Source organism: Bradyrhizobium sp. 61 (assembly GCF_023073075.1).
Classification (GTDB): domain Bacteria; phylum Pseudomonadota; class Alphaproteobacteria; order Rhizobiales; family Xanthobacteraceae; genus Bradyrhizobium; species Bradyrhizobium barranii.
Genome location: NZ_JADPIU010000070.1, coordinates 1 through 57,230 on the forward strand (window position 1 = coordinate 1; position 57,230 = coordinate 57,230).

The 57,230-nt window shown below is 64.7% G+C and carries 51 protein-coding genes, 1 tRNA gene and 3 pseudogenes (1 of these 55 running past the window's edge); 38 read left to right on the forward strand and 17 right to left on the reverse strand.

What is annotated here, in order from left to right; all coding sequences use genetic code 11:
- Positions 1 to 356: 356 nt before the first annotated feature.
- Positions 357 to 431 (forward strand) — tRNA-Asn (locus IVB46_RS26670).
- Positions 432 to 583: 152 nt separating this feature from the next.
- Here IVB46_RS26670 and IVB46_RS26675 read toward each other — a convergent pair.
- The gene (locus tag IVB46_RS26675) at positions 584 to 1,468 is read right to left on the reverse strand and encodes a helix-turn-helix domain-containing protein (RefSeq protein ID WP_247310375.1); all 885 of its coding nucleotides are present in this window, start codon (positions 1,466 to 1,468) and stop codon (positions 584 to 586) included.
- On the opposite strand from IVB46_RS26675, the gene IVB46_RS26680 reads away from it, so the two are divergent.
- From IVB46_RS26680 to IVB46_RS26765, 18 genes and pseudogenes are all read left to right on the forward strand, one after another.
- Complete coding sequence (locus IVB46_RS26680; protein ID WP_223153560.1) at positions 1,448 to 1,627, forward strand: hypothetical protein; 180 nt, start codon at positions 1,448 to 1,450, stop codon at positions 1,625 to 1,627. The two genes, IVB46_RS26675 and IVB46_RS26680, sit on opposite strands and share 21 nt — an antisense overlap.
- A gap of 459 nt (positions 1,628 to 2,086) precedes the next feature.
- Positions 2,087 to 3,100, forward strand: a complete 1,014-nt coding sequence (locus IVB46_RS26685) for a formylglycine-generating enzyme family protein (RefSeq protein ID WP_247310373.1) — start codon at positions 2,087 to 2,089, stop codon at positions 3,098 to 3,100.
- An 18-nt stretch (positions 3,101 to 3,118) separates the two neighbouring features.
- Positions 3,119 to 4,828, forward strand: coding sequence for an arylsulfatase (locus IVB46_RS26690; RefSeq protein ID WP_247310371.1), 1,710 nt, complete (start codon positions 3,119 to 3,121; stop codon positions 4,826 to 4,828).
- Positions 4,829 to 4,900: 72 nt separating this feature from the next.
- Positions 4,901 to 6,721: pseudogene (locus tag IVB46_RS26695) on the forward strand (arylsulfatase).
- 166 nt (positions 6,722 to 6,887) lie between these two features.
- Positions 6,888 to 7,085 (forward strand): annotated as a pseudogene (locus tag IVB46_RS26700) (haloacid dehalogenase-like hydrolase); the annotation flags it as partial.
- Between the two features lie 75 nt (positions 7,086 to 7,160).
- Positions 7,161 to 7,652, forward strand: a complete 492-nt coding sequence (locus IVB46_RS26705; protein WP_225048827.1) for a hypothetical protein — start codon at positions 7,161 to 7,163, stop codon at positions 7,650 to 7,652.
- Positions 7,653 to 7,684: 32 nt separating this feature from the next.
- Positions 7,685 to 7,924, forward strand: a complete 240-nt coding sequence (locus IVB46_RS26710; protein ID WP_014495358.1) for a DUF3302 domain-containing protein — start codon at positions 7,685 to 7,687, stop codon at positions 7,922 to 7,924.
- The gene (locus IVB46_RS26715) at positions 7,924 to 8,865 is read left to right on the forward strand and encodes an efflux RND transporter periplasmic adaptor subunit (RefSeq protein ID WP_247310367.1); all 942 of its coding nucleotides are present in this window, start codon (positions 7,924 to 7,926) and stop codon (positions 8,863 to 8,865) included. The genes IVB46_RS26710 and IVB46_RS26715 overlap by 1 nt, the downstream gene beginning before the upstream one ends.
- 11 nt (positions 8,866 to 8,876) lie before the next feature.
- The gene (locus IVB46_RS26720) at positions 8,877 to 9,896 is read left to right on the forward strand and encodes a DUF1214 domain-containing protein (RefSeq protein WP_247310365.1); all 1,020 of its coding nucleotides are present in this window, start codon (positions 8,877 to 8,879) and stop codon (positions 9,894 to 9,896) included.
- Between the two features lie 25 nt (positions 9,897 to 9,921).
- Positions 9,922 to 11,349 carry a DUF1254 domain-containing protein gene (locus tag IVB46_RS26725; protein WP_247310363.1) on the forward strand — a complete coding sequence of 476 codons (1,428 nt, stop codon included), beginning with the start codon at positions 9,922 to 9,924 and terminating at the stop codon, positions 11,347 to 11,349.
- 60 nt (positions 11,350 to 11,409) lie between these two features.
- Positions 11,410 to 12,426, forward strand: coding sequence for a transporter (locus IVB46_RS26730; RefSeq protein ID WP_247310361.1), 1,017 nt, complete (start codon positions 11,410 to 11,412; stop codon positions 12,424 to 12,426).
- 22 nt (positions 12,427 to 12,448) lie between these two features.
- A complete protein-coding gene (locus IVB46_RS26735) occupies positions 12,449 to 14,554 on the forward strand; it encodes an adenylate/guanylate cyclase domain-containing protein (protein ID WP_247343817.1) in 2,106 nt (701 codons plus the stop codon).
- A complete protein-coding gene (locus IVB46_RS26740; protein ID WP_208086765.1) occupies positions 14,551 to 15,555 on the forward strand; it encodes an ABC transporter substrate-binding protein in 1,005 nt (334 codons plus the stop codon). The genes IVB46_RS26735 and IVB46_RS26740 overlap by 4 nt, the downstream gene beginning before the upstream one ends.
- 269 nt (positions 15,556 to 15,824) lie before the next feature.
- Positions 15,825 to 16,001, forward strand: coding sequence for a hypothetical protein (locus IVB46_RS26745; RefSeq protein ID WP_094183926.1), 177 nt, complete (start codon positions 15,825 to 15,827; stop codon positions 15,999 to 16,001).
- Between the two features lie 138 nt (positions 16,002 to 16,139).
- Entirely contained in the window at positions 16,140 to 16,796 is a 657-nt protein-coding gene (locus IVB46_RS26750) for a protein-L-isoaspartate O-methyltransferase (RefSeq protein WP_176400466.1), read from the forward strand.
- A gap of 217 nt (positions 16,797 to 17,013) precedes the next feature.
- On the forward strand, positions 17,014 to 18,405 hold the full coding sequence (locus IVB46_RS26755; RefSeq protein ID WP_071914064.1) for a TolC family outer membrane protein: 1,392 nt from the start codon (positions 17,014 to 17,016) through the stop codon (positions 18,403 to 18,405).
- Positions 18,406 to 18,711: 306 nt separating this feature from the next.
- A complete protein-coding gene (locus IVB46_RS26760; RefSeq protein WP_247343820.1) occupies positions 18,712 to 19,473 on the forward strand; it encodes a DUF2497 domain-containing protein in 762 nt (253 codons plus the stop codon).
- 150 nt (positions 19,474 to 19,623) lie between these two features.
- Positions 19,624 to 22,500 carry a valine--tRNA ligase gene (locus IVB46_RS26765; RefSeq protein ID WP_247343823.1) on the forward strand — a complete coding sequence of 959 codons (2,877 nt, stop codon included), beginning with the start codon at positions 19,624 to 19,626 and terminating at the stop codon, positions 22,498 to 22,500.
- 86 nt (positions 22,501 to 22,586) lie between these two features.
- On the opposite strand, the gene IVB46_RS26770 is transcribed toward IVB46_RS26765, so the two are convergent.
- A complete protein-coding gene (locus IVB46_RS26770) occupies positions 22,587 to 23,195 on the reverse strand; it encodes a DNA-3-methyladenine glycosylase (protein ID WP_247310354.1) in 609 nt (202 codons plus the stop codon).
- A 130-nt stretch (positions 23,196 to 23,325) separates the two neighbouring features.
- On the opposite strand from IVB46_RS26770, the gene lipA reads away from it, so the two are divergent.
- Together lipA and IVB46_RS26780 are read left to right on the forward strand one after the other, a co-directional pair.
- Positions 23,326 to 24,282 (forward strand): lipoyl synthase, encoded by a 957-nt coding sequence (gene lipA / locus IVB46_RS26775; protein WP_063983327.1) that lies wholly within the window; start codon positions 23,326 to 23,328, stop codon positions 24,280 to 24,282.
- A 6-nt stretch (positions 24,283 to 24,288) separates the two neighbouring features.
- Entirely contained in the window at positions 24,289 to 24,759 is a 471-nt protein-coding gene (locus IVB46_RS26780) for a type II toxin-antitoxin system RatA family toxin (RefSeq protein ID WP_071914058.1), read from the forward strand.
- Positions 24,760 to 24,869: 110 nt separating this feature from the next.
- On the opposite strand, the gene IVB46_RS26785 is transcribed toward IVB46_RS26780, so the two are convergent.
- The 6 genes from IVB46_RS26785 to IVB46_RS26810 are packed head-to-tail and all read right to left on the reverse strand — an operon-like array spanning position 24,870 to position 30,017.
- Positions 24,870 to 25,685, reverse strand: a complete 816-nt coding sequence (locus IVB46_RS26785) for a c-type cytochrome (RefSeq protein ID WP_247310352.1) — start codon at positions 25,683 to 25,685, stop codon at positions 24,870 to 24,872.
- Complete coding sequence (locus IVB46_RS26790; RefSeq protein WP_247310350.1) at positions 25,685 to 27,307, reverse strand: b(o/a)3-type cytochrome-c oxidase subunit 1; 1,623 nt, start codon at positions 27,305 to 27,307, stop codon at positions 25,685 to 25,687. Before IVB46_RS26790 ends, IVB46_RS26785 begins: the two co-directional genes overlap by 1 nt.
- Positions 27,294 to 27,863: a cytochrome C oxidase subunit II gene (locus IVB46_RS26795; RefSeq protein WP_247310348.1), complete on the reverse strand. Its 570-nt coding sequence runs from the start codon at positions 27,861 to 27,863 to the stop codon at positions 27,294 to 27,296. Before IVB46_RS26795 ends, IVB46_RS26790 begins: the two co-directional genes overlap by 14 nt.
- Positions 27,860 to 28,036: a hypothetical protein gene (locus IVB46_RS26800; protein WP_166341619.1), complete on the reverse strand. Its 177-nt coding sequence runs from the start codon at positions 28,034 to 28,036 to the stop codon at positions 27,860 to 27,862. The genes IVB46_RS26795 and IVB46_RS26800 overlap by 4 nt, the downstream gene beginning before the upstream one ends.
- 8 nt (positions 28,037 to 28,044) lie before the next feature.
- Positions 28,045 to 29,301: a cytochrome c gene (locus tag IVB46_RS26805; protein ID WP_247310346.1), complete on the reverse strand. Its 1,257-nt coding sequence runs from the start codon at positions 29,299 to 29,301 to the stop codon at positions 28,045 to 28,047.
- A gap of 8 nt (positions 29,302 to 29,309) precedes the next feature.
- Positions 29,310 to 30,017 carry a c-type cytochrome gene (locus IVB46_RS26810; RefSeq protein ID WP_247310344.1) on the reverse strand — a complete coding sequence of 236 codons (708 nt, stop codon included), beginning with the start codon at positions 30,015 to 30,017 and terminating at the stop codon, positions 29,310 to 29,312.
- 465 nt (positions 30,018 to 30,482) lie between these two features.
- On the opposite strand from IVB46_RS26810, the gene IVB46_RS26815 reads away from it, so the two are divergent.
- Positions 30,483 to 30,662 (forward strand): hypothetical protein, encoded by a 180-nt coding sequence (locus IVB46_RS26815; protein WP_071914051.1) that lies wholly within the window; start codon positions 30,483 to 30,485, stop codon positions 30,660 to 30,662.
- Positions 30,663 to 30,779: pseudogene (locus tag IVB46_RS26820) on the forward strand (small-conductance mechanosensitive channel); the annotation flags it as partial.
- 61 nt (positions 30,780 to 30,840) lie between these two features.
- Here IVB46_RS26820 and IVB46_RS26825 read toward each other — a convergent pair.
- Together IVB46_RS26825 and IVB46_RS26830 are read right to left on the reverse strand one after the other, a co-directional pair.
- The gene (locus tag IVB46_RS26825; protein WP_028161429.1) at positions 30,841 to 31,452 is read right to left on the reverse strand and encodes a CinA family protein; all 612 of its coding nucleotides are present in this window, start codon (positions 31,450 to 31,452) and stop codon (positions 30,841 to 30,843) included.
- Between the two features lie 3 nt (positions 31,453 to 31,455).
- Positions 31,456 to 32,637, reverse strand: coding sequence for a bifunctional 2-C-methyl-D-erythritol 4-phosphate cytidylyltransferase/2-C-methyl-D-erythritol 2,4-cyclodiphosphate synthase (locus tag IVB46_RS26830; protein WP_247310342.1), 1,182 nt, complete (start codon positions 32,635 to 32,637; stop codon positions 31,456 to 31,458).
- 283 nt (positions 32,638 to 32,920) lie between these two features.
- Here IVB46_RS26830 and dusB point away from each other — a divergent pair, with 283 nt between their 5' ends.
- From dusB to ntrC, 3 genes are read left to right on the forward strand one after another with little or no spacing between them, the layout of a single operon-like run.
- Positions 32,921 to 33,922, forward strand: coding sequence for a tRNA dihydrouridine synthase DusB (dusB, locus tag IVB46_RS26835; RefSeq protein WP_247311525.1), 1,002 nt, complete (start codon positions 32,921 to 32,923; stop codon positions 33,920 to 33,922).
- Positions 33,919 to 35,094 (forward strand): nitrogen regulation protein NR(II), encoded by a 1,176-nt coding sequence (locus IVB46_RS26840; protein WP_247310340.1) that lies wholly within the window; start codon positions 33,919 to 33,921, stop codon positions 35,092 to 35,094. The genes dusB and IVB46_RS26840 overlap by 4 nt, the downstream gene beginning before the upstream one ends.
- 9 nt (positions 35,095 to 35,103) lie before the next feature.
- Positions 35,104 to 36,546, forward strand: a complete 1,443-nt coding sequence (gene ntrC, locus IVB46_RS26845) for a nitrogen regulation protein NR(I) (RefSeq protein WP_028147560.1) — start codon at positions 35,104 to 35,106, stop codon at positions 36,544 to 36,546.
- Positions 36,547 to 36,713: 167 nt separating this feature from the next.
- On the opposite strand, the gene IVB46_RS26850 is transcribed toward ntrC, so the two are convergent.
- Positions 36,714 to 36,998, reverse strand: coding sequence for a histidine kinase (locus tag IVB46_RS26850; protein ID WP_247310338.1), 285 nt, complete (start codon positions 36,996 to 36,998; stop codon positions 36,714 to 36,716).
- Between the two features lie 45 nt (positions 36,999 to 37,043).
- Here IVB46_RS26850 and IVB46_RS26855 point away from each other — a divergent pair, with 45 nt between their 5' ends.
- From IVB46_RS26855 to hflX, 4 genes are all read left to right on the forward strand, one after another.
- Positions 37,044 to 39,431 (forward strand): PAS domain-containing sensor histidine kinase, encoded by a 2,388-nt coding sequence (locus tag IVB46_RS26855; protein WP_085399562.1) that lies wholly within the window; start codon positions 37,044 to 37,046, stop codon positions 39,429 to 39,431.
- A gap of 17 nt (positions 39,432 to 39,448) precedes the next feature.
- Positions 39,449 to 40,819: a sigma-54 dependent transcriptional regulator gene (locus IVB46_RS26860; protein WP_071914044.1), complete on the forward strand. Its 1,371-nt coding sequence runs from the start codon at positions 39,449 to 39,451 to the stop codon at positions 40,817 to 40,819.
- Between the two features lie 248 nt (positions 40,820 to 41,067).
- Positions 41,068 to 41,316, forward strand: coding sequence for an RNA chaperone Hfq (gene hfq, locus IVB46_RS26865; RefSeq protein WP_007591126.1), 249 nt, complete (start codon positions 41,068 to 41,070; stop codon positions 41,314 to 41,316).
- Positions 41,317 to 41,327: 11 nt separating this feature from the next.
- A complete protein-coding gene (gene hflX / locus IVB46_RS26870; RefSeq protein ID WP_247310336.1) occupies positions 41,328 to 42,707 on the forward strand; it encodes a GTPase HflX in 1,380 nt (459 codons plus the stop codon).
- 78 nt (positions 42,708 to 42,785) lie between these two features.
- On the opposite strand, the gene IVB46_RS26875 is transcribed toward hflX, so the two are convergent.
- Together IVB46_RS26875 and mazG are read right to left on the reverse strand one after the other, a co-directional pair.
- The gene (locus IVB46_RS26875; RefSeq protein ID WP_247310334.1) at positions 42,786 to 43,808 is read right to left on the reverse strand and encodes a DUF2278 family protein; all 1,023 of its coding nucleotides are present in this window, start codon (positions 43,806 to 43,808) and stop codon (positions 42,786 to 42,788) included.
- Between the two features lie 193 nt (positions 43,809 to 44,001).
- The gene (gene mazG, locus IVB46_RS26880; protein ID WP_247310332.1) at positions 44,002 to 44,856 is read right to left on the reverse strand and encodes a nucleoside triphosphate pyrophosphohydrolase; all 855 of its coding nucleotides are present in this window, start codon (positions 44,854 to 44,856) and stop codon (positions 44,002 to 44,004) included.
- A 136-nt stretch (positions 44,857 to 44,992) separates the two neighbouring features.
- On the opposite strand from mazG, the gene queC reads away from it, so the two are divergent.
- A complete protein-coding gene (gene queC / locus IVB46_RS26885; protein WP_247310330.1) occupies positions 44,993 to 45,706 on the forward strand; it encodes a 7-cyano-7-deazaguanine synthase QueC in 714 nt (237 codons plus the stop codon).
- 149 nt (positions 45,707 to 45,855) lie between these two features.
- Here queC and IVB46_RS26890 read toward each other — a convergent pair whose 3' ends face one another.
- Genes IVB46_RS26890 through nthA form a run of 3 tightly spaced genes read right to left on the reverse strand, consistent with a single transcriptional unit; the run spans position 45,856 to position 47,512 of the window.
- Positions 45,856 to 46,233, reverse strand: coding sequence for a nitrile hydratase accessory protein (locus IVB46_RS26890; protein WP_167767895.1), 378 nt, complete (start codon positions 46,231 to 46,233; stop codon positions 45,856 to 45,858).
- On the reverse strand, positions 46,233 to 46,892 hold the full coding sequence (gene nthB / locus IVB46_RS26895) for a nitrile hydratase subunit beta (protein ID WP_028147553.1): 660 nt from the start codon (positions 46,890 to 46,892) through the stop codon (positions 46,233 to 46,235). Before nthB ends, IVB46_RS26890 begins: the two co-directional genes overlap by 1 nt.
- Positions 46,889 to 47,512 (reverse strand): nitrile hydratase subunit alpha, encoded by a 624-nt coding sequence (gene nthA, locus IVB46_RS26900; protein ID WP_247310328.1) that lies wholly within the window; start codon positions 47,510 to 47,512, stop codon positions 46,889 to 46,891. The genes nthB and nthA overlap by 4 nt, the downstream gene beginning before the upstream one ends.
- A gap of 120 nt (positions 47,513 to 47,632) precedes the next feature.
- On the opposite strand from nthA, the gene IVB46_RS26905 reads away from it, so the two are divergent.
- The 5 genes from IVB46_RS26905 (at position 47,633) to IVB46_RS26925 (ending at position 52,869) form a co-directional block, all read left to right on the forward strand.
- Complete coding sequence (locus IVB46_RS26905) at positions 47,633 to 48,439, forward strand: enoyl-CoA hydratase/isomerase family protein (protein ID WP_247310326.1); 807 nt, start codon at positions 47,633 to 47,635, stop codon at positions 48,437 to 48,439.
- A 128-nt stretch (positions 48,440 to 48,567) separates the two neighbouring features.
- Positions 48,568 to 50,040, forward strand: a complete 1,473-nt coding sequence (locus tag IVB46_RS26910) for a DASS family sodium-coupled anion symporter (protein WP_247310324.1) — start codon at positions 48,568 to 48,570, stop codon at positions 50,038 to 50,040.
- 232 nt (positions 50,041 to 50,272) lie between these two features.
- Positions 50,273 to 51,412: a methionine ABC transporter ATP-binding protein gene (locus IVB46_RS26915; protein WP_038942897.1), complete on the forward strand. Its 1,140-nt coding sequence runs from the start codon at positions 50,273 to 50,275 to the stop codon at positions 51,410 to 51,412.
- Complete coding sequence (locus IVB46_RS26920) at positions 51,402 to 52,067, forward strand: methionine ABC transporter permease (protein ID WP_135213629.1); 666 nt, start codon at positions 51,402 to 51,404, stop codon at positions 52,065 to 52,067. Before IVB46_RS26915 ends, IVB46_RS26920 begins: the two co-directional genes overlap by 11 nt.
- A gap of 28 nt (positions 52,068 to 52,095) precedes the next feature.
- Complete coding sequence (locus IVB46_RS26925) at positions 52,096 to 52,869, forward strand: MetQ/NlpA family ABC transporter substrate-binding protein (RefSeq protein WP_247310322.1); 774 nt, start codon at positions 52,096 to 52,098, stop codon at positions 52,867 to 52,869.
- A 175-nt stretch (positions 52,870 to 53,044) separates the two neighbouring features.
- Here the strand turns inward: IVB46_RS26925 and IVB46_RS26930 are convergent, their stop codons facing one another.
- Positions 53,045 to 54,034, reverse strand: coding sequence for a helix-turn-helix domain-containing protein (locus tag IVB46_RS26930; protein ID WP_247310320.1), 990 nt, complete (start codon positions 54,032 to 54,034; stop codon positions 53,045 to 53,047).
- 179 nt (positions 54,035 to 54,213) lie between these two features.
- Here IVB46_RS26930 and IVB46_RS26935 point away from each other — a divergent pair, with 179 nt between their 5' ends.
- The gene (locus tag IVB46_RS26935) at positions 54,214 to 55,410 is read left to right on the forward strand and encodes a serine hydrolase (protein WP_247310318.1); all 1,197 of its coding nucleotides are present in this window, start codon (positions 54,214 to 54,216) and stop codon (positions 55,408 to 55,410) included.
- 16 nt (positions 55,411 to 55,426) lie between these two features.
- Positions 55,427 to 57,230, forward strand: partial view of a primary-amine oxidase gene (locus tag IVB46_RS26940; RefSeq protein ID WP_247310315.1) — the 5' portion only. The gene runs 197 nt beyond the window's last position; only the first 1,804 of its 2,001 coding nucleotides appear in the window; its start codon is at positions 55,427 to 55,429; its stop codon lies off the right edge, out of view.

Here is a 57,230-nt window from a genome sequence, read left to right on the forward strand (position 1 = left end):
CTCATGGCAGTCTCTCCTTATGCCGCCCTATGCGGCCTTTAGTTGGAAGTGACTGACGACCGGCTTGTTTCTGCTAGATTTTTCCGAGTGTCTGGAACATCCGCGTCGACTGGCAGAACTATGACGAATCCGTGCTCTGGAAGAACGTCAACCTCTGCAAGATCACCGCGCTTCGGCTGCGCTACGACTCCGGAACCAAGACCACGTCCTTCGTCGCCGAATAGCTTGACCTGACGTGAGCCAGGGGAGGGGCGGCGGCCCTTCCTCGGCGCATTGTGCAAGATCGCGAATTCGTCCTTTGCAAGCGCAAGCGGCTTTGTTATACGCAGCCGCGCGCGAACGACTGGTTCGCCCTTTCCTCGGTAGCTCAGCGGTAGAGCATCCGACTGTTAATCGGATGGTCGCTGGTTCGAATCCAGCCCGGGGAGCCAAAATCCAGCAAATTCAAAGCCTTACTTGCGTTGCAATTGCGCAACACTACCCGCGACCGCCGCGTTGGGGCCGGTGCACGGCTGTGCAATCGGCCGGTGGAGAGGGAATCGGTCGGACCCTAGCCGTCCCCCAGCACAGCCGAACCGGGCGCCTATAATTCATGCTCAGAGGGTTGAACCCTCAGGCGAGGGACAGTTCGTCCTCCCAGGGTCTGCGACGGACGTTCCCCGAACATCGCATGGTAATACTGCGAGAACCGCCCGAGCTCGTAGAAGCCCTGCTGCATGGCGACAGCGGCCACGGTCGTCGAGCCCGGCACGCTCTCATGCAGAATGGAATGAACGGCACACAGCCGCTTGTGCCTGAGGAAGCTGACCGGGCCCAAGCCGAACACCTCCTGGAACGCGCGATGGAGGGTGCGGCGCGACACCCCGAGAGCGGCGCAGATCTCCGAGACATGCACCGGGCGCGTGCCGGCCTCGTCGAGATACTCCTCGACCCGGCGGATCAGCCGCCTCGCCGAAGGCAGCCAGCCGGTGTCGTCGGGCGGTAGCGACGACATCACGTTGGCCGCCATGCATTCGACGATCGATCGCTTCCAGAAATCGGCGGTCGAGGGCGTCAGGCCGCTCCTGTAGGTGCGCAGATGTGACATGATCCGGACCAGACGATGTGCGGCGATCGCGCCGCTATCGGGGGCCGCCCGGAAATGGTCGCGCCTGCGCCAGGTGTCGGGATTGCTCAGCCTCGCTTCGCCGCCGAACAGCGATGCGACCTCGTTGATGTCGAAGCGCATGGCGGCGTAAGCGGATCCACCGTGAAAGATTCCGTCATGCTCGAGCAGCGGCGGAATCACGAGCACGTCGTTGAGGCGCATGTCGAAGGACCAGTGGGTGACGCGCTCTTCGGCCGCGAGCAGCATCCCGATGATCAGCTTGTCGTCGCTGGCGACACGCTGCGTACGCATGCCGACGCTGAAGGTGCCGATGCTGAGCGAGAAATCGCCGATGCCGACATGGGAGAGCGATCCGCGCAATCGCCCGCGCCCGAGCTGCATGACATCGACGTGCGAGCCGTGAACGGCCTGGTGAAGACCTTCGAAGCCGTCGAGCTTACGCGAATCAACCAGAAGGAATTGGCCCATGGCGCCACCCTGTTACTCAAGCGCGACAATTCTGCGGCAGGCGGCGGCTGAACACCACTACAACGCGAAGTGGGTACGACAGTCCGAGTTCGCGCTTTGAGGTAAATTATCGCCGAATTTGACGCGAGCTGCGCGCCAAATGACACTGTGGATTGAGGAATTTGCGACATGTGTCGTTAAGCCTCACCGATCGGCGCGACGTCTTGGCACAAACTGCACATCACGGGCATCCAATCTTCGGATACCATTTGCAACCTAGGCGATATCGGCGACGATCGCTCTGCGAACCGCGGGGCGGGGGAGGCGGTATAGTGTTGCCGCGCACTCGAAGGATGTACGCAAAAGAGGGAGAGATGCTGACGCAAGTCTACGACACCTATCTCACACCCTCGGCGCCAAGAAGAGGGGACCAGACAATGCGTCCAGACTGCCGGGCAATATGCTCTCGTCGACGCCTGCTGAAGTCCGCGCCATAGTATCGGGTGGAATACTCGTATCGGAGTTTCCACGATGCTGCGGGCGGATACGGATCACTGCGAGTGGTTGCCGGACGACGTGAAGTCCGGCGAGATGGTCTTCATTCCCGGCGGGACCTTCCGTATGGGATCCGACCATCATTATCCCGAGGAGGCGCCGAGCCACCGCGTCTCCGTCGACGGTTTCTGGATCGACCGCACCCCCGTCACCAACCGGCAGTTCAAACAATTCGTCAACGCGACCCGCCACGTCACCGAGGCGCAGATCGTTCCCGACCCCAAGGACTATCCCGGCGCGCTGAAGGAGATGCTCTACGCCGGCTCGCTGGTGTTCGAGCCGCTGCCGCGCATCACCGATCTCACCGACTGGAGCCAATGGTGGTCCTTCACGCGCGGCGCCAACTGGCGCCATCCTTACGGCCCCGGCAGCAACATCAAGGGCCTCGACGACCATCCGGTCGTGCATGTCTCCTACAGCGATGCAGCCGCCTATGCCCGCTGGGCCGGCAAGGAACTGCCGACGGAAGCGGAATGGGAGTTCGCCGCGCGCGGCGGCCTCGACGGCGAGGAGTTCGCCTGGGGGGATGCGCTGATGCCGGGCGGCAAGCACATGGCTAACGTCTGGCAGGGCAATTTCCCGGTCCAGAATCTCGGCGAGGATGGGTTCAAGCGTACCTCGCCGGTCATGGCTTTCCCGCCGAACGGCTACGGCCTCCACGACATGATCGGCAATGTCTGGGAGTGGACCTCGGATTGGTGGTCGTCAAAGCATGCCGCCGATACCGCAAAGCCTTGCTGCATTCCCAGAAATCCCCTCGGCGGCCGCGAGGAGGCGAGCTTTGATCCATGTCAACCCGACATCCGCATCCCGCGCAAAGTCTTGAAGGGCGGCTCGCATCTCTGCGCGCCGAACTATTGCCGTCGCTACCGCCCCGCGGCGCGCCACGCCGAGCCGATCGATACTTCAACCAGCCATGTCGGCTTCCGCTGCGTGATGCGGACGCCTCTCGTTGTTCATCGCGAACAAGAAGGGTCTGCTGCAACATAGCAAGATAGGGAGTATCGCATGAGCAGCGAGTTGGAGAAGAACAACACCCAGTCCGGGGCTGACCAGTCGATCAATCGCCGAAAACTGCTTTTGGGAACTTCGTCCATCGTCGCCGCGGCGACGCTGACATCGGAGGCACTGGCGCAAGCGCAGAAAGCGGCGCCGGGTTCAGCCGCGAGCCCGGCGGCTTCATCGGCGTCCGGCCGCAAGCCGAACATCCTCGTGATCTTCGGCGACGACATCGGACAGACCAATGTCTCCGCCTATTCCTTTGGTGTGATGGGCTATCGCACGCCGAACATCGACCGCATCGCGAAAGAAGGCATGATGTTCACGGACTATTACGCCGAGCAGAGCTGCACGGCGGGGCGGTCCTCGTTCATCACTGGCCAATGCACGCTGCGCACCGGCCTTTCAAAGGTGGGCATTCCCGGCGCGACCGTGGGTCTGCAAGCGCGAGACGCGACCATCGCAGAGTTGTTGAAGCCGCTTGGTTACGCCACCGGGCAGTTCGGCAAGAACCACCTCGGCGACCGCAATGAATATCTGCCAACCGTGCACGGCTTCGACGAATTCTTCGGCAATCTCTACCACCTCAACGCCGAGGAAGATCCGGAGAACCGCTTTTATCCGACCGGTATGCGGGACCAGATCGGCCCACGGGGCGTGCTGCGTTGCAAGGCGTCGGATCGCGACGATCCGACCGAACATCCGCGCTGGGGCAAGGTCGGCAAGCAGACCATCGAGGACACCGGCGCACTCACCAAGAAACGGATGGAAACGATCGACGACGAAACATCGGCTGCCGCCATCGATTTCATGCAACGTCAGGCGAAGGCCAACACGCCATTCTTCTGCTGGTTCAACACGACCCGAATGCACTTTCGCACGCATGTACGGGAGTCCCATCGTGGCCCGCCCGGGCTGACGGCCAGGACCGAATACGCCGACGGCATGATCGAAAACGATGCGACGATCGGAACGGTGCTCAAGGCTATCGACGATCTCGGCATCGGTAACGATACCGTCGTGATCTACACCACGGATAATGGGCCGCATCAGAACTCCTGGCCGGATGCGGGAACGACGCCGTTCCGCAGCGAAAAGAACACCAACTGGGAGGGCGCGTTCCGCGTGCCGTGCATGATCCGCTGGCCAGGACGAATTCAACCCGGCTCGATCTCGAACGAGACGATCAGCGCGCTCGACTGGATGCCGACCCTGCTGGCGGTCGCGGGCGAACCGGATATCAAGGACAAGCTGCTGAGGGGGCACCAGGCCGGAAGCAAAACGTTCAAGGTCCATCTCGACGGATATAACCAGCTTCCCCACCTCACGGGTCAGCAGGAGCGCAGCGCGCGCAAGGAGTTTGTCTACTTCGACGATGATGGCGACGTGGTGGCTCTGCGCTACGAGAACTGGAAAGTCGTCTTCGAAGAGCAGCGTGCGCAAGGTACATTAAGAATTTGGGCCGAGCCGTTTACCAAATTGCGCGTGCCGAAAATCTTCGATCTGCGCTCGGACCCCTACGAGCGCGCGGATATCACGTCGAACACCTACTACGACTGGCTCATGACGGACGGCGCGGGTGTGTTCATTGCTGCGCCTAGAATTGTGGGGGAGTTCCTCGCCACCTTCAAGGAATTTCCCCCGAGTCAGCGGCCGTCGAGCTTCAGCATCGATCAGATCGTCGAGAAGATGCAGAGGAGTTTTCAAGTCACGCAATAGCGTGGCGTGACCGCCTGGCAGCAACGCCGAGCGGCTGACGTGAACGACCAATGAAACACAGGGAGCGTAGAAATGAGCGGCGAACTAAAGAACAAGAACAATTCCTCCGACGCTGAACAAACGATCAACCGCAGAAATCTGCTCCTTGGAACATCATCGATCGTCGCAGCAGCGACGCTGACCTCGGAAGCACTGGCGCAAGCGCAGCAAGCAGCGCCCTCTCGCGCGCCGGCGGCAGCTCAGCCAGCGGCAGGCAAGCCCAACATTCTCGTGATCTGGGGCGACGATATCGGCATCGCCAACATCAGCGCCTACTCCAACGGATTGATGGGCTACGAGACGCCCAACATCGATCGCATCGGACGCGAGGGGATCAAGTTCCTCCACTATTACGGCGAACAATCATGCACGGCGGGTCGCGCGGCGTTCCTGACCGGCCAACACGGCATTCGCAGCGGCCTGACCAAAGTCGGCTTTCCCGGTGCGCCGATGGGCATGAGCCAGCTCGACCCATCGATTGGCGGCCTCCTCAAAAATCTCGGCTATGGCACCGGACAGTTCGGCAAGAACCACGTCGGCGACCGCAACGAGTCGCTGCCGACCGTCAACGGCTTCGACGAATTCTTCGGCAATCTCTATCATCTCAACGCCGAGGAGGAGCCGGAACTACCCGACTATCCCAAAGACCCCAGCTACCTCGCCAAGTTCGGCCCCCGAGGCGTGCTGAGGTGCAAGGCGGCAGACCGCGACGATCCGACCGTAGACCCCCGCTTCGGCAAGATCGGCAAACAGACCATCGAAGATACGGGCGCGCTGACCAAGAAGCGCATGGAAACGATCGACGACGAGACGTCGGCCGCGGCCATCGACTACATGAAACGGCAACAGGCCGCCGGCAAACCGTTCTTCTGCTGGTTCAACGCCACGCGCATGCATTTGCGCACCCATGTGCGTACCGATCATCGCGGCCGCTACACGCATGGCGACAGCGAATACATCGACGGCATGCAGGAGCATGACGATACGGTGGGTACTCTGCTCAAAGCCCTCGACGATATGGGGATCGCCAACAACACCATCGTCGTCTACTCCAGCGACAACGGTCCTCACATGAACAGCTGGCCGGACGGCGCGATGACCTGGTTCCGTTCCGAGAAGAACACCAACTGGGAAGGCGCTTTCCGCGTGCCGTGCCTGGTGCGCTGGCCGGGCGTCATCTAGCCGGGCACGGTCACCAATGAGCTGATGAGCCACAACGACTGGATTCCGACGTTGTGCTCGGCGGCAGGTGAGCCCGACATCGTCAACAAGCTGAGCGCCGGGTACACCGCCAACGGCATCAACTACAAGGTCCATCTCGACGGGTTCGACCAGACCGCATTCCTGCGCAACGTCAGTGGCACGGCCGGCAACAACAACGGCACCAAGAGCGCTCGTGACAAGTTCTTCTACTCGGATGATGACGGCTTGCTCGTGGCCTTGCGCAAGGGCGACTACAAGTATGTCTACGCCGAGCAGCGTCTGCCCGGCACACTGGGCGTCTGGGCCGAGCCCTTCACCAAGCTACGCCTCCAGAAGATATTCAACCTGCTTCAGGATCCGTTCGAGCGGGCTGACATCACCTCGAACACATTCTGGGACTGGCAACTCAACCATGTCGGGCAGGTCTACGGCGCGATGGACGACGTCGGCGCCTTCGTCATGACCTTCAAGGATTTTCCGCCGCGGTCGTTCCCACCGAGTTTCGTACCGGCCACGATCCTTGAAGAGCAGCTCGATGAGATCAAGGACAACCGCGCCAGGGCGGGACAACGCGCCCAGAGCATCGACAAGATACGCTCGGGCGTCAATCAGATGATCGAACAGCAGCTCCAGCAACGCGGAGTCAAATAGCTGACACCCCATCCTCACCGGCCCGCGTCGTTGCGGGCCGGTGCCACCTTCGTAGTTACTCACTTGCGCCTGTGAGATCCAGAATGCCCGTTTCCCTCGCATCTGCCACCCGGCGTGGGTTTCTGATCGGTTTCGCCGCCATCAATGCTGTCGCGGTCTGGAGTGCGGCGGAGCGCGCTTCGTCGGCATCGTCCATCACACCGATGCGGCCCGCGAATATTCCTACGACAGGGAGTCCAAGATCGGAAAGCTCGACAAGGCCTGGGACGAGGCCACGCAGCGCGGCTGGACCGTCGTCGACATGGCAAAGGACTGGACGACGGTGTTTGCGTCCGAACGCGGCACCGCGGAAGCGTCGCAATGACGAGGACGCGTGCGGGAAGCTGCATCAACGACAGCAATAACAAAGGGAGGGACAAGGATGTCTGGACATATGCGCATGTTTCGGTGGACGAACTGCCTGCTGGCGTTGGCAACCGGCGCGTCGCTTCCGGTCGGAACGGTGTCGGCGGCGCCGCTCCAGCCAGCAGCAATCCAGCAGGGCGCGACTGGACCATCCGATCTGATCGAGGTGCGTGCCGCTGTTCGCCGCGGCGGGGCCGCCATGGGCCCACGTGGTGGTGCCGTGGTCCATCGCGGCGGCGCCGTGGTCGGCCCCCGAGGCGCCGCCTATCGCGGCCGGACCGCAGTGGTCGGACCGCGCGGCAACGTCGCCGTCCGCAGCACCACGGCCGTGGCCGGGCGCGGCGGCTGGGCGCGACCCGGCTATTACCACTGGCCGAGGGGCGGCGCGATCGCCGCCGGTGCTGCGATCGGCTTCGTGACAGCGGCCACGGCTGTGGCCTGGGCGGGTGCTGCGCCCGCGCCGGGGATGTGCTGGTACTACACCGATCCATCCCGCACGCAGGGTTTTTGGGACTACTGCCAATGAAGGCACGTCACTGACGCAATGAGGCGGCGGTCATGAGCGGCTACGACATCTTCGCCTGGATCGTGTTGGTGATCCTGCTCGCCAGCGCGATCGGCGTGGTCTGTATCGCGGGCTGGCTGCCCGGCCACATCGCGAAGTCGCGCAACCATCCTCATGCGCAGGCAGTGACTGTCGCCGGCTGGATCACGCTGTTCTTCGGCTTCGCGCTGTGGCCGATCGCGTTGATCTGGGCCTATCTCGACGTGCCCGCACGCAAGGCGGGAGATGCGTGATGGGTGTCGCGCTCTTCAATACCTATCTGGTGCTGCTGTTCCTGCTGGTGCATTTCGGGATCGTACGCTTCAACCTGTTCTGGAAGGCGTCGCCCGCGATCGTGCTGGTGCTGCTGCTGTTCGGACTGCTGATCCCGATGGGGTGGGGCGCACCGCAGGGCAATGCGCTGGTCGTGCGCAATGCAGTCTCGATCGTGCCTGATGTGGCGGGCGAGGTGACGGATGTTCCGGTTCTCGCCAACACGCCGTTGAGGGCAGGCGATGTCCTGTTCAAGATCGACCCGACGCCTTACGCGGCGCAGGTCAAGGCGATCGACGCGCAGTTCAAGCTCGCCAAGACGCGCCTCGGCCAGATGACGCAGCTCTACGAGCGCGACGCCGGCCGCGGCTTCGATGTCGAACAGCGGCAATCGGAGGCCGACCAGCTCTCCGGCCAGCTCGAGGCCGCGCAGTGGAATCTCGACAAGACAGTGGTGCGCGCGCCGGCCGACGGCTACGTCACCAATCTCGCGCTGCGCAAGGGCGCGCGCGTGGCGAACCTGCCGCTGGCGCCGGTGATGGCGTTCATTGACGTCTCAAGCACCATCATCGGCGTCGAGATCAACCAGAACGATGCGCGCTACGTGACACCCGGCCAGGAGGTCGAGGCCACATTCAAATTCGCACCTGGGCAGATCTACTCCGGCAAGGTCGAGAGCGTGCTCCAGGCGATCGCGCCCGGACAGGTGCAGACATCGGGCACGGCAGTCCTGCCGAAAGCCATCGAGGCCGCCCCCTTCGTCGTACGCGTCAAACTCGACGACGCCGATTTCGTCAAACGGTTGCCGGCCGGCAGCGCCGGAACGGCTGCGATCTACACCGATCACGTCAAACCGACCCACGTCGTGCGCCGCGTGATCCTGCGGCAGGTCGCGATCCTGAATTACGTCAATCCGTTCTAGCGAGAGGGCGCATGAAAAGAGCAGTGCTGACGGCTTCGTTCCTCATCCTCACCTCGGCCACGCAGGCGCAGTCGCCGGTCCCGGTGACGGTCGATAATTTTGGGCGCGCGGAATCCGACCTGTACTTCGGCAACGGCGTCAAGGACGCCGGTGGCATCGGCAAGCTGTTTCACCATCGCGAGCCGATGGCGATCGATAAGCAGGGCGTCATCCGGTCGAATCGTGACACGCTGTACTCCATGGTCGTCGTTGATCTCGATGCGGGACCGGTAACGATCAAGTTGCCGGACGCTGGCAAGCGGTTCCGGTCGTTGATGGTGGTCAACGAGGATCACTACATCGTCGGCGACATAGAGTATCGCGCCGGAAGTTACACCTACGATCGGAAGAGGGTCGGCACACGCTATGCGCTGATCGGGCTTCGAACCCTCGTCGATCCCAACGATCCCAAGGATGTCGAGAAGGTCCGCGCAGTCCAGGACGCCGTCACGATCAGCCAGAAGGCGCCCGGCAAGTTCGAGATACCGAATTGGGATACGGTCAGTCAGAAGAAGGTGCGGGACGCCCTCCTGGTGCTGTCGTCAACCGCAGGCGGCTTCAAGAATGCGTTTGGCGCCAAGGGGCAGGTCGATCCGATCCGGCACCTGATCGCGACCGCCGCGGGATGGGGCGGCAATCCCGACAAGGACGCCACCTATCTCAGCGTCACCCCCGAGAAGAACGACGGCAGCACCGTCTACAAGCTGACCGTCCCCGGCAATGTGCCGGTGGACGGCTTCTGGTCGATCAGTCTCTACAACGCCGAGGGCTATTTCGAGAAGAACCCCTACAACGCTTACTCGCTCAACAATCTGACGGCGACGAAATCAGCCGACGGCGCCACGGTGGTCCAGTTCGGTGGCTGTGATGGCAAGATCCCGAACTGCCTGCCGATCATGAAGGGCTGGAACTACACGGTGCGACTCTATCGGCCGCGTCCCGAAATTCTGAACGGCAAGTGGAAATTCCCCGAGCCGAAGCCGGTGAGCTGAAGGCTGAACGAGAATGGAGGCTGTCATGAGACACGCAATCGCAGGCGCCATCGCCATGACACTGATGACAGCGAGCGCGCATGCGCAGAGTCTGTCGCCGGATGAGGTTGCCGCGCGCACTATCCAGCGTCGCGCAGTCGAGGCGATGATCTGGGGCATGCCGGCGGTGAATGCCGATCTCATGCTCCAGACCATGCTTGGGACGACCAAGGCAAAGCCGAACGAGATCATCTACTGGTCGAAGCCGGTGAACTGGAAGAACCAGACGCTGACGCCCAATCCGGACTCGATCTATCTGATGTCGTTCTGGAACGTGAAGGACGGCCCGGTCGTGATCGACATTCCGCCGGCGCAAGGCGGTTCGATCGCGGGCAACATCGTCACGGCGTGGCAGATGCCGCTGGAGGATGCGGGACCTGAGGGCGCCGACAAAGGGCAGGGCGGTAAATATTTGATCCTGCCGCCCGGTTACAAGGGCGACGCGCCCGCGGGCTACATCTCGCTTCAGTCGGACACGTTCAGCGGCTTCGCGCTGCTGCGCTCCAATCTCGCAAGCCACGGCGATGCCGACGTGGCGAAGTCGGTCTCCTACGGCAAGCAGGTCAAGGTCTATCCCCTCGCGCAAGCGAAGGATCCGCCGCAGACCAACTTCACTGACGCCTACGACGTGCTGTTCGACTCCACGATTCCCTTCGATGCGAGCTTCTATCGCAGCCTCGACCGCGTGGTGCAGAACGAGCCGTGGCTCGATCGCGATCGCGCCATGATCGACCAGCTCGCGAGCATTGGCATCGAGAAAGGCAAGGCCTTCAATCCGGATCAGAAGACCGTTGCGCTGCTCGATCAGGCGGCCCGCGAAGCCCACGCGATACTCGAACAGCGCTACGACGCCGGCTTCGCCGTAATCAACCCGGGCATCCGCTGGTTCCCGGCTGCGGTGGCGGAGATGGTCAAGGCGGCGAGCACTGGATACGCCGATCCGAACACCTATCCGGTCGACATGCGCGGCGTCTCCTACACGCTTGGCTTCACCGGTATCAAGCGACTGGGCACCGCGCAGTTCTACCTGTTGGCCAACAAGGACAGGGATGGCCAGCCGTTCGACGGCGCCGCCACCTATCGCCTGACGGTGCCCGCCAACGCGCCGGTCAAGCAATACTGGTCCGCAACAGTCTACGACCGCGAGACCCACGCGCTGGTGCGCAACATGCCGAGCGCAAGCCGGGCTTCGATCAGCCCGGGCATCCAGAAGAATGCCGACGGTTCGGTCGACGTCTATTTCGGCCCGAAGGCGCCGGAGGGCAAGGAAGCCAATTGGGTGCCGACCGATCCGGCGCGGAAGTTCGAGTTACTATTCCGCCTCTACGGGCCCGAGCAGCCGCTGTTCGACCACAGCTGGAAACTGCCCGATGCCGAGCGTGTCGCCGCCACGATCGGAGGCGCCAAGAAGTAGTGCAATTGGGCGAGAATGATGCGTTCGGGTGGAAGACGTGAGAGAATAGGGAGACGCGACGTGACGGGACACATGCGCAAAGCCGGGCTCGGGACTGCATTGGCGCTGGCGAGCTTCACCGCTCAGCCTGCGCTTGCCGCTTCTGGCGGCGTGAGCTTCTGGCTTCCGGGCATCTTCGGCAGCTTGGCCGCCGTTCCCGTAACGCCTGGATGGGCCTACTCGACGATCTACCTTCACCTCAACGAAAAGGCCGGAGGAGGGCAGAACTTCGTCACCAGCGGCGGCATACCCGGCTCGGTGACCGCCGGCCTCAACGCACATGCCGACGCGCTCGTCATGGGCATCACCTACACCTCGCCGATGCCGGTGCTGGGCGGCCAAGCCGGCTTCACCGTGCTCACCGCGCCCGGCAACATTGGCGCCGGCATCGATGCGACGCTGACCGGTCCGCGCGGCAATACGATCTCGGGCAGCGCCACCGACAACCGCACGACGCTGACCGACGTGTTCTACCAGGGCACGCTGAAATGGAATCAGGGCGTCCACAACGAGCTGGTCTACATCACCGGCAACATCCCGAGCGGCACCTATGATTCCAGCCGGCTCGCCAATCTGAGTTTTGGCTTCCCCGCCATCGACGTCGGTGCCGGCTACACCTATCTCGATCCGAAGACCGGACACGAATTCTCGATCGTCGGCGGCCTCACCTATAGTTTCATGAACGGGGCCCTCCAGTATCAGAACGGCATGGATTTTCATGTCGACTGGGCTGCCTCGCAGTTCGTCAGCAAGAACGTTCACATCGGCATCGCCGGCTATTTCTTCCAGCAGATCACCGACGATAGCGGTCCCGGCGCCAAGCTCGGTGGCTTCCGCGGCCAGGCGGTCGGCATCGGTCCGCAGATCGGCTTCATGATCCCGATGTCCGACGGCTACCAGGGCTATCTCAATGTCCGAGGCTACAAGGACCTCGAGACCGAGAACCGGCCGAACAGCTGGTCGACCTGGGTTACTTTCTCGGTCTCGCCGGCAGCGCCCGCGCCGGCGGCGACGAAGCCCATCGTTCGAAAGTACTGATGGAGGCGTTCAAGCAGCTCCGATGACCGGAGAGAAAACCAGCAAACGCGTATTTCGCATTGGCTACCAGACATCGATCATCACGGTGTTCGTGGGCGTGGTGCTGCTTGTGGGCCTGACGCTGGTCTATCTCAGCTTCGAACGCGTGACCGCCATCACCAGGACGGCCGCCTCTGGCTTCATCGAGAAGGTGGCGCAGCTTGGCGCCGATCACATCGACGAGCAGTTCAAGAATGTCCGCGACAATCTCGACATCCTGTCCGGCCTGCCGCCGATCCAGGAGGCCGACATCGCGGACAATACGCGGCTCTACAGCCTGATGGCGGCGATGCTGCGCAACAACCCGCAGCTCTTCAATCTCTATGTCGGCTACGAGGACGGCTCGTTCATCGAGATGGACGTGATTGATCGGGCCCAGCCGTCGTTCCGGAAGGGCTTGAACGTCGACGAGGATGCTGCCTTCCGCCTGGTCGTGATCTCGCGCACGGCGGGAGCCGCGCCTGTCACGCAATATCTCTCCGAAAACCTCATTCAGGTTGCCGAGGTCGCCGGACCCGCGAGCTACGACCCGCGGCAGCGGCCCTGGTATGTCGAGGCGTTCAAGAATGACAAGACGCTGTTGACCGGTCCTTACGTCTTCTACGCCACGGGCGAGCCGGGCTACACGCTGCGGACGCCGTTGAGGGAAGGGCGCCGCGGCGTCATTGCGGGTGATTTGCTGCTGAACCGGTTCGAGGACATGCTGGCGGAGCAGAAGCTCGGCCAATCAGGTCTGGCGTTCCTGTTCAACGATGCCGGGCGCATCGTCGGCCATCCCGAGATGAACCGCCTGATGGCGGAGATTCCGGAGCGGCAGGACGACTTGCCACAGATCGGCGCGCTCCGGCTGCCTGCGCTCGTGCCGGTCATCCGCTCCTGGCGGGACGGCGGGGCGGCCCAGCAGTTCTTTGCCGACGCGTCGGGCCGAACCTACGTTGCAGCGGTTCACAGGCTCGAGACGGCCGGCTCGGCCAATATCCGGATGGCGATGGTCGCGCCGCTCGACGAGTTCTATGCGCAGATCATCGACGAGCGCCGCACGCTGTTCGCGTTGGCGCTGGCCTTTGTCGGAGCCACGCTGCCATTTGCGTTCTGGCTGGGATCGCTGATGGCGCAGCCGCTGCGCAAACTGGCCGACGAGACCGACGCGATCCAGCGGTTCGAGATTACCGAGCGGCCGCGCGTCCATTCCGTCATCGCCGAGATCGAGGAGCTTGGCCGCTCGGTGTTCACGATGCGCAGCGTGGTCCGCAGCTTTGCGAGCTTCATCCCGCGCCAGATCGTGCGGCAGCTGATCGAGACCGGCTCTTCGCTTAGCCTCGGCGGCTCAAGGCGTGAGGTCACGGTGCTGTTCACCGACGTCGCCGACTTTACCGCCAAGACGGAGCGCGCCGACCCGTCGCAGGTGATGATCCACACCTCGCGTTATTTCGCGGTGCTGTCGGACGAGATCATGCGGTACCAGGGCACGATCGACAAATATATCGGCGACGCCGTGATGGCATTCTGGAACGCGCCGGCCGACGATCCCGACCACACCGTCAATGCCTGCCGTGCCATCCTGGCATGCCTTGCGGCCAACGAAGCGCTCAACAAGGAGTTTCGCCGTGAGGGCTGGCCGCCCTACGACACCCGCTTTGGCCTGCATGTCGGCGATGCCGTGGTCGGCAACATCGGCTCGAGCGACCGGATGAACTACACCGCGCTTGGCGCCACCATCAACCTGGCGTCGCGGCTGGAGGGACTGAACAAGAATTACGGCACGCGCGTGCTGGTCAGCGCGGCGGTCCGCGCCAGCGTCGGCGATCGGTTCCTGTTCCGCAGCGTCGACAGCATCACGCCGAAGGGATTTGCCGACGCGATCGAAGTCAGTGAGCTCCGCGGCGAGCTGGCGCACGCCGATGAAGCCGAGGTTGCGATGTGTCGACGCTGGGATGAAGTCTTTGCGGCGATCGCGCAGGACGGCGCGGCCGAGACGACGCGGGTCCGGCTGTCGGCCTTCCTGCACGACTATCCCAAGGATAGCGTCGCGCTATTTCATGCCCAGCGATTTCGGTCCGCGGCCCGGAATGCGGGAGCGGCGGCATGAACATCAGTGGTCTCAATCGCCGGCAATTGCTGCGGCACGGCGCGGCGCTGGCGGCCGCGTCAATGCACGCGGCGCCAGCCATCGCGCAGGCGCGCAGCAGAATTCGGCTCGGTTATCTCCACGTGGTCGCCGTGGACGGACACATCTGGACCGGGCTCGATCGCGGCTCGTTCGACCGCGAGGGGATCGATTTCGAATTGCACGAGTTCAACACCGGACCTGAAGTCTTCGAGGCGATGGCGCGAGGTGAGCTCGACGTCCTCTCGGCCGGCGGCGTCATCTCCAACTATCTGGCGCTCGGCCGCGGCCGGGGCTTTCTCATCAACGACATTGAGGTCGCGACCGCACAGCTCTGGGTCCGGCCGACGCTCGGCGTCAAGGGGATGGCCGATCTCAGGGGCAAGCGGATCGCGACGACGATGAAGACCACGGCGCACATCTTTCTCGATCGCGCGCTGCGAGCCAACAACGTCAACCCGTCCGAGGTCGAGATCGTCAACGGCAGCATGGCCGCCGCCGTCAAGGCGTTCATTGCCGGCGAGGTGCCGGCCGTTGCGCTCTGGGTGCCGTTCAACATTGCCGTCCGCGAGGCGTTGCCGGATGCGGTCAAGCTGGTGGACGCCTCCGCCTTCTACCCGCAATCCGCCGTGCTCGGCGGCTGGGCCGCGCGGATGGATTTTTATGCGGGGAACAGGGACGTGCTGGCCCGGATCATCCGCGCCTGGGCGGAAGCGAACGACCACATGGTGCGCAACCCGGCGGCCGCAGCGGAGGCGCTCCAGACACATTACGGGCAGTCGCGTCCCGCCGACATCGCGGAAGCCTTCAAGGCCCAGAAGCTCTATTCCTCGCGCGAATGGAAGCGGCTGTATTCCGACGGGACCGTCGTGAAATGGCTCCAGCAGGTCAGCGACTTCTTCATGACGGATGCCGGCGTCACCGCACCCGTGCGGGCCGCAGACTATTTCGACACGCAGCTCTACCTTGCAACCGTCGCCTGAACTTGCAGGGGCACAGGCTCGCACGGACACTCCCTTCGAGCCATGCATCGGCCTGCCCAGCGTCCAGATCATATTTCAATGTGTTTTCAATATCCTGCGCCCGCATTCTAATGCAGCCGCGGCACCACTTCAGGTGATATCCGCCCCAGTGCAGAATCGCACTCAAGCAGTTGTGTGTGTCGGGCGCGGTCGCGTCATGAGGGCGACGCCAATTCGACCCAATTCAAATCGACCTTGGCAGGCGCCGGATCCTTACGGAGGTGATTCCAATGCCAGACGTCCTCGACCGTTCCGAAATGGCCCCCTCGATTCTGCCGGCGGACGTTCCCGAGCTCAGCGATGATGAATGCCTGGCCTGCCTCGCGCGCGCCGTCGAGGCGCACGATTCGGCGCGGCTCGACGAAGTCGCCGCATTGATCGGCCGCCTCGCAGTCACGATCGAATAGCTCACCAACCAACTTGACGCCGTGGGTTGCGTAGCCCGGTCCGCCCGGGCCAACGGACGTGTTGCGTTTTCGCGGAGCCTGTTCCAAAGATGCCGCCAAATTTCGTCCGCGGCATCGTCCGCATTGCAGGGTCCGCAAATGTCCGGTTTCTCGACCGCGCGCCTAAAAATGGTCGATGGCCAGGTGCGCACCAATGACGTCACCGATCGCCGTATTCTCGACGCGATGCTCACAGTTCCGCGCGAGGCGTTCGTGCCGGTTGCCAGGCAGGCATTGGCCTATCTCGACCTCGATCTCGACGTGAGCGAAGGCGGGGCCAAGCGGTTCCTGATCAAGCCGCAGCTGACCGGCAAGCTGCTCCAGGCCGCCGAAATCGGCGAGGGGGACAACGTGCTGGTGGTCGGCTGCGCCACGGGCTACCTCGCCGCGCTGACGGCTACGCTCGCCCGTCAGGTCACCGCGACGGAATGTGATTCGGCCCTGGCCGCGAAGGCCAAGGATGCTTGCGCCAGTCTCGCCAACGTCACGTGCAAGGCCGCAGCCTGCGCCGAAGGGGATCCCTCTGCCGCTCCCTATGACGTCATTATCCTCAACGGCGCCTTCGAGGTGACGCCAGAGGCGCTGCTCGGGCAGCTCAAGGAGGGCGGGCGCCTCGTGGGGGTGTCGGCCCAATCCACGCCCCCCCGGGCCGTGATCGTGACCCATACCCACGGTGAATTCGGCCATCGGGCGCTGTTCGATGCCGCAGCTCCGGTCCTTCCCGGGTTGGAACGGGCCGCCGCTTTCGTCTTCTGAAGTCCCGATTGAGGGCTTTGGCCCGTTAAAATCCCGTTCTGAATCAGAAGTGTGGCCCGGATGCTGCACGTGAAGAGTTTCCACCGGGAACTACCTTCAGGTGGTTCCGTTGCGCCAATTGGCGGCCTATGTTGCTGAGGGGCAACGACTCCACTCGGTAGACGGTATCCTAGCTCGCGGGCACGAGCGGGGCGTTAGAATGAACGGAATTTAAGGGATGCATGGGGTGAAGCTCTTCACCGGAGCTGCGGTTTCGGTCCTGCTGCTGGCGCTTGCCGGGCCGACGCCTGCCTTGGCGGACACGATCGAGGCCGCCTTGGTGCGCGCCTATCAGAACAATCCGCAGCTCAACGCACAGCGCGCCCAGGTGCGCTCGACCGACGAGAACGTGCCTCAGGCGTTGTCGGGCTATCGCCCCAGGGTCGCGCTGACGGCGAACGGCGGCTATCAATATCAGGATACGTTGAGTTCGCCGGGGCCGGGTAACACACCAATCAACGGGCCCAGCGTGCCGCGCAGCGTGGGTGTGACCGTCACGCAGACGCTCTATAACGGCAACATCACCGGCAACAGGACGCGCGCCGCCGAGAGCCAGGTTTCCGGCTCCCGCGAAGCGCTGCGCAGCCTGGATCAGAGCGTGCTGCTTCAGGGCGCTTCGATCTACATGGACTATCTGCGCGATGCGGCTACGCTCGAAGTCCAGCGCAGCAACGTGCGCGTGCTCGAGCAGACGCTGAAGCAGACGCGCGATCGCTTCAACGTCGGCGAAGTGACGCGCACCGACGTTGCGCAATCGGAAGCGCAGCTGGCGGCTGGCAAGACGCAGGCCCTCACGGCCGAAGCAAATCTCACCACGACGCGCGCGAACTTCCGCCGCATCATCGGCAACGAGCCGACGAACCTCGCGCCCGGTTCGCCGGTGGATCGTTTCTTGCCCGCAAGCCTCGCCGGGGCAGTCGAGCTCGGCCTGATCGAACATCCCAACGTCACGGCCGCGATGTTCGGCATCGACGTCAACTTTCTGCAGGTCAAGGTCGCCGAAGGCGCGCTGCTGCCGACGATCGCGTTGCAGGTGGGGGCCACGCAGGGGAACGAACAGTCCTTGATTCAATACAGGTCGTTCAACGCGTCCGCCATCGCGCAGGCCAATTGGCAGCTCTACGATGGCGGCAATACATATTCGCTGATCCGCCAGTCCAAGGAAAACCTGGCGCAGCAGCGTCTCAACCTCGAAACCACCCGCGACCAGACCCGCGCGACGGTCGTGCAGTGGTGGGGTTCGCTGCAGGCCGGCAAGGCCCAGGTGCAGTCCGCGCAGGCGCAGGTCACGGCGTCCGAGATCGCGCTGAACGGCGTGCGCGAAGAAGCCAAGGCTGGTCAGCGTACCACCCTCGACGTGCTCAACGCGCAGCAGGCGCTGGTCAACGCGCGCGTCGCGCTGGTGACCGCACAGCACGACCGCGTGGTCGCGTCCTATCAGGTTCTGGCCGCCATCGGCCGTCTGTCGCCGCAGGTCCTCGGCCTTGCGACCACGGTTTATGATGCGAGCGTTCACTACCATCAGGTCCGCGACAGCTGGGCCGGCGTGCGCACGCCTGACGGACGCTAAGGTCCGTAGTCATCCGGTCGGCCTCGCAAACAGCCGAGGCCGACTGGTGCTTTGCTTGCAATCATCAAAATCCCTGACATAGCCTTGCCAAGAAGATGCGGGTCGATTCGCCCGGCACCTGATGTCGTGTGCGTAAAGGCTTGAGTGCCGAGGGCAGGGGCGCACCGCCGCACGTTGAGCCGTGAACTGGGGACAAGTCGGGCCGCCGCGACGAAAATGTCGGGGCGTCCGTTGCGGAACCGGCCAATCCTGTCGTGCTTGGTGTAAAACAACGCATGCGAGGGCGTTGATGATGTGGAGTCGGAGATGACGCAGCCTGCAAAGGTCACAGAACCCTCGATGGAGGAGATTCTGGCCTCGATCCGGCGCATCATTGCCGACGATGAGGCCAAGCCGCCGCCGGCCGAAGCTGCCAAGCCAGCGCCCGCTGCAGCTGCGCCGAAGCCGTCAGCAATGAACGACATTCCGCCATCCAAGGTCGCTCCCGCGAAACCTGCTGCCGAGAAGCCCGCGCCGCCGCCGGTTGCGAAGCCGGCTCCAGCGCCGCCGCCGCCCGCACCTGCGGCGGATGCATCCAATAACCAGGACGATATTGATGCTCTGCTGGCGGGGCTGGACGCGGCTACGCCTGCGCCCGAGGTCCGTGCACCTGAGCCAGAGCCCGAACCTGAACCCGACGTGCTCGAATTGACCGACGAGATGGCGGTGGATCCGGAGCCGACGCCGCCTCCGCCGCCGCCGAGCTTCCGCAAGGTCGAGCCGCGCGACGATCTGGAATTCGCCGAATCGCCGCCGCGCCTGACGCCGTCCTATCCGCCGGTGGACTACGATGCGCCGCCGCTGCCGCCCCAACAGCCGATCCTGGCGCAATCGACGGTCTCGGCGGTCGAATCCGCCTTCAATTCCCTGGCCCACACGGTGCTCAGCAGCAATGCGCGGACGCTGGAAGATCTGGTCAAGGAGATGCTGCGTCCGATGCTGAAATCCTGGCTCGACGACAACCTGCCGGGCCTCGTTGAACGCATCGTGAAGGCCGAAATCGAGCGGGTCTCGCGCGGCGGCAGGTGAGGGCGGCTCCCGAGCCCTCATAAAGCCCCTCTTATGCGCCTGTTTGGCCTGCCGACCGGCCGGAAAGCCGTTTTGCCGCCGGGCTTTCCGTTGATCCTCTCCCGGACCTTTTCGTTGACTTGCCCCCCGCGCGCGGCTTTCTAGCAGCCCATGATCGAGAAAAATTACCAGCCCGCCGATATCGAAGCCCGCATGTCCGTCGTGTGGGAGGACAGCCTTGCCTTCAGGGCCGGCCGCCCCGACCGCCGCGACGCAGTGCCCTTTACCATCGTGATCCCGCCGCCGAACGTGACGGGCTCGCTGCATATGGGCCACGCCCTCAACAACACCCTCCAGGACATCCTGTGCCGGTTCGAGCGCATGCGCGGCCGCGACGTGCTGTGGCAGCCCGGCACCGACCATGCCGGCATCGCCACCCAGATGGTGGTCGAGCGGCAGCTGATGGAGCGTCAGCAGCCCAGCCGCCGCGAGATGGGCCGCGAGAAGTTTCTGGAGCGGGTCTGGCAGTGGAAGGCCGAGAGCGGCGACACCATCATCAACCAGCTCAAGCGCCTCGGCGCCTCCTGCGACTGGTCGCGCGAACGCTTCACCATGGACGAGGGCCTGTCGAAGGCCGTCATCAAGGTGTTCGTCGAGCTGCATCGCGACGGCCTGATCTACAAGGACAAGCGGCTGGTGAACTGGGACACCAAGCTGCTGACCGCGATCTCCGACCTCGAAGTGCAGCAGACCGAGGTCAAGGGCAGCCTGTGGTATCTGCGCTATCCGATCGAGGGCAAGACGTTCAGCCCGGAGGATCCCTCGAGCTTCATCGTCGTCGCCACCACGCGGCCCGAGACCATGCTCGGCGATACCGGCGTGGCCGTGCATCCCGACGACGAGCGTTATCAGAAGCTGGTCGGCAAGAACGTGATCCTGCCGCTGGTCGGTCGCAAGATTAAGATCATCACCGACGAGTATTCGGATCCGGACAAGGGCTCGGGCGCGGTGAAGGTGACGCCGGCGCACGACTTCAACGACTTCGAGGTCGGCAATCGCCATGGCCTGCGCCGGATCAGCGTGCTCGACAAGGAAGGTTGTCTCGATCTCCTCGACAACGAGGATTACCTGCGCGACTTGCCGGAAGGCGCTTCGCAGTTCGCCGAGGAGTTTCACAAGGTCGACCGCTTCGTGGCGCGCAAGCGCATCGTCGAGCGACTGGAATCCTTCGGCTTCGTCGAGCGGATCGAGCCGCACACCCACATGGTGCCGCACGGCGACCGCTCGAACAGCGTGATCGAGCCCTATCTGACCGACCAGTGGTACGTCGACGCCAAGACGCTGGCAAAGCCCGCGATCGCCGCGGTGCGTTCGGGCGAAACGACGTTCGTGCCGAAGAACTGGGAAAAGACCTATTTCGAGTGGATGGAGAACATCCAGCCCTGGTGCATCTCGCGCCAGCTGTGGTGGGGTCATCAGATCCCGGCCTGGTACGGCCCCGATGGCAAGGTGTTCGTCGCCGAGACCGAGGAGGAGGCCGTCAGCCACGCGCTCGGCTATTACGTCGAGCAGGAGGTCATCACGGCCGAGCAGGGCCGCGAGATGGCGCTCGACCGCAACAAGCGCGAAGGCTTCATCACGCGTGACGAGGACGTGCTCGACACCTGGTTCTCCTCGGCGCTGTGGCCGTTCTCGACGCTCGGCTGGCCCGAGGACGCGCCGGAAGTGCAGCGCTATTACCCGACCAACGCGCTGGTGACCGGCTTCGACATCATCTTCTTCTGGGTCGCCCGGATGATGATGATGGGCCTGCACTTCATGAAGGAAGTGCCGTTCTCGACGATCTACATCCACGCCCTCGTCCGCGACGAGAAGGGCGCCAAGATGTCGAAGTCGAAGGGCAACGTCATCGACCCCCTCAACCTGATCGACGAATACGGCGCCGACGCGTTGCGCTTCACGCTGGCCGCCATGGCGGCGCAGGGACGCGACATCAAGCTTGCCACCAGCCGCGTCGAGGGTTACCGGAACTTCGCAACGAAGCTCTGGAATGCGTCGCGTTTCGCGGAGATGAACCACTGCGCGGTGCCCGACGGTTTCGAGCCGGCGAAGGCCAAGGAGACGCTGAACCGCTGGATCGCGCATGAGAGCGCGCACACCACGCGCGAGGTGACCGAGGCAATCGAAGCCTATCGCTTCAACGATGCGGCCGGTGCGATCTACCGCTTCGTCTGGAACGTCTATTGCGACTGGTATGTCGAGCTCGCAAAGCCCGTGCTGCTCGGTCCGGACAGCCCCGCGAAGGACGAAACCCGCGCCATGGTCGCCTGGGCGCGCGACGAGATCCTGAAGCTGCTGCACCCCTTCATGCCCTTCATCACCGAGGAGCTGTGGGAGGTGACGGCCAAGCGCGACGGCCTGCTGGCGCTGGCGCAATGGCCGCTGAAACCGTCCGAGCCGACGCCGGAGCAACTCGCGATGCTCGCCGCGGCAGCCGGGCCGACCGATCCGTTGATCTCGCCGGTCCTGATCATGCCGATCTTCGACCATGCCGACTTCACCGATCCCAAGGCGGAAGCCGAGATCGGCTGGGTGATCGACCTGGTCACGCAGATCCGCTCGGTGCGCGCCGAGATGAACATCCCGCCGGCAACGCTGACGGCGCTGGTGCTCGCGGGCGCCTCGACCGAGACGAAGGAACGCGCGCCGCGCTGGACCGACGTCATCAAGCGCATGGCACGGCTGTCCGACATCTCCTTCGCCGACCGCGCACCTGACGGCGCGGTTCAGCTCCTCGTGCGCGGCGAGGTGGCCGCGCTGCCGCTGAAGGGCGTGATCGACGTCGCCGCCGAGCGCACGCGCCTCGACAAGGAAATCGGCAAGGCCGACGCCGACATCAAGCGCGCCGAGTCCAAGCTGGCGAACGAGAAGTTCGTCGCCAACGCGGCCGAAGAGGTCGTCGAGGAGGAGCGCGAAAAGCGCGAGGCAGCACTGGCCCGCAAGGCCAAGCTGCTGGAGGCGCTGGAGCGGCTGAAGCAGGCGTCGTAGAGCGTCTTCGAGCGAAGTGGATACCGGTTCGCGTCAAGAAAACGCGTCAAAACTAGAATCTAGAGCCCGTTCCATCGGAACGGGTTCTAGGCCTCCTTCGGGAACGGCTTGCTCAAGAACTTCGAGCCCTTGACGCCATAGCGCCAGGGCAGCTCGACGGCCTTGGTGATGCCGATCCGGATGCCGGCCACCACCTCGACCTCCTCTGTCCGCGCATGCAGCGTGATCGGCGGCCGGTCCAACGGCAGGGCGTTGTGCGCGATGGTGATGCCCAGCGCCTCGGTCAGCTTGCCGGGACCCGAGCACAGCGCGTGCACCTCCTGGAGATGGCGGCGGCGGCGCATCGCGGCGATGCCATGCGTCGGCTCCAGTGCGCGGATCAGTACGGCGCTGGCGGAGCCTTCCTCCTCGCAGACGAAGTTCACGCACCAGTGAATGCCGTAGGAGCGGTAGACATAGGCAAAGCCGGGCGGGCCAAACATGATTTGGTTCCGCGGCGTCGGGCCATTGTAGGAGTGCGCCGCCGGCTCGGTATGATGATAGGCCTCGACCTCGACGATGAGGCCGCCGACGCCATTGACCAGCATGGTGGCCCCGATCAGGTCGGGCGCGACCTCGTGGACGCTGCGGCCGAAAAACGCACGCTTCAGGGCTTTGCCGAGCCGCGGTGGTGAGGCTTTCGAGGTTGGAGCCATTCGAGGTGAGAATCGCCTGAGAACAGAGCAGGATATTGCCCATATCTGCCATGTTCCCTGAAGCGGCGCGAGCCGGGTTGCGGCAGGCAGCCAGACCGACTAGGTAGGACCTGAACAGACCGGACAGCCCATGGTCGTTATTGTCGACACCATCTCGAACCCGTTGCGCCCCCGCCACCCTGAAAAGGTGAATCGCCCTGATTCCGCTTCGCCGCCGAAGCCGGACTGGATTCGCGTGCGCGCCCCCAATACCCGCGGCTATGCCGACACCCGCAACATCGTGCGCGCCAACGGCCTGCACACGGTGTGCGAGGAGGCTGGCTGCCCGAACATCGGCGAGTGCTGGGACAAGAAGCACGCGACCTTCATGATCATGGGGGACACCTGCACCCGGGCCTGCGCGTTCTGCAACGTCAAGACCGGCATGCCCAATGCGCTGGATGCGGCCGAGCCGCAGAACGTTGCCGAAGCCGTCGCCAAGCTGGGGCTGGCCCACGTCGTCATCACCTCCGTCGACCGCGACGATCTGGCCGATGGCGGCGCCGAGCATTTTGCAGAGACCATCCGTGCGATCCGGGCCGCGTGCCCGTCAACCACGATCGAGATCCTGACGCCGGACTTCCTGCGCAAGGAGGGGGCGCTCGAAATCGTCGTCGCGGCGAGGCCCGACGTCTTCAACCACAATCTCGAGACCGTGCCGTCGCGTTACCTCACGGTGCGGCCCGGCGCGCGCTACTTCCACTCGATCCGGCTGTTGCAGCGGGTCAAGGAGCTCGATCCCACCATCTTCACCAAGTCCGGCATCATGGTCGGCCTCGGCGAGGAGCGCCACGAGGTGCAGCAGGTGATGGACGATCTGCGCTCCGCCGACGTCGACTTCCTGACCATCGGGCAATATCTCCAGCCGACCCGGAAGCACCACGCCGTGATGCGCTATGTGCCGCCCGACGAGTTTTCGTCCTACGAGAAGGTCGCCTACACCAAGGGTTTCCTGATGGTTTCGGCGAGCCCGCTCACCCGTTCGTCGCATCATGCCGGCGAGGACTTTGCGAGACTGAAGGCCGCACGGGCCGCGACTGCCCGCTGAACCGCCATGCCCAAATTTTCAAGCAAGCGCCGTGTCCATCACAGCGCGTCCGAGATGTTTGATCTGGTCGCCGACGTCGAGCGCTACCCGGAGTTCGTGCCGCTGTGCAGCGCGCTCAAGATCCGCCAGCGGATGGCCAAACCCGACGGCACCGAGGTGCTGGTCGCCGACATGACGGTGTCGTTCAAGCTGGTCAAGGAGTCCTTCACCAGCCGCGTGACTCTCGACCGCGCCAATCTGAATATCCGGGTCGAATATCTGCAAGGCCCGTTCAGCAACCTCGAGAACCGCTGGACGTTCGAGCCCAAGGGTGAGGGCGTCTGCGACGTCGGATTCTTCCTGGCCTACGAGTTCAAGAGCCGGATGCTGGCGATGCTGATGGGCTCGATGTTCGATGCCGCGTTCGCGCGCTTCTCCATCGCATTCGAGAAGCGGGCGGATGCGATCTACGGCCGGCCGAAGCTGGCGTCGTCGTAAGGCGTACTCTCTCCGCCGTCATTGCGAGGAGCCCTTGCGACGAACCAATCCAGGGTCTTGCCGCGGAGGGATTCTGGATTGCTTCGCTGCGCTCGCAATGACAGTGAGGCTCAATCCACCGCCTTCACCACATCCGGCGGCTGCGAGGCGTAATAGGCCGCGGCCCCCTCGATCTCCTGCGGCGTCATCGCGCGCGCGATGTTGCGCATCTGCTGGCTGATGTCATTGCGCCGCTCGCCGGACGCGAAGGCCTGGAGCTGCGCCTTCATATAAGCTTCGGACTGGCCTTCGAGCCACGGACTGCCGGTCTTGTTGTCGAGGCTGCCATGGCAGGAGCCGCAGGGCGCGATCCCGCGCATCGGCGCGCCGTAGATGACGATGCTCGGTTTCGGCAGCTGCGGCGTCGGGTGATAGGCTGCCGGCCGCGGCAGATAAGCGTAATAGTTCGAGAGATCGGCGATCTCCTGGTCCGTCAGATTGACGGCGAATGGCGACATCACGGCATTGGTGCGCGCGCCGGATCGGAAATCGTGCAGCTCCTTGTAGATGACGGCCGCGTACTGGCCGGCGAGATTGGGCGAATCCGCGCGGCTGATGCCGGTCGGGCCGTGGCAGATGGCGCAGCGCTGCGCCAGCGTCGCGCCGCGGCCGATGGCTTCCTGGCTCGGACGCGACAGCGTACGCGAGGTCAGCACAACCTCCGACAGGCGTTTTGTCTGTTCGGGCGCAGTAACGTTCGCCGCACGCTGCGGCACGCCGGCGGCGCTGCAGATCGCATCCCAGACATTGGCGAACTGAACCCAGGGCTGCGCGAAAGGCAGCACGATAAAGCCGGTGATCGCCGTCACGACGAGGATCGCGGCGGTGATGCCGACGCCAATCCTGAAATGGCTGTTGCGAAAGGTGAAGAGGTCGCGCGCGCTCATCACTGCGCTCCCACATAGACGGCCGGCACCGACGTGCCCTCGGTCAGCGCCAGCGTCACAATCGGGTAGCCGTAATTGGTGAGGGTGAGGACGATCATCAGCGCCACCCACAGCGCGTGCGTGTTGAGCGCGACCGGCACGGTCGCGGGCTGATGCACGGCCAGCGCAAAGCGGTAGGGGCCGGCGTCAACCCGAGGCGCACGCATGCCACGTGCCAGGATGACGATGAACATGATGCCCGACGCCAGCAGGATGAAGCCGCCGATCGCCGAGAAGGTGACGGAGAGCGCCTGAGGCGCGATCGCGGGATCGCCGAAGTCGAAATAGGCCATGCGGCGCGGCATGCCCAGGATGCCGACCCAGTGCCACGGGAAGGTCGTGATGATCATGCCGACGAACCACAGCCAGAGCTGGGTGCGGATCAGGCGGATATCGATGAGTTCGCGCCCGGTCAGATGCGGCCACAGATCATAGGCGATCGCAAAGTACATGATCACGATGGCGCCGCCGAAGATCAGGTGGAAATGGCCAGTGATCCACTGCGTGTTATGGATCGACGCGTCGAGCTGGTAGCTCATGTTGATGAGGCCGCCGGCGCCGCCGAAACCGAGCATGACGAACGAGAACGCCAGCGCCAGCATCATCGGATTGTCCCAGGGCAGCGCCCTGATCCAGCCGAACATACCGCGGCCGCCGCGCAGGCGGGCGGCGATCTCGACGGACGCGCAGATCGTGAACACGGTCAGCAGCGTCGGCAACGCGACCAGTGCCGTGAAGGCCGAATGGATGAACTTGAAGCCGGCGCCGACCTGCGGATCGGCGAAGGTGTGGTGCATGCCGATCGGCATCGCCACCACCAGGAACAGGATGAAGGAGATCCGCGCCATGCTGTCGGAATAAACCCGGCCGCCGATCGCGCGCGGCACGATGGTGTAATAGGCGATGTAGGTCGGCATCAGCCAGAAATAGACGATGGCGTGCAGCGTCCACGAGAAGAACACGCGGGCAAGACCCGCGTCGATCGTGGCCTTCAGGCCGGCCGCGACGGGAATGATCTGGAGCAGCAGCTCGAGGGCGGCGCCGACCGCGGTCCAGGCCCACAGATAGGAGCCCGCGACATTGGCGAACATCGCCAGCGGCACCGGTGCGCCGGGATGGGCCTTCCGCCAGACGCGCAGATTGATAGCCATCAGCGCGACCCAGATCCAGGAGCCGACCACCACGAGCACGACGCCGAGGTAATAGAATACGTTGCCGATCAATGGCGGATAGAACGTGTAGAGGACCGAGGCGCGGCCGAGCGCGACCGGGACCATCGCCATGACGCTGCCGATCACGATCAGCCAAAATCCGGTCCAGGCCCAGCGCACGCCGACCAGGCGCTGCTCCAGCGCGGACTCGCTGATGGCATAGCCAAAGCCCATCGCGACGAGCGTGGGAAAGACGTAGCCCATCACCGTGCCGTGCGCGGTCAGCGAGCGGTAATAGAGCTCGGGATTGGACAGCCAGGTGCCGATCGGACTGCGGATGAACATCTGCCAGGCGCCGAGTGTCAGCGCAAAGCCGAACACGGCAAAGGCCAGCCAGAAATGGGCGAGGATGAGCTTCCTATTGACCAACACAGCTCAGCCTCCCGCCACCCTTCGCGCGATCGGCGAATTCGGTCTTGTTGATCACCTTGACCTTGCCCCACATGCCCTCGTGGCCGAAGGAGCAAAACTCCTGGCAGGGCATCAGATAGTCGCCGGTCCTCGTAAAGCGCATGAGCTGTTCGGAGATGTAGCCGGGCACCAGCATGGTGTTGACGTTGGTGCCCTGGATCAGGATGCCGTGGACGACGTCGGCGCTGGTGGCGCGCATGGTGATCGGCGTGTCCACGGGCACCACGATGCAGGCCGGCGTGAAGGAATATTGCTGGCCGATCGCGCGCACGGTCACATTGCCATTGGCCTCCAGCACGCTGCCGAGATTGCTCTCGACGAATTCGCCGGACAGATGAATGCGCGAGGGATCGGTGGTCTCGACGCGCGGCTGCGGCATGGTGGCGCGATGGATGCCGGCGAAGGCTGCCAGAAGCGCCATGCCGACGACGATTATCACGGCAATGGTCGCCCAGCGCCGCTCGACGCGGGCCGCGACCTCGGCGCTGCCATGGGTGTGGGTGTCCCCCGCGCTCATTGCAGCGATCCGCGCGGCAGGAAGACGAAGAGATAGAAGGCAAACCACATCGCGACCACGCAGGCCGTGGCGATGCCGGCCAGCACGATCGCGCCGGACGGTCCTTGCGAGACGACTTCCTCGACGGCCTGGTCGGCGGCGGCTGGGCTGGTCGGCGGATCGGAATTGAACATGACGCCTCTCAGTTCAGCGGTGCGGAGCGCAGCTCGTTGGCCTCGCGCGCCGAGACCGGCGTGCCGCGATTGCCCCAGGCGGTGCGGATGTAGGAGACGACGGCGGCGACCTCGTTGTCGGAGAGGAGGCCTGCGAAGGGCGGCATGCCGTAGGGCATCGGATTGCCCTTGGTGCCCGGCGGATAGCCGCCATTGAGCACCATGCGGATCGGGTTGACCGCCGACTGCATCTCGATCGACTGGTTGTTGGCGAGCGGCGGCCAGTGCGGCGGCTTGCCTTCGCCCTGGAGGCCGTGACAGCTCGCGCAGTTCTTGTCGTAGACGGTCTTGCCGAGGCTGATCAGCAGGCTGCTCTCGGTGGTCGGCAGCGCCGAGCTCGGCGCCGGCGGAGGCGAGGGCTCCGCGATGCCCTTGAGGTACACCGCCATGGCGCGCGTGTCCTCGTCGTTGAGATATTGCAGGCTGTTGTGCACGACCTCGGCCATCGGGCCGTAGACCACGCCGCGCATGGAGACGCCGGTCTGGAGCAGGTCGGTGATGTCCTTGATGCTCCAGTCGCCGAGACCCGCCTCACGGTTGGAGGTGAGGGACGGCGCGTACCAGTTCTGCATCGGAATCAGGCCGCCCTTGAAGGCGTCCGATTGCGAGGTGCCGCCGAGCGCGTTGATCGGCGAATGGCACATGCCGCAATGACCGAGCCCCTCGACCAGATAGGCGCCGCGATTCCATTCCGCCGACTTGGTGGGGTCGGGCTTGAACTCACCCTCGCGGAAGAACAGCGTGCGCCAGCCGAGGATGAGCTGGCGGTTGTCATAGGGAAAGCGCAGCTCGTGCGGCTTGTTCTTCTGGTTCACCGGCTGAATCGAGCGCAGATAGGCGAAGATCGCGTCGCTGTCGGCGCGTGTCACCTTTGTGTAGGACGCGAACGGCATCGCCGGATAGATCAGCCCGCCATCCGGGAAACGGCCGTTGTGCATGGTTCTGTAGAAATCGTCCGCGCTCCACTTGCCGATGCCGGTCTCCGGATCGGGCGTGATGTTGGAGGTGTAGATCGTTCCGAACGGGGTCGGCATCGGGCGCCCGCCGGCAAACAGCCGGCCCTCGGCCGCAGTATGGCAGGCCGTGCAATCGCCGGCGCGGGCGAGATATTCACCCCGCGCAATGACGTCGCCGGCCTTGTCCTGCGCCTGCGCGGCCGTGGTGAGCGCGGCGAGGGCCAGGAGCTTGATCGAAAGCAGCGTGATCGACAGTCTTGAGCCCATCATGCGCCTCGTCAGTTGGGCTGGCTGCCGCAGCCGAACGGCAGCGCGTAGGTGCCTTTCGGGACGGGGGCCGGGTTGGTGGGCGCGGGTCGCGTCGCGAGCCAGGCCGCAACGGCGGTAACATCTGCTTCCGTCAGATGGCCAGCGACGAGCTGCATGCAGTCCGGCGATTTTGCCGTTCGCGTGCCGTAGCGCCAGGCGCCGAGCTGCGCACTGACGTAAGCGGCGCGCAAGCCCAGCAGACCGGGGATGCCGGGCTGCATGCCCGTGAGGCCCGGGCCGTGACAGCTCACACACGCCGGTATGTTACGACCGGCATCGCCGCTGGTCGCGAGCAGTTCGCCCTGCGCCAGGACTTCCTTGCTGACTTCGCTCGGCGCGGGCTGCGGCAGCGGCGGATGCTCGCTGGCGAAATATTCGGCCATCGCCTCCAGATACGGATCAGGCAGAAACTCCAGCAGATAGTTCATCGGCGGGTATTTGCGCCGGCCGCTGCGGAAGGCGAGGAGCTGGTTGTAGAGATAGCCGGCCGGCTTGCCGGCAAGCCGCGGGAAATAGACGTCGCTGGTGCCTTCGCCCTTGTTGCCGTGACAGGGCGTGCACGCCTCCACCCGCGCCGCCATCGTATCCGGCGGCTGGTTGGCCGTTTGTGCGGCAGTACCATCAATGGCGGCCAAGGTAGTAATGGCGATTGCCAGTGCAGTGTCGCGAGCGAACACGCCGTCGCCCTCCAGAAAGCAGGACCGGGTTGATTCCTGGCCACAGCGTAGAGCCGCATTATTGCGCCAATACAGTCGCGCGCAAGATCGGACATGGCGATGACGCTTGGTCGCGGTTGCACATTTGCGATCCTGATCGAATTCGACAAGAATTGCGTGCTTTTTGAAAACTGGACATGACGCCGCGATCTCGCGGCGTATTCCGCCCGAGCTTTGCTTCACAAGCGGGAAGCGCGGCACTGTGGAATCCGTTCGCGCGCGCGGATGTTCTGCCGCTTGGGCCGGGCAGACAATCTTTCAGCAAAGTGCATCTTCCCGTCGGGCGACAAGTGCAGTTTGTGCCAAAACGCAGCGCGCTGACGCAACACCCCTTGCCGGAAACGGCGCGCCACGAGGTCTGCCCTTCGCGAAGGGTTCGACTACAATCCGAGTCGGGCGCGGGCGCTTTATCGCGGGATCGGGGAGATGGGACGCTGGAAGCAGGCATGGAGCGAAGAAGACCTTGGCAGGCTGAAGGTACTGGCAGGCACCAAGCCGATTGCGCTGATAGCGAAAGAGCTCGGCCGGACCCGCGGCACGGTGCTGGCGAAGGCGATTGAGCAGAAGCTCCCTGTCATTTGTCGGACGAAGCGCCAGGAACAATAGGGCGCGATATCGCTCGCGATCGGTCTGGCGTTACAGGGCACGCTGTCCAATCTCGCTGCCGGCGTGATGCTGCTGCTGTTCCGGCCCTTCCACATCGGCGCCGACGTCGAGGTCGGTGTGGGGCGTGGCGATCATCAATCACAGCGCGAGCGCGCTGCTGGCGGCGGCATGAAGTGGCTCAGCCGCGCGGTGACCGCGGCGTTCTGCGCTTCACCGCATGCCGGCGCGGCGAGCGGGTCACGCGGGGACGCAGGCGGGTTGCCGCGGCGGCGCGCCGGGGCTTGGGCTGGGCTTTCGGGCCGCGGGCGAGATCCATTAGCATGCGCAATGCCTCGACCACCGAGCGCTGGCGTACGGCGGTCCGGCCGATCGCGCCAAAGCGATGCTCGCGATGGACGATGCGGCCGTCGCGCGCGGCAACCGCAAAATGCACGAGACCGACCGGCTTGCCGGGCGTGGCGCCGCCGGGGCCGGCGATACCGGTGATAGCAACGGCGAGATCGACGCCGGCCCGCTCCAGCGCGCCGACCGCCATCGCGGTTGCGGTCTCCTTGCTGACGGCGCCGAAATTCGCGAGCGTGCTCGCCTCGACCCCTAGCATCGCGCGCTTGGCGTCATTGGAATAAGTGACGAAGCCGCGGTCGATCACGTCGGAGGAGCCGGGAATGTCGGTCAGCGCGCCGGCAACCAGGCCGCCGGTGCAGGACTCGGCGGTGGCAATCGTCAGCTTGCGCATCCGGCACAGATCGAGCAGCGAGCGGGAGAGGGCGCGTGCGTCGCTGCCGCCCATGACCTAGACGCTCCAGGGCAGGCGGATGGTGGCGCTCGCGGTGGCCGCGATGCCCTCCTCGCGGCCGGTGAAGCCGAGCCGCTCGCTGGTGGTCGCCTTCACCGCGACGCGGGAGATGTCGACCCCGGAGATCTCGGCGATGCGGGCGCGCATGGTGTCGCGCAAGGGGCCGATCTTCGGCCGCTCGCAGATCATCGTCACCTCGAGGTTGGCGACGCGGCCGCCGCGCTGCGCGACGCGCTCGATGGCGTATTTCAGGAACTGGTCGGAGGAAGCCCCCTTCCATTTCGCATCGCTCGGCGGAAAGTGCGAGCCGATATCGCCGTCGGCGAGCGCGCCGAGGATGGCGTCGACCAGCGCATGCAGGCCGACATCGCCGTCGGAATGGGCGAGGAAGCCTTTGGTGTGCGGCACCCGCACGCCACAGATCATCACGTGGTCGCCTTCACCGAAGGCGTGCACGTCGTAGCCGGTGCCGGTCCTGATGTCGCCGAGCAGGCTGGCCAGGCGCGCTTCCTCGCGCACGAAATCCTCGGGAGTGGTGAGTTTCATATTGGCAACATCGCCTTCAAAGGTTGCGACCGTCAATCCCGCCCATTCGGCAATCGCGGCATCGTCGGTGAAATCGCTGCGCCCGTCCTTCGCCGCGCGACGATGCGCCTCGAGGATGACGTCGAAACGAAAGGATTGCGGCGTCTGCGCGATTCGCAAGGCTGCGCGGTCCGGCGTGTCCTCGACATTGCCGCTTTCGCCGGTGACCTTGATGGTGTCGGTGACGGCAACGACGGGGAGCGCAGCGCCGGTGCGGCTGGCCGCCTCGATCGCGCGCGAGATCACGCCTGCCGAGACGAAGGGGCGCGCGGCGTCGTGGATGAGCACGATATCGGGCTTATGCTTGGCGAGTGCTTCGAGCCCCGCGAGCACGGAGGCCTGCCGCGTCGCGCCGCCATTGGTCGGCGGCTCGTGGCTGAGACCTGCGACCGCTGCCGTGAACGTGGCGCTGTCGTCGGGGTTCACCACCGGCTGTACGGCAAACACGTCGGGGTGCTGGCTGAAGGCTTCCATGGCGCGATAGATCACGGGCACGCCGCCGATCTCGCGATATTGCTTGGGACCACCGGCGCCAGCCCGCAGGCCGCGTCCGGCCGCGACGAGGACGACTGCGGTGCGCTGTGATTTCGCCATAGGACTCAAATACTCAGTTGGTGATGAAGAGAGTCGGGGGAGTGGGGTGATTGCCGCATGCCTCTAGCACGGCAGGCCCGCAAAAAAAGGGGGTTTCCCCGGATTGTGGGAAACAGCATTTTGCTGCACTGCACTTGAAAGATTTGCAGAACTGTCTAAACTGTAGGCATGACGCTTGACTGCACAAGAATTGTGCGCAAGATAGGTCATGGCAGGCGCGATGAGGCCCTGCCTACGCAACGAGACCCCTGTGACCGGCTCGGCAGTATCAGGCTCTAAGCCGTTGAAAATTGGCGATATCGAGGTCGCCACCCCGGTCTTCCTGGCGCCGATGTCGGGGGTCACCGACTCGCCCGTCCGCAGGCTCGCCGCCGAGCTCGGGGCCGGTTTGGTCGTGTCCGAAATGACCGCCAGCGATGAGCTCGCGAATGGCCACAAGATGTCTCGGTTGCGCTGCGAAGCGACCGGGATCGGGCCTCATGTGGTCCAGCTCGCCGGCTGCGAGGCGCACTGGATGGCCGAGGGAGCCCGGATCGCCGAAGCCGGAGGCGCCGACATCATCGACATCAACATGGGCTGTCCGGCCCGGCACGTCACCGGCGGCCAGTCCGGCTCCGCCCTGATGCGCGATCTCGACCATGCCGTCAGCCTGATCGATGCGACGATCGCGGCGGTGAAGGTGCCGGTAACGCTGAAGATGCGGCTCGGCTGGGACGATCACACCCGCAACGCGCCGGAATTGGCGCGGCGTGCGGAAGCCGCCGGCATCAAGCTCGTCACCGTGCACGGCCGCACCCGCTGCCAGTTCTACAAGGGCGAGGCCGATTGGGATGCGATCCGCGCGGTGCGCGAAGCGATCTCCATTCCGCTCGTCGTCAACGGCGACATCACCACTTACGAGAAGGCGCTCGCGGCGTTGGAGGCCTCTGGCGCCGATGCCGTGATGATCGGCCGCGGCGCGCAGGGGCAGCCCTGGTTGCCCGGCGAGATCGGCCGCCGCCTGAAGGGCGCGGCGGCTGAAGCCGCGCCGTCGCTCGAGACCCAGCTGCATTATATCCGCACGCTCTATGAGGGCGTCTGCGCGCTCTACGGCCTGCGCATCGGCCTCCGGCACGCGCGAAAACATCTCGGCTGGGCGCTCGACGTCGCGGCCGATGTGAGCCGTGCACCGGCCGAGAAGCTGAAAGCCTGGCGCCAGAAGATCCTCACCTCCGAGGATCCGCGCCTCGTCCACCAGTCGCTGCAAGATGCCTTCGACGATTTCGCATGGAGCGCTGCTGCATGAGCTCAGCTGCTGACTATCGCCGGCCGCTTCCGTCCGAGAGCGATGCGATCCTGGATGCGCTGCCCAATCCCGTGCTCATGATCGGGCCGGACGGCAAGATCGTCGCCGCCAACATCGCGACCGAAGCCTTCTTCGACATCTCGACGCAGTTCCTGAAACGGCAGTCGCTGAAAGAGCTGGTGCCGTTCGGGAGCCCCTTGCTGGCGCTGATCGACCAGGTTCGTTCGTCGAACTCGCCGGTCAACGAATACAAGGTCGATCTGGGCACGCCGCGCATGGGCGGCGACCGCCAGGTCGATCTGCATGTCGCCCCGCTGACGGAGCGGCCCGGCCATATCGTGGTGATGCTCCAGGAGCGTTCCATTGCCGACAAGATGGATCGCCAGCTCACCCATCGCAGCGCCGCGCGCTCGGTGATCGCGCTGGCCGCCATGCTGGCGCATGAGATCAAGAATCCGCTCTCCGGCATCCGCGGCGCGGCGCAGTTGCTGGAGCAGCAGGCTTCGTCCGAGGACCGCATGCTGACGCGGCTGATCTGCGACGAGGCCGACCGCATCGTGACGCTGGTCGACCGCATGGAGGTGTTCGGCGACGAACGCCCCGTGGTGCGCGGTCCCGTCAACATCCATTCCGTACTCGATCACGTGAAGCGACTGGCGCAATCGGGCTTTGCCCGCAACATCCGCTTCATCGAGGATTATGATCCTTCGCTGCCGCCGGTCCTGGCGAACCAGGATCAGCTCGTCCAGGTGTTCCTCAACCTCGTGAAGAACGCCGCCGAAGCGCTGATCGACGTCCCCGACGCCGAGATCCAGCTCACCACCGCGTTCCGTCCCGGCGTGCGCCTGTCAGTCCCCGGTCAAAAATCCCGTGTATCGCTGCCGCTCGAGTTCTGCGTGAAGGACAACGGACCAGGCGTGCCGGACGATCTTCTGCCCAACCTGTTCGATCCCTTCGTGACCACCAAGCAGACCGGCTCGGGTCTTGGCCTGGCGCTGGTCGCAAAGATCATCGGAGATCACGGGGGCATCATCGAATGCGAGTCTCAGCCGCGCAAGACCACCTTCCGCGTGCTGATGCCGATGTATTCCACATCGGTCAAACATGCCGATCAAAGCAGCCGCGACGGCTCTGCCGGGAAGTCGTCGTCTGCGTCACAGGGGGCGAAATGAGGATTAACGATGCCCGCAGGTAGCATTCTCGTTGCGGATGACGACACCGCCATCCGTACAGTTCTCAATCAGGCACTGTCCCGCGCCGGCTATGAGGTCAGGCTTACCGGCAATGCCGCAACGCTGTGGCGCTGGGTCAGCCAGGGGGAGGGCGATCTCGTCATCACCGACGTGGTGATGCCCGACGAGAACGCCTTCGACCTGCTGCCGCGGATCAAGAAGATGCGGCCCAATCTGCCCGTCATCGTCATGAGCGCGCAGAACACGTTCATGACCGCGATCCGCGCCTCCGAACGCGGGGCGTACGAATATCTGCCAAAGCCCTTCGACCTGAAGGAGCTGATCGCCATCGTCGGCCGTGCGCTGGCCGAGCCGAAGGAACGGGTCTCGACGCCGGACGAGGACGCCGAGATGGAGGCCATCCCGCTGGTCGGCCGCTCGCCCGCGATGCAGGAAATCTACCGCGTGCTGGCGCGTCTGATGCAGACCGACCTCACCGTGATGATCACGGGCGAGTCCGGCACCGGCAAGGAACTGGTGGCGCGCGCGCTGCACGATTACGGCAAGCGCCGCAACGGCCCGTTCGTCGCGGTCAACATGGCCGCGATCCCGCGTGACCTCATCGAGTCCGAGCTGTTCGGCCACGAGCGCGGCGCCTTCACCGGCGCCAACACCCGCGCCTCGGGCCGGTTCGAGCAGGCCGAGGGCGGCACGCTGTTCCTGGACGAGATCGGCGACATGCCGATGGAGGCGCAGACCCGCCTGCTGCGCGTACTCCAGCAGGGCGAATACACCACCGTCGGCGGCCGCACTCCGATCAAGACCGACGTGCGGATCGTCGCGGCGTCCAACAAGGACCTGCGCGTCCTGATCCAGCAGGGCCTGTTCCGCGAAGATCTGTTCTTCCGCCTCAACGTCGTGCCGCTGCGGCTGCCCCCCTTGCGCGAGCGCATCGAAGACCTGCCGGACCTCGTGCGGCACTTCTTCACGCTGGCCGAGAAGGACGGCCTGCCGCCGAAGAAGCTCGATGCGCTGGCGCTGGAGCGGATGAAGCAGCACCGCTGGCCCGGCAACGTGCGCGAGCTCGAGAATCTCGCCCGGCGCCTCGCCGCGCTCTATCCGCAGGACGTGATCACCGGCTCCGTCATCGACGGCGAACTGGCGCCGCCCACGGTCAGCCCGGGTGCCGCGGTCCAGCAGGGCGTCGACAATCTCGGCGGCGCGGTCGAGGCCTATCTGTCCTCGCACTTCCAGGGCTTCCCGAACGGCGTGCCGCCGCCGGGCCTCTATCACCGCATCCTCAAGGAGATCGAGGTGCCACTGCTCACGGCCGCGCTCGCCGCCACCCGCGGCAACCAGATCCGCGCCGCCGATTTGCTCGGTCTCAACCGCAACACGCTGCGGAAGAAGATCCGGGACCTCGATATCCAGGTGTACCGGAGCGGGGGTTAGTCTTCCCGAACGGACGGTGGCTCAGCTCCCCCTACCAAAGCGGAGCTGAGCCTGTCCGGATCGCGCTGGCCGTTGTGGCTAACGCGGTGAGCAAAAGTCCGAATCAGGCCGAAACGTTCCGCTGGAACGTATGAATTGTTATTCAACCGCCGAGCGCTGCGTCGCGCTCATCTGATCAGCCGCGCCGAGGCCGGCTGGGCGCTGGCGACGTTCGCCAGCGGCTGCTGCACCCCGAGACCGTTGACCAAGAGGTCGGCGGCTACGATCAGCAGCAGCACGGCCGACACCATCATCGCGAGAAAGAACCTGTCCATGGCGGTCAAGCCGCAGGGGCGGGAATCCGTTCCCGCAAGCGAGGTTTGCCAGAACAGCGGCCTGTGGATGCGCCGGTCCGTCGCGGCGAGGGCGCCGCGGAATTGTCGCAATTCGGCAACAATGTGGTACGAATACATCAGTATCCGCCCGCCGCGGACCCCGTTTTCAGCACCATTGCCGGAATGACCAGCGCAGACACCTCGGCCGCACACTTCGACACGGCCCCAGCGGAAGAGCCCCGGCGTTGGTCGGTGCGACGCTGGCTGGCACCCCTTGCCGTGGCGATGGCGTTGCTGTCGGCCCTCCTGACATTCCTGGTCCTGACCGGCCTCACGAGGATCGAGCCGACGCCGGAGGTGGTCCGCTCGTTCTATCTGATCAATGCGGCCACGATCCTGCTGCTGGTCGGCATCATCGTCCGCGAGCTCTGGCAGCTGATCCTGGCGCGGCGGCGGGGCCGGGCGGCGGCGCGCCTCCATGTCCAGATCGTCAGCCTGTTCTCGATCGTGGCGGTGCTGCCGGCGGTGCTGGTCGCCGTCGTCGCCAACGTCACCATCGAGCGCGGCCTCGACCGGCTGTTCTCCGGCCCGACCAAGGAGGTGATCCAGAATTCGCTGACGATCGCGCGCGCCTACATGCAGGACCACGCGCAGCTGATCCGCGGCGACATTCTCGGCATGGCCAATGACATCGCCCACGCCCGGCCGCTCTACGACCAGGACCGCCGCTCGTTCCGCGAGCTGCTGACCGCCAGCGCCGGCTCCCGCAACCTGCCGGGCGCGATGATCATCGACAAGAACACCAACATCCTGGAATCGGCCGACACCGGCATGCGGCTCGCCTATTCGCCGCCGGCGCCGGACTTCCTCAGCAACGTCAACGAATCCGAGCCCGAGATCGCGGTGCTGCCGGATGCGAGCTTCGTCGCCGCGGTGATCCGCCTGCGCGCGTTCAGCGACACTTTCCTTTATGTCGCGCGGCCGCTCGATCCGAACGTGGTCAACCAGCTCAAGCAGACCGAGGTCAGCGTCGCCGAATACGCCCAGATCGAGTCGCGCCGGCTCGGCATCCAAGTCGCCTTCGCGCTGATGTTCGCGGTGATCGCGCTGACCATCCTGATGGCCTCGGTGCTGATCGGCCTCAACTTCGCCAACTCGCTGGTGGCCCCGATCCGGCGGCTGATGAACGCGGCACACACGGTCTCGACCGGCGACCTCCATGTGAAGGTGCCCGTACATCAGTCGGAAGGCGATCTGGCCCAGCTTGGTGAGACCTTCAACAAGATGACGCAGGAATTGCGCAGCCAGCGCGACGAGCTCGTCAACGCCAGTGATCTCATCGACAGCCGCCGCCGCTTCATCGAGGCCGTGCTGTCCTCGGCGAGCGCCGGCATCATCGGCGTCGACAATTCGGGCAGCGTCGGCATCCTCAACCGCTCCGCCGAGAAGCTGATCGGGCACTCCGAAGCCGAGACGCTCGGCCATCCGCTCTCCGACGTGCTGCCCGAGCTAGAGGAGATGATGAAGACGGCGCGGGAAGGGACCCAGCGCCTGGTGCAGGGCCAGATCACGATCACGCGCGACGGCACCGAGCGCAACCTGTCGGTCCGCGTCAGCGCCGAGAAGACCAGCCAGCCGCACGACAGCTACATCATCACGCTCGACGACATCACCGAGCTGGTCTCGGCGCAGCGCACCTCGGCCTGGGGCGACGTCGCGCGCCGCATCGCGCATGAGATCAAGAATCCGCTGACGCCGATCCAGCTTTCGGCCGAGCGCATCCGCCGCAAGTTCGGCAAGGACATCACCGAGACCAAGGACAAGCAGATCTTCGAGCAGTGCACCGATACCATCGTGCGCCAGGTCGACGATATCCGCCGCATGGTCGACGAGTTCTCGCGTTTCGCACGGATGCCGAAGCCGGTGATGGAGGGCGAGGACGTCGCCGACACCGTGCGGCAGGCGGTGTTCCTGATGAAGGTCGCCCATCCCGAGATCGATATCGAGGCCGAATTCAAGGAAGATCCGCTGCGCGCGCAGTTCGACCGGCGGCTGATCTCGCAGGCGGTCACCAACATCGTCAAGAACGCCACCGAGGCGGTCGAGCAGGTGCCGCCGGAGGAGCTCGGCAAGGATTACGGCAAGGGCCGCATCGACGTCGTGGTCTCGCGCGAGGGCGAGGACGTGCTGATCGACGTCATCGACAACGGCATCGGCCTGCCCAAGGTCGCGCGCTCGCGCCTCCTCGAGCCTTATGTGACGACGCGGGCCAAGGGCACCGGCCTTGGCCTGGCGATCGTCGGCCGCGTGCTCGAAGACCATGGTGGGCGTATCGAGCTGAAGGACGCTTCCGATTTCCGCGAGGGCCAGCGCGGCGCGTGGATGCGGATGCGTTTTGCGATCTCCGGTGCCCCCGCGAAGAGCGAGGGGACCGTGCAGGCATCGTCGGCCGCAAACGCGGTCACGGACATCGCCAAGCCGCCCGAAACAAAACCGCCGGCCGCCGAAACCAAAGAGCCGGCTGAAATGACCAATGATTCAACGAAGATCGAAGCCTCAACAGGCATCTGACAAGACAGGCGCGAACCATGGCAAGTGAAATTCTGATTGTCGATGATGAGGCCGATATTCGCGATCTCGTCGCGGGCATTCTCGAAGACGAGGGCTTCGTGACAAGGACCGCTCGCGACAGCGATACGGCGCTCGCCGAGATCGCCAATCGCAGGCCGCACCTGGTGTTTCTCGACATCTGGCTCCAGGGCTCCAAGCTCGACGGCTTGCAGCTGCTGGAGCAGGTCAAGAAGGACAATGCCGATCTGCCGGTCGTGATGATCTCCGGCCACGGCAACATCGAGACCGCGGTCGCCGCGATCAAGCGCGGCGCCTACGACTTCATCGAGAAGCCGTTCAAGGCCGACCGGCTGATCCTGGTCGCGAACAGAGCGCTCGAGAACTCGCGGCTCAAGCGCGAGGTCAAGGAGCTGAAGCAGCTCGCGCCGAGCGCAAGCTCGCTCGTCGGCCGCTCGCCGAGCATGAACCAGCTGCGCCAGACCATCGATCGCGCGGCCAAGGCCAACAGCCGCATCCTGATCGTCGGCCCGGCCGGCGCCGGCAAGGAGCTGACCGCGCGCACGCTGCATACGGCCTCGGGCCGCGCCGATGGTCCGTTCGTCGTGATCAATGCCGCCGCGATCACGCCGGAGCGCATGGAGCACGAGATGTTCGGCGTCGAGCAGTCCAATGGCGAGCAGGCGCGCAAGCCCGGCGCGCTCGAGGAAGCCCATGGCGGCACGCTGTTCATCGACGAGATCGCGGACATGCCGCGCGAGACCCAGAACAAGATTTTGCGCGTGCTGGTCGAGCAGTCGTTCCAGCGCGTCGGCGGCACCGGCAAGGTGCAGGTCGACGTCCGCATCATCTCCTCCACGGCGCGAAATCTCGAAGAGGAGATCGCTGCCGGTCATTTCCGCGAAGACCTCTATCATCGGCTCTCGGTGGTGCCGATCCGCGTGCCCGCGCTCTCGGAGCGGCGCGAGGACATTCCGGAATTGATCGACTATTTCATGGAGCAGATCTCGGCCGGCAGCGGCCTGCCCAAGCGGCAGATCGGGCAGGACGCGATGGCGGTGCTGCAATCGCATGTCTGGCCGGGCAACGTGCGCCAGCTCCGCAACAACGTTGAGAGAGTCATGATTCTGGCCGCGGGCGGACCGGAGGTGATCATCACCGCCGACATGCTGCCGCAGGACGTCGGCTCGATGGTGCCGGCGATGCCGACCAGCAACAATGGCGAGCACATCATGGGGCTGCCGCTGCGCGAAGCGCGCGAGGTGTTCGAGCGCGACTATTTGATTGCACAGATCAGCCGTTTTTCAGGAAATATTTCTCGCACGGCTGAGTTTGTTGGCATGGAACGTTCGGCGTTGCACCGAAAGCTGAAGGCGCTCGGTGTCGGCTGACACCGCGACGTCGCGGCCGCACCGCAGGGATTAGCGAGGAAAATCATCGATTTCCGTAGTTTTTCGGGGCATTTGGGCGTGGCCTGCCGCGTGAAGCGGCTTGCCTAATAACCCGTCCTGTCCTCTAATCGAACCGCTGTTCCTCCGAGGGGGATCTCATGAGGAATAGCAACCGGAAGAGGCCCCGAATGTCACAAAGAGGGCCGCAACCGGCGCAATAAAAAGAAACTCAAAGCGAGAAAAAAACAATGGCGGCAGACCGCGCACAAAACCTACAGGACACCTTCCTCAATCACGTTCGCAAAACCAAGACGCCACTGACGATCTTTCTGGTCAACGGAGTGAAGCTCCAGGGCATCGTGACCTGGTTCGACAATTTCTGTTTGCTGCTTCGGCGCGACGGTCACTCGCAGCTTGTCTACAAGCATGCGATCTCGACCATCATGCCGGGCGCTCCGATCCAGTTGTTCGAAGGCGGCGAGGATCAGCCGGCTTGAGAGTGATCTGATTGGAACCCCGGAATTTCGACGGGGAGGCCGACCGTCCGCGGTCGGCAGGGGCGAAGCAGACGGGGCGGGTGCTTGTCATCGGCCCCTACTTGCGTGTGCGCGCGGGCGGTGCCGACGCGCAATCGGAAAGCCATGTTCAGCGTGACGCGGAGGCCCGGCTCGATGAGGCCGCCGGCCTCGCGCAGGCGATCGACCTCGTCATTGCCGATGCCATCATCGCGCCGATCAGCCAGATCCGCCCCGCGACCTATATCGGCAAGGGCAAGGTCGAGGAGATCGCCGCGCTGGCCAAGAGCCTCGATGTCGAGCTCGTCGTGATGGATTGCGCGCTGGCGCCGATCCAGCAGCGCAATCTCGAGAAGGAGTTGCACGCCAAGGTGCTCGACCGCACCGGCCTCATCCTGGAGATCTTCGGCCGCCGCGCCAAGACCAAGGAAGGCTCGCTCCAGGTCGAGCTTGCGCATCTCAACTACCAGCGCTCGCGCCTCGTTCGCTCCTGGACCCATCTGGAACGCCAGCGTGGCGGCTTCGGCTTCATGGGCGGTCCCGGCGAGACGCAGATCGAAGCCGATCGCCGCCTGATCCAGGAGCGCATCTCGAAACTCGAGGGCGAGCTGAAGAAGGTGCAGGCGACGCGGCGGCTGCATCGCGCCGGACGCCAGCGCGTGCCGTATCGCGTCGTCGCGCTGGTCGGCTACACCAATGCCGGCAAGTCGACGCTGTTCAACCGCCTGACCCGCGCCGACGTTCAGGCCGCCGACATGCTGTTCGCAACACTCGATCCGACCCTGCGCGCGCTCACTTTGCCGCATGGCGGCAAGGCGATGCTGTCTGACACCGTCGGCTTCATCTCCAACCTGCCGACCCAGCTCGTCGCGGCCTTCCGCGCCACGCTGGAAGAGGTGCTGGAGGCCGACGTCATCCTGCATGTGCGCGACATCTCGCACGAGGATGCCGAGGCCCAGCAGAGTGACGTCGACGCGGTGCTGCGCCAGCTCGGCATCAACCCCGACGATTCCGGCCGCATCATCGAGGTCTGGAACAAGATCGACCGTTACGAGCCTGACAAGCGCGAAGAGCTTCTGAATATCGCCGCGCGCCGGCCGGAGGATCACCCGGCGATGCTGGTGTCGGCCGTGTCAGGCGAGGGGATCGACGCGCTGCTCGCCGCGATCGAGGAACGGCTCGCCGCAAAGCGCACCACGCTCGATCTCTCCATCGACGCCGCCGACGGTGCCGGCATCAGCTGGCTGCACAGGAATTCCGAGGTGCTGGCGAAAGAGCTGCACGACGGCCGCTTCGACATGACCGTACGGGTCGACGAGACCAAGCGGGATATCGTGGTGAACCGGTTCGATGCCGTGCCGCGCGTGGCGTGATCCGAAGGGCGCGGTGTGCCCGACAGGCTTGCGTGCGATATCGACCATATCCGCGTTTCCGGGTTGAGACGCGTAACGCTAGAATGGAATGGTCAGGCCCGGATTCTTCGCCTGCGCCTTGGTATAGGCGACGCCGTGGATCTTGATCCCACGCTCGTCCAGCAGCGAAATGATGCCGCCCTGGTTCGACAACTCCATCGGCTTCTGCACGACGATTGCGAGCGTGCCGCCGGCCGCGATCTTCCCTGACAGGACCATCTTGTTCTTCTGCTTGTCGGCCAGCATCCAGCCGGTGAGATCGATGTCGCGATCGGCCGTATTGAGCAGCGTGACGACTTCCCGCTCGGGCGTCTTCAAGGCATTGACGAGTGCTGCGATGATGCGCACGAGTCCGTCAGGCATTTGCCCGGTCGGAGGAGCGGTCGGATCTGGCGGCTGTGTCGGCGCGCCGAGATCGATGGGGTCACCGGTCTTGTCGTCGGTGTGCCAGGCCTGCGTCTGGAATTTGAGGAAGACCGCCGTCCATAGCTTCTGATCCGGGAATTCGAACACCAGCCCGCCGTCTTGCCATGGCCCGTTGTCGCCCGAGAACCGTCCGATTGGGTTTCCCTGATTCATATGGATGTCGTGGATGCCGCGGCCCGGCCGGAAGCCGAAATAATTGTCCGCCTTGGTCTCCGGCCCCCATGTCTCACCGAATGCGTACACCATCGCGCTTTCGTTTGAGAGCGCGCGCTGGACGAACTGGTCGAGCTTCTCGTTGAGGTCATTGTCCGGTCCGGGCACGGACAGCGGCAGCGGGATCATCTCCTGAGGCTGCATCAGATTGCCGCGAATGAAGTCCAGTGCGGTGCTGGCCGGCTTCGGCGGCTGCGGGTGCAGGCCCTCGGGCAACGCCGCGAGTTGATCGGTGATCGGATGGACAAAGTGCGATCGCACCAGGAACTCGACTTCGCTTCCGTCGCCTGACTGCACATTGACGGCGATGCGGAAATCCGCGTTATCGGCCACGACATGGACTTGATAGTGCGGCGACTGGCCGGTGCCGAAACGCATCGCGATCGGGCGTCCCTTGAGGACCGAATAGTGCTTTAATGGCATCGCACTCACCTGAGGTGGGATTTCGGCTGCGCGGGCTCCGTTGCTCAACTTTAGACTGCTTGTCGTGACGGTTTCATGGCTTGACTGCGATCCGCCATGACCGCCTCGCTGCATTCGGGAAAAGATGCTGACCTATATCTCCTTCGCGACCGCTTCGATCCTTGCGGATACGCCGATGGAGCAGGCCACAACGCTAGCGGCGGGCCTGCGAGCGAGTCTCTGATACCGGTTTCCCCTCACTCTTCGCCGCATTCCACAGCGCGTCCATCTCCGCCAGCGACGCCTGCTCCAGCGTCCGCCCCTGCGCCTCGAGCGCGCGCTCGATGAAGGCGAACCGCCGCTCGAACTTTGCATTCGTCGCGCGTAGCGCGGCTTCCGGATCGGCGTCGACGTGGCGGGCGAGATTGACGAGTGCGAACATCAGATCGCCGGTCTCTTCCGCCAGCCCCTCGCTGTCGTTGCGGTCGAGCGCTGCCTCGATCTCGTCGGCTTCCTCGCGGATTTTCGCCAGCACCGCGCGCGGGTCGTTCCAGTCGAAGCCGACGGTGGAAGCCTTGCGCTGGAGCTCCATTGCGCGCGTCAGCGCGGGCTGGCCGGCCTTGACGTCCGAAAGTAACGACTTGTGCGTCGGCGCTTCCTCCGGCGGCCGGCGCGCCGCACGTTCGGCTTTCTCCTCGGCCTTGATGCGGTCCCAGACCTCCTTGACGTGGGAGGAGGCGAGATTGCCGTCCTTGTCGGCGAAGACATGGGGATGGCGCCGGATCATCTTGCGGGTGATGGCCTCCACGACGTCGCCGAAGGCAAAGGCATTCTGTTCTGATGCCATCTGGGCGTGGAACACGACCTGGAGCAGGAGGTCGCCGAGCTCTTCGCGCAGGTCATCGAGATCGCCGCGGCTGATGGCCTCGACGACCTCATAGGCTTCCTCGATCGTGTAGGGCGCGATCGTCGCAAAATTCTGCTCGAGGTCCCAGGGGCAGCCGGTCACCGGCGTGCGCAGCGCCGCCATGATCTCGATCAGGCGGGAAATGTCACGGGAAGGGGTCATTGCGGGGCAGTCTCCTGGGTCCAAAACCTTATGCCAAAAGCGGCCCGCCGTTCCCAGCGCGGCGCGGCGGAACAGGCCGATTTCCACCGATTGGCGGCAATTGGCGAGGAGCGCCCGCAGTGCTAAAGCGCGGGCCATGAGTGACGCATTTTCATCACAAACCGTCCTGGTGCTGTTTTCCGGCGGCCAGGATTCCACCACCTGCCTTGCCTGGGCGCTCAGCCGCTTTGCACGCGTGGAGACACTGGGTTTCGAGTATGGCCAGCGCCACGCCATCGAGCTCGCCTGCCGCGACCGGCTGTTCGACGGCATCAAGGGCCTGCGCGCAGACTGGGCCGCAAGGCTCGGCGAGAGCCACACGCTGTCGATTCCGACGCTGGCGGCCGTGTCCGAGACGGCGCTGACGCGCGACGTCGCCATCGCGATGGGCGCCGACGGCCTGCCGAATACGTTCGTGCCCGGCCGCAATCTGGTGTTCCTGACGTTTGCCGCGGCGCTCGCCTACCGGCGCGGTATCACCCACATCGTCGGCGGCATGTGCGAGACCGATTATTCCGGCTATCCCGATTGCCGCGACGACACCATCCGCGCCATGCAGGCCGCGCTCTCGCTCGGCATGGCCAGGCCATTCGAGCTGCATACGCCGCTGATGTGGATCGACAAGGCGGCGACGTGGAAGCTCGCCCACGAGCTCGGCGGCGCAGGACTGGTCGATCTCATCCGCGAGCACTCGCACACCTGCTATCTCGGCGAACGCGGCGCGCAGCATGAGTGGGGTTTCGGGTGCGGCGAGTGCCCGGCGTGCAGCCTGCGGGCTAAGGGGTGGCGGGAGTTTGCAGCGGGGCGCTGAGGCCACATATTCGGTGTCATCACCCGCGAAAGCGGGTGATCCAGTATCCCAGAGACCGTGCTTGAGTCGAGAGGCCGCGGCCTACTGGATTCCCCGCCTTCGCGGGGAATGACAGCGGAGGGCTTGGCACGAGCGTGCCTCTTACCGACCTACCGAAAATCCTCCGGCCGCAGCTCGATCGGCTTGCCGTGCGGCGTGCGGTCGGCGGCGTGGTCCCAGGCGTCGCGGTAGCGGTGCAGCGTCTCCGCCGATGCGACGCCCTTGCTTGCAACCAAACCTTCCAGCGTGGCGAGCCAGTGCAGGTAATAGGTCTCGCCCGTATCAGGGTCGCCGGCGGCCTGCGCGCGCTTGATCTCGGAGGCCAAGGCTGCGGCCCATTCCGGCCAGGTGAACACGCCGCGCTCGTGCAGCGTCAGCGCCATCGCAAACGCATGCGCTTCCCAGGGCGCGCGGAACACCGGGCCGTCGTCATCGCGCGGAATGCTCGGAATGGCCGCCGTCGCGGCGGCCGCAGCCGTGCTGCTCATCACGCCGGGTCCAGATAGGGTTCGAAGGCATCGATCGACACCTTCAAGGTCGGATCACCGTCCGCGCCCCAAAGATCGCGGCCCTCGAACACCACCGTGTAAAGCCATTGCGGATTTTCGCCGAGCTCCATCGCCGCCGAATCCGGAAATACGTGGCAGCCGTGGTTCAGCTCGACGACACCGACATGGCCGCGCACATAGCGCGGCAGCCGCGTATGCGTGGTCGGATGAATGTTCCTGGCGCGAACGCGGTCGCCGATGTTGAATTTTGCCGGCGCCGGAGCAGAGCGGGCGAACTTGCCGCGCACCATGACGCGCTCGACATTGGCGAGGTCGAACTTGCCGTGCTTGAGTGCCTTTGCAGGCTGCATCGCGTGGCCGGCGGCGACCTCCTCCCGGGTGAGGTAGCCCTTCTCGATCAGCATCTCCTCGAGCCCGAGAAACCATTTCTTGTAGTAGGAGCTCGAGAGATAGACGTGCGGCGGCAGCGTCTCGCGATAGAAGCGCGATGTGTCGATGTTGAAGGCGCCGGCGGCGCCCATCGCGCGCACCATGGCGAGAACACGCGATTCCCACTCCTCGTGAAACATCGGCTCGTTCGGCTCGGCCTCGACCTTGCCGAACCCATCCATGCCGCCCATGTCGTGGACGCCGTTCACGAGGGCGCTCCAGGCGTCTTGGGAAAGCCGGTGCCGATCATGGAATCGCGCGTTACGAGCTCGGCAAGCTGCTCCTCACTCCAGCCTTCGGTGCCCGCGGGGCGCATCGGCAGCACCAGGAAGCGGGTCTCGGCCGTGGAATCCCAGACACGGATTTCCATGTCCTTGGGCAGCGTGACGTCGAAATCGGCGAGCACGCCGCGCGGGTCCTTCACCGCGCGCGAGCGGTAGGGCGCGGCCTTGTACCAGACCGGCGGCAGCCCCAGCATTTCCCAGGGGTAGCAGGAGCACAGTGTGCACACGACCATGTTGTGTCGCTCTGGCGTATTCTCGACCACGACGAGATGGTCGCCGACGCGGCTGACATGGCCGAGCGTGCCGATGGCCCTCGAGCCATCCTCAAGCAGCGCCTGCTTGAAGGCCGGATCGGTCCAGGCCTTGGCGACGACGCGCGCGCCATTGTGCGGTCCGATCCTGGTCTCATAGGCCTGGATGATGGCGTCGAGCGCGGCCGGCTCGACATAGCCTTTTTCGGTCAAGATCGTCTCGAGCGCGCGCACGCGCAGCTCGGTCTCCGACAGCTCGGAATGGTCGTGATGATGGTCGTGATCGTGGCTCATGGCGCAAAGATAGGCGCAATGGTCCCTGCCTGTCGAGTATGCGCTGGGGCGCAACCGGGTCCCATATTCGTGAGGCCGGATGTAGGCTAGCCTCGCCGCAAAGCGGATAGGGAGACATTGGTGACGGACTTCGTGACGATCGAGAAGGGCCTCGGACCGGAGGGGCGGATTGCGGTGGTGCGGTTCGACCGCAATGACGGCATCAACGCGCTCTCGCCGGAGGCGTTGCGCCAGCTCACCGCGGCCGCGCGCAGCTTCGAGGATGATGCCGCAACGTCCGTCGTGGTTCTGACAGGCAGCACCAGCGCCTTCAGCGCCGGCTTCGACCTCAAGGATGCCGAGGGCCGCTCGCGCAAGGACATGGATCTCGGCACGCTGCGGCGGCATCTCAAGCTCGGGCCGCGTCTGACCCATGCCTGGCATGAGATGGAGCAGATCACGATCGCGGCCATCGAGGGTTTTTGCGTCGGCGGCGGCGTCGCGCTGGCCGTGGCGCTCGACTTCCGCGTGATGGGGCACGACGCGCATCTGCGCGTGCCCGAGATCGGGCTCGGCATGAACATGAGCTGGCAGAGCATCCCGCGCATGCTGCATCTGATCGGGCCGGCCCGCACCAAGCAGGCGGTGATCCTGGCCGATCAGCGCATCTCGGCCGATGAGGCCTACGAGTGGGGTTTGGTGGAGCAGGTGGCCGATCCCGGCCATGCGTTCGATGCCGCCATGGAGCTTGCCCGGAAGGTCGCCGCGCAGCCGCCGCTCTCGGTCGCCATGACCAAGCTGACCGTCAACCGGCTGGCACATGCGCTGGACGATCTCGCCAGCCACATGGACGTCGACCAGTTCGCGCTGGCGAGTCTCACCGAAGACCACAAGGAGGGCGTCGAGGCGTTCCTGACCCGCCGCAAGCCGCGCTTCAAGGGGCGGTAGCAAGGGGCGGTAGAACGTGAAGTCAGGCCATTGATCGCGCCGCGGACAGTCCGTATACGCCGCGCTAGCACAAAAACGGCTCGGCCAACGGGCGGTACAATGCGACGACAATCGAGGGGGGAGGGCCCATGGCCGCTAGCTCGCAGACGCCTCAGGCAAAAGGGTTTAGCTGGAAGCTGATCGCGCCGCTCGTGGTGTGGCTGGCCATCTATCTGTGGCCGGTGCCGACCGGTCTCAACGCCAACCAGTGGCACTATTTTGCCGTGTTCGCGGCCGTGATCACCGGGCTCATCCTGGAATCGATGCCGGTCGGCGCGGTCGGGTTCATCGGGCTGACGGTCGCGGGCGTCGCCGGCTATATCGATCCCGATCCCGGCAAATCGCTGCGCTGGATGCTGGCGGGTTTTGCCGAAAGCACGGTGTGGCTGATCGTCGGCGCCTTCGTATTCTCGATCGGTTATCGCAAGAGCCAGCTCGGCCGCCGCATCGCGCTGGTGCTGGTGCAGAAGCTCGGCCGCAACACGCTCGGTCTCGGCTACGCGGTGGCGATGTCGGACTTCCTGCTGGCACCAGCGACGCCATCCAACACCGCGCGCAGCGGCGGCATCGTCTATCCCATCATCAACAACATCCCGCGCATCTACGGCTCCGAGCCGGGACCGACTGCCGGCAAGATCGGCACCTATGTGATGTGGACGGCGTTCGCGGCAACCGCGATTACCAGCTCGCTGTTCTTCACCGCGCTCGCACCCAATGCGGCCGCGCTTGCGATCGCGAAGAAGACCGCCGGCGTCGAGGTGAGCTGGGCGCAGTGGTTCGTCGGCTTTGCGCCGCTCGGCATCCTCCTGATGATCCTCGTGCCGCTGCTCAGCTACGTGGTCTGCCGTCCCGAGGTGAAGCACAGCCCGGAGATCTCCGAATGGGCGGCCAGGGAGCTCAGCGAGATGGGCCCGATGTCGCGCAACGAGTGGATCATGCTGGCTCTGATCATCCTCGCGATGTTCCTGTGGATCGCGGGCTCGAGCCCGGACATCCACGTGCCGCTGCTCGGCTCGAACTTCGTCAACGCCACCACCGTCGTGTTCATCGTGATCTCGCTGATGCTGGTGACGGGCGTGATCGAGTTCGCCGACATCGTCAGCGAGAAGAGCGCCTGGGAGGTGTTCTTCTATTTCACCTCGCTGCTGACGCTGGCCTCGGGCCTCAACGAAATCGGCTTCATCAAATGGTTCGCGACCGAATACGCCAAACCGCTCGCGGGGCTGTCGCCGTCGACCGCGATGCTCCTGCTGGTCGCGCTGTTCTTCTGGATCCACTACTTCTTCTCGAGCATCACCTCGCATGCCGCAGCCGTGCTGCCGGTGGTGCTCGCGGTCGGATCGGGCATCCCAGGCCTGCCGGTCACGACGCTCGCCATGCTCTGCATGTATTCGCTCGGCCTGATGGGCGTGATCTCGCCTTACGCGACGGGACCCGCGCCGATGTATTTCGGCAGCGGCTATATCGGGAAGGGCCAGTTCTGGGGCTTTGGGCTGCTGTTCGGGCTGCTCTATTTTGCGGGACTGCTGCTGATCGTGCTGCCCTGGTTGCAGATCGGCTGAGCGGGGCCGGAAGCTCATACCCCCGGCAGACGAATTTTCTTCGCCGGGGTGGGATTGGGAAAACTTCGTCCAACTCCCCGCAAATATCTGACATTGCAAGGAAGACCTGAAAAAGCGATGGTGTGTGCTGCAGTGCAGCGCGTTCCACCCGAACCCTCACGGCGATTTCACTCTCCGTCGCTTGACGCGACCGGTTCCCGGATGCCCCACGGGGCAGCAGGAACTGTTGTGCATGAAGGCCGCCTCCATGAACGCCCACCAATCCCTCGCGATCGGACAGAAGATCGAAACGCTTGAAGCGATTTCACCTGCCGCCCGGAACGCTGACGCGATGGTCCGTTTCGAGGGCATCTCGAAGATCTATCCGGCCTATCGCGGCAAGCCCGGCGTCAACGCGCTGCAAGACATCGACTTCGCGATTGCGCGCGGCTCGATCACCGGCGTCATCGGCCGCTCCGGCGCCGGCAAGTCGAGCCTGGTCCGGCTGATCAACGGGCTGGAGAAGCCGACCACGGGCCGCGTGATCGTCGACAACAGCGATATCTCGGCGCTGGCCGGCCGCGAATTGCGGCTGGCGCAGCGCTCGATCGGGATGATCTTCCAGCATTTCAACCTGCTGTCGTCGCGCACGGCGGCCGACAACATCGCGCTGCCGCTGGAGATCGCCGGCTGGGCCAAGGCCGACATCAAGGCCCGCGTCGCCGAGCTGCTGGCGCTGGTCGGCATCGCCGACAAGCACGACCGCTATCCTTCCGAACTCTCGGGCGGCCAGAAGCAGCGCGTCGGCATTGCCCGTGCGCTGGCGACGCGGCCGAGCGTGCTGCTGTCGGACGAGGCGACCTCGGCGCTCGACCCGCAGACCACGCGCGCGATCCTCGATCTGCTCGCCAACATCAATCGCGAGCTGGGCGTGACCATCGTGCTGATCACCCACGAAATGTCGGTGGTGCGCCAGCTCGCCAAGGAAGTGGTGGTGCTGGATGCCGGCCACGTCGTCGAGAGCGGCCATGTCGCCGACATCTTCACTCATCCCAAACATCCGATCACGCAGTCCTTCCTCGCCGAAGTCATCGGCGACAGCCTGCCGGTGTCGCTTGCGAGCCGGATCGTGGCGGAGCCGTCCGCCGGCGGGCAGGCCGTGATCCGCGTCCAGGTGCGCGGGGCAGGGGCCGGCGACACGGTGGTGGCGCGGCTTGCCCGCGAGCTCGGTCTCGACGTGGCGCTGCTGTCGGCGCGCATCGACGAGATCGGCGGCCAGCATGTGGGCTCATTGACCCTCGGTATTCCCGGTGGCGAGGACGCGGTGACGCGCACGCTCGCCTGGCTCTCTCAATATCAACTCCCGGCGGAGCGTCTCGGCTATGTCGCCTGAACTCATCAACCTCATCGTCCAGGCAACAGGCGAAAGCCTGTACATGGTCGGCATCGCGGCACTGCTCGGCACCGCCTTCGGCCTGCCGCTCGGCGTGTTCCTCGCGACCAGCCGGAAAGGCGAGCTGTTCGCGGCGCCCACCATCAATCGCGTGCTCGGCATCGTCGTCAATGCGACGCGCTCCACGCCCTTCATCATCCTGGTCGTCGCCATCATCCCGTTCACCCGGCTCATTGCCGGCACCTCGATCGGCTCGACCGCAGCGATCGTGCCGCTGGTCATCGCATCGACGCCGTTTATCGCGCGCCTGGTCGAAGCTGCGATCCGCGAGGTCGACGGCGGCCTGATCGAGACCGCGTCCTCGTTCGGGGCATCACCGATCCAGATCGTGCTCAAGGTGCTGATCCCCGAGGCGCTGCCGGGACTGCTGCTGGCGCTGACGCTCGCGGTGGTCAGCCTGCTCGGCTACTCCGCCATGGTCGGCGCCGTCGGCGGCGGCGGGCTCGGCGATCTCGGCATCCGCTACGGCTATCAGCGCTTCATGCCGGAGATGATGCTGGCCGTCGTGGTCGTTCTGATCGCGCTGGTGCAGCTCGTCCAGAGCGCGGGCGATTATCTCGCACGCCGGGTCAACCGCCGGCTGCGGCAGCGCTGATACACATTCCCTAGAACTGGAGACTTCAATGCGTTTTCTCGCAACCCTTGCGGCTGCAGCCTTGCTTGCGACCACCGCTCAAGCTGAAACCATCCGCGTCGGCGTCACCGCCGGCCCCCATGCCGAGATCCTGGACGTGGTGAAGAAGGTCGGCGCCGAGCGCGGCCTCGACATCAAGGTGGTCGAGTTCACCGACTACGTCATTCCGAACCAAGCGCTGGCGCTCGGGGATCTCGAGGCGAACTCGTTCCAGCACGAGCCTTACCTGAGGAACCAGATCTCCAAGACCGGTTGGAAAATTGTCAAGGTAGCCAACACGATCGGCTCGCCGCAGGGCGTCTATTCGCAGAAATACAAGAAGCTCGCCGATTTGCCGGAAGGCGCCCGCGTTGCGATTGCCAACGATCCCTCCAATGGCGCGCGCGGCCTGATGATTTTGGCGCTCCACGGCGTGATCAAGCTGAAGGACCCGACCAACGTCGCTTCGACCATCGCCGATATCACCGACAACCCGAAGAAGCTCCGCTTCGTCGAGCTCGATGCCGCCCAGCTTCCGCGCGCGCTGCAGGACGTCGACGTCGTCTCGATCAACAACAATTACGCCGTGCAGGCCGGCCTCAATCCGGCGACCGATGCGATCGCGCGCGAAAACCCCGATGGTCCCTGGGTCAACATCCTCGCCGTCCGCGAGGAGGACAAGGACAAGCCGTGGGTGAAGCAGTTGATCGCGGTCTATCACTCCGATCCCGTGAAGGCGTTTCTTGAGACGCGCTTCAAGGGTACGTATTTGCCGACCTGGTAACGTGCCCGGCCTGCATGGGTCGAGACGCCCGCTTGCGCGGGCTCCTCACCATGAGGGTCTGATATCTCGCTGCAAAATGACCTCATCCTGAGGACCCGCCAGAGGCGGGCGTCTCGAAGGATGGCCGCAAGCGAGCTGCTGTCCACGACTTGTCCTGGAGTAGAAGACGCGCGCGTCAGGCGACAAGCCTCGCGCGCCGCAGTGTCTCCGAGGGCAGCTCGGAGAAGTGGCGCTTGTAGTCGAGCGAGAACTGGCTGAAGTGCCAGAAGCCGTGTTGCACGGCGACGTCGTAGACCGAGGTCTCGGCGCCGCCGGCGCGCTTCAGATCCCGGCGCACCCGGTTCAGCCGCATCGCGCGCCAGTAATGCATCGGGCTCGTGCCCACGACTTCCTGAAAGCAATAGCCGAGCTTGCGCGGGCTCGCGCCGACCGCCTTGCAGACCTCCAGCAGCGACAGCGAGCGATCGCCGCTGCCATGCATCAGCTCGCGGGCACGATCCACGGTGCGCTTGCGCGCCGTGGCGCTGCGGCCGGGATCGCTGGGCTGGGCCGTCGGCAGCATGTCCATGATCTCGACGAGGAGGGCGTCCTCCAGCACCTGCCGCGCGGCCGGATCGTCGAACCGTTCGGGTGCGACCGTGATGGTCTCGTGAATGGCGGCGAGATGGGCGCGCAGCCGCGCAACCGGCGCCGCCGCCATCTCGATCACCCGCAATTGGTGCCAGACGGCGCGCGGCAATTCGATGTCGAGGCGAGCGGCAAGCTCCTCGATCAGGGCCGCGCGGGCGACGACACCGCGCAGCTCGAAGGCCTTCGGCGTACACATGTCGATCTCGGCGTCGAAGCTGGCGATGACCTGAGAGCCCGCAACATTGGCGCCGTTGCAATTGACTTCGCTGCCGCCGTGCCAGGGCAGGCCGATGCCAAAGCTGTCGGCACCTAACTGGCCATATTGGCGCACCTGCTGGCTGGTGATCTCGCAGAACACTTCGAGCCGGGGCAGGGAGAGTTGCGTGAAGCTGCCCCGGAACGCCCCGGCGCTGATCTGGTCGTAGCTCAGCCGCCAGCGGCCGAGCGTGGCGCAATGCTCGTCGACATCCGTGCTGCTCGCTTGAAGTAGATTGGCAGCCGAGTCTTGAATCGGAAGAGTTGCGCTTAAGGCCATGACAGCACGTCAGAATTTGCAAGCCGAATAGCCAGCAAGAACCACGCCAGACTGGCACGGCCATGGCCGCTGTCCAGCAAAATATTGCCGGATCTCGATAACGCCCGATGCGGCCTGTGTGCAGTCTTCTCCCTTGCCGTTCCGACATCGCAGTCGGGATGGCCTTGCGGAGGATCGAGATGCGACCGACGGACATCATGCGCGGCAGCCCGCCTGCGCCCGAGGCCCAAGTGACCCGCGCCAATTGGCGCAGCTTTCCCGCCATCCGCTGGGGCTTCACCCACACCCGCGAAGTGCTGCCGACCGCGGAGGTTCGCCGCTCCGCGCATCCCACACCGATGGCAAGCGCGCCGCGCGAACTGCAAAAGCTCAGCTTCACCGCGCCGGGCGGCAAGCCGACCACGGTCGAGGCCACGTTGCGCGAAACCTTCGGCGATGCGCTGCTGGTCATGCACCGGGGCACGCTGATCCACGAATGGTACGGCGACGGCATGAGCGTCACCAAGCCGCATCTGATCTGCTCCATCAGCAAGTCGATCGCCGGCACGCTCGGCGGCGTGCTGGCCGCGCGCGGCCTGCTCAATCCGGAGGCGAGGGTGGTGCGCTACGTGCCGGAGCTGGAGAGCTCGGTCTATGGCAGCTGCACCGTCCGCAACGTCCTCGACATGGCGGTCGCGATCAAGTTCGAGGAGGATTACGAGGACCCCGCCGGCGACGTCGCGCGCTATCGCTTCTCCTCGGGCTGGGACGTGCCGCCGCCGGGCGTCGAGGCCGGCCATCAGCGCGCCTATCTCACCACGCTGCGCGGGACCGGCAAGCCGCACGGCAAGGTGTTCCACTACGTCTCGACCAATACGGAAGTGCTCGGCTGGGTCTACGAGCGCGCCTGCGGCATGCCTTACCATCGCATCCTCTCCGACTATCTCTGGCAGCCCTTGGGTGCCGAAGAGGACGGCTCCCTCACGCTCGACAGCCACGGCATGGGCCGCATCGCCGGCGGGCTTTCCGTCACCGCGCGCGATCTGCTGCGCTTCGGCGAAATGATCCGCTGCCGCGGCGTGGTCGAGGGGCGGCAGGTGGTGCCGGGCTGGTGGATCGACGACATCCGCGAGAACGGCGATCCCCAGGCGTGGAAAGACGGCGATCTCGCCGACATCTTCCCCGGCGCCCGCTACCGCAGCAAATGGTACACGATCGATCCGTCGCGGAACGATCTCGCGGGGATCGGCATTCACGGCCAGTGGCTCTATGTCGACGCGGCCACCGACACCGTCATCGTCAAGCTCGCGACGCAGCCGAAGGCGATGGACGTTCCGCTCGACCACCGCTGGCTCGCCGCCTTCCGCGCCATCACCGCGCATCTCGCCCCGCGCTGATTTTTTGGTCATCATCATGCTCGATACCGTCAAAGCCAAATCACCGATTCAAGCGGCCGCACCTCATCCGCTCGATCCTCTGACAGCCGAAGAGATCGCGGCCGCCTGCAATTTGGTTCGCGCCGCCGCGACCTCGCCGGAGAACTGCCGCTTTCCGACGGTGCGGCTGGAGGAGCCGACCAAGCAAGAATTGGCCGCGGGCGGAGCAGGGCGCCGCGCCTTCGCGCTGACGCTCGACGTGACGACAGGCGAGGCGATCGAGCACATCGTCGATCTCGGCCGCAACGAGATCGTCGCGCGCAAGGTCATCCCCAACCGCGAGGCGCCCTACGGGCAGCCGCCGGTGATGCTGGAAGAATTCTTCAAGTGCGAGGCCGTGGTGAAGGCCGACCTCGGCTGGCGCGCGGCGATGGTCCGCCGCGGGCTCACCGACAAGGATATCGAGCTGGTCCAGGTCGATCCGTTCTCCTCGGGCTTCTTCGATTTCGAGTACGAGCGCGGCGCCCGTATCGTGCGCGCCGTCAGCTTTTTCCGCGAACATCTGCAGGACAACGGCTACGCCCATCCGATCGAGGGCGTGGTCGCCGTAGTCGACCTGATCGGCGGCAAGGTCATCGACCTCACGGACGCCGACCCGATCGTGCCGATCCCGCGCAAGAAGCGGAATTACGGCGCGCATGAAGTCAAAAATCCGCGCACCGACATCAAGCCGCTGCATATCGAACAGCCGGAGGGCGCGAGCTTCAAGGTCGATGGCTGGAAGGTCGACTGGCAGAAATGGAGTTTTCGCGTCGGCTTCACGCCGCGCGAAGGGCTGGTGCTGCATCAGCTCGCCTACCAGGGCGGTGATCGCAAGCGCTCGCTGATCCATCGCGCCAGCGTCACCGAAATGGTGGTGCCCTATGCCGATCCGACCGCAAACCACTTCTGGAAGTCGGCGTTCGATGCCGGTGAATACGGGCTCGGCATGCTCGCCAATGCGCTCGAGCTCGGCTGCGACTGTCTCGGCAACATCCATTATTTCGACGTGCCGGCCGCCGACAACAAGGGCGCGCCCTTCGTCATGCAGAATGCCATCTGCATGCATGAGGAAGATTACGGAATTGCCTGGAAACACTACGAATTCCGCAACGGCCTGTTCGAGGTGCGCCGCTCGCGGCGCCTCGTCATCTCGTTCTTCGCCACCGTCGGCAATTACGACTACGGCTTCTACTGGTACCTGTACCAGGACGGCACGATCCAGCTCGAGACAAAACTCACCGGCATCATCCAGACCGCCGCCGTGCCATCGGGCGAAAAATACAAATGGGGCGGCATGGTCGACGACAATCTGGGCGGCCCGACGCACCAGCATTTCTTCAACGTGCGCCTGCACATGGACCTCGACGGCGGCGGCAATACCGTCACCGAGCACGAGTTCGTGCCGCGGCCCTGGGGCGCGGACAATCCGCACGGCAATGCCTTTGACACCACCACGCGCGTGCTGTCGCGCGAGCGTGATGCGGCTGCCATTGCGAACGGCGAGACCGGCCGGTTCTGGAAGATCAGCAATCCCAACGAGACCAACTCCGTCGGCAACGCGCCGGCCTACAAGCTGGTCGTCAATCCAAGCCCGCTGATGCTGGCGCAGGAGGGCAGCTACGTGCGCAAGCGCGGCGGCTTTGCCACAAAGCATGTCTGGGTCACGGCCTTCGACAAGGACGAGAAATACGCCAGCGGCGATTATCCCAATGTCCATGCCGGCGGCGACGGCCTGCCGCGCTACGCCGCGCAGAACCGCAACATCGAGAATACAGATCTCGTGGTCTGGCACTCCTTCG

Coding starts and splice junctions, on each gene's coding strand:
- IVB46_RS26825 (WP_028161429.1), bottom strand. CDS start 31,452: ATGGGCGGCAGCGACGCACGCGCCCTCTCCCGCTCGCTGCTCGATCTG.
- IVB46_RS26860 (WP_071914044.1), top strand. CDS start 39,449: ATGGCAAGTGAAATTCTGATTGTCGATGATGAGGCCGATATTCGCGAT.
- IVB46_RS26750 (WP_176400466.1), top strand. CDS start 16,140: ATGTCCGGTTTCTCGACCGCGCGCCTAAAAATGGTCGATGGCCAGGTG.
- IVB46_RS26725 (WP_247310363.1), top strand. CDS start 9,922: ATGAGACACGCAATCGCAGGCGCCATCGCCATGACACTGATGACAGCG.
- IVB46_RS26795 (WP_247310348.1), bottom strand. CDS start 27,863: ATGAGCGCGGGGGACACCCACACCCATGGCAGCGCCGAGGTCGCGGCC.
- mazG (WP_247310332.1), bottom strand. CDS start 44,856: ATGACCCCTTCCCGTGACATTTCCCGCCTGATCGAGATCATGGCGGCG.
- IVB46_RS26710 (WP_014495358.1), top strand. CDS start 7,685: ATGAGCGGCTACGACATCTTCGCCTGGATCGTGTTGGTGATCCTGCTC.
- IVB46_RS26680 (WP_223153560.1), top strand. CDS start 1,448: ATGGGAGAGCGATCCGCGCAATCGCCCGCGCCCGAGCTGCATGACATC.
- IVB46_RS26720 (WP_247310365.1), top strand. CDS start 8,877: ATGAAAAGAGCAGTGCTGACGGCTTCGTTCCTCATCCTCACCTCGGCC.
- IVB46_RS26925 (WP_247310322.1), top strand. CDS start 52,096: ATGCGTTTTCTCGCAACCCTTGCGGCTGCAGCCTTGCTTGCGACCACC.
- ntrC (WP_028147560.1), top strand. CDS start 35,104: ATGCCCGCAGGTAGCATTCTCGTTGCGGATGACGACACCGCCATCCGT.
- IVB46_RS26745 (WP_094183926.1), top strand. CDS start 15,825: ATGCCAGACGTCCTCGACCGTTCCGAAATGGCCCCCTCGATTCTGCCG.
- IVB46_RS26930 (WP_247310320.1), bottom strand. CDS start 54,034: ATGGCCTTAAGCGCAACTCTTCCGATTCAAGACTCGGCTGCCAATCTA.
- IVB46_RS26915 (WP_038942897.1), top strand. CDS start 50,273: ATGAAGGCCGCCTCCATGAACGCCCACCAATCCCTCGCGATCGGACAG.
- IVB46_RS26855 (WP_085399562.1), top strand. CDS start 37,044: ATGACCAGCGCAGACACCTCGGCCGCACACTTCGACACGGCCCCAGCG.
- IVB46_RS26890 (WP_167767895.1), bottom strand. CDS start 46,233: ATGAGCAGCACGGCTGCGGCCGCCGCGACGGCGGCCATTCCGAGCATT.
- IVB46_RS26760 (WP_247343820.1), top strand. CDS start 18,712: ATGACGCAGCCTGCAAAGGTCACAGAACCCTCGATGGAGGAGATTCTG.
- IVB46_RS26935 (WP_247310318.1), top strand. CDS start 54,214: ATGCGACCGACGGACATCATGCGCGGCAGCCCGCCTGCGCCCGAGGCC.
- nthA (WP_247310328.1), bottom strand. CDS start 47,512: ATGAGCCACGATCACGACCATCATCACGACCATTCCGAGCTGTCGGAG.
- IVB46_RS26765 (WP_247343823.1), top strand. CDS start 19,624: ATGATCGAGAAAAATTACCAGCCCGCCGATATCGAAGCCCGCATGTCC.
- IVB46_RS26735 (WP_247343817.1), top strand. CDS start 12,449: ATGACCGGAGAGAAAACCAGCAAACGCGTATTTCGCATTGGCTACCAG.
- IVB46_RS26755 (WP_071914064.1), top strand. CDS start 17,014: ATGCATGGGGTGAAGCTCTTCACCGGAGCTGCGGTTTCGGTCCTGCTG.
- IVB46_RS26815 (WP_071914051.1), top strand. CDS start 30,483: ATGGGACGCTGGAAGCAGGCATGGAGCGAAGAAGACCTTGGCAGGCTG.
- IVB46_RS26875 (WP_247310334.1), bottom strand. CDS start 43,808: ATGCCATTAAAGCACTATTCGGTCCTCAAGGGACGCCCGATCGCGATG.
- IVB46_RS26800 (WP_166341619.1), bottom strand. CDS start 28,036: ATGTTCAATTCCGATCCGCCGACCAGCCCAGCCGCCGCCGACCAGGCC.
- hfq (WP_007591126.1), top strand. CDS start 41,068: ATGGCGGCAGACCGCGCACAAAACCTACAGGACACCTTCCTCAATCAC.
- IVB46_RS26740 (WP_208086765.1), top strand. CDS start 14,551: ATGAACATCAGTGGTCTCAATCGCCGGCAATTGCTGCGGCACGGCGCG.
- IVB46_RS26805 (WP_247310346.1), bottom strand. CDS start 29,301: ATGATGGGCTCAAGACTGTCGATCACGCTGCTTTCGATCAAGCTCCTG.
- IVB46_RS26785 (WP_247310352.1), bottom strand. CDS start 25,685: ATGAGCGCGCGCGACCTCTTCACCTTTCGCAACAGCCATTTCAGGATT.
- IVB46_RS26920 (WP_135213629.1), top strand. CDS start 51,402: ATGTCGCCTGAACTCATCAACCTCATCGTCCAGGCAACAGGCGAAAGC.
- IVB46_RS26690 (WP_247310371.1), top strand. CDS start 3,119: ATGAGCAGCGAGTTGGAGAAGAACAACACCCAGTCCGGGGCTGACCAG.
- IVB46_RS26685 (WP_247310373.1), top strand. CDS start 2,087: ATGCTGCGGGCGGATACGGATCACTGCGAGTGGTTGCCGGACGACGTG.
- IVB46_RS26840 (WP_247310340.1), top strand. CDS start 33,919: ATGAGCTCAGCTGCTGACTATCGCCGGCCGCTTCCGTCCGAGAGCGAT.
- IVB46_RS26705 (WP_225048827.1), top strand. CDS start 7,161: ATGTTTCGGTGGACGAACTGCCTGCTGGCGTTGGCAACCGGCGCGTCG.
- IVB46_RS26780 (WP_071914058.1), top strand. CDS start 24,289: ATGCCCAAATTTTCAAGCAAGCGCCGTGTCCATCACAGCGCGTCCGAG.
- IVB46_RS26830 (WP_247310342.1), bottom strand. CDS start 32,637: ATGGCGAAATCACAGCGCACCGCAGTCGTCCTCGTCGCGGCCGGACGC.
- IVB46_RS26850 (WP_247310338.1), bottom strand. CDS start 36,998: ATGTATTCGTACCACATTGTTGCCGAATTGCGACAATTCCGCGGCGCC.
- IVB46_RS26715 (WP_247310367.1), top strand. CDS start 7,924: ATGGGTGTCGCGCTCTTCAATACCTATCTGGTGCTGCTGTTCCTGCTG.
- queC (WP_247310330.1), top strand. CDS start 44,993: ATGAGTGACGCATTTTCATCACAAACCGTCCTGGTGCTGTTTTCCGGC.
- IVB46_RS26770 (WP_247310354.1), bottom strand. CDS start 23,195: ATGGCTCCAACCTCGAAAGCCTCACCACCGCGGCTCGGCAAAGCCCTG.
- IVB46_RS26910 (WP_247310324.1), top strand. CDS start 48,568: ATGGCCGCTAGCTCGCAGACGCCTCAGGCAAAAGGGTTTAGCTGGAAG.
- lipA (WP_063983327.1), top strand. CDS start 23,326: ATGGTCGTTATTGTCGACACCATCTCGAACCCGTTGCGCCCCCGCCAC.